This is a genomic window from Azospirillum sp. B2RO_4 (assembly GCF_051124815.1).
GTDB lineage: Bacteria > Pseudomonadota > Alphaproteobacteria > Azospirillales > Azospirillaceae > Azospirillum.
The window spans coordinates 1-57,671 of record NZ_CP118485.1; the positions used below are offsets into that span (position 1 = coordinate 1).

42 protein-coding genes and 1 tRNA gene (1 of these 43 running past the window's edge) are annotated in these 57,671 nt (G+C 69.6%); 14 read left to right on the plus strand and 29 right to left on the minus strand.

Annotation, left to right across the window (positions count from 1 at the left end; translation table 11 throughout):
* The 4 genes from dnaA to PWS46_RS00020 all read left to right on the plus strand — a co-directional run bounded on the left by dnaA (position 1) and on the right by PWS46_RS00020 (position 5,008).
* Positions 1–1,521 (plus strand): chromosomal replication initiator protein DnaA, encoded by a 1,521-nt coding sequence (gene dnaA / locus PWS46_RS00005; protein WP_434616353.1) that lies wholly within the window; start codon positions 1–3, stop codon positions 1,519–1,521.
* A gap of 116 nt (positions 1,522–1,637) precedes the next feature.
* A complete protein-coding gene (locus tag PWS46_RS00010) occupies positions 1,638–2,564 on the plus strand; it encodes a GGDEF domain-containing protein (RefSeq protein WP_434616356.1) in 927 nt (308 codons plus the stop codon).
* Between the two features lie 157 nt (positions 2,565–2,721).
* Positions 2,722–3,921: an extracellular solute-binding protein gene (locus PWS46_RS00015; protein WP_434616359.1), complete on the plus strand. Its 1,200-nt coding sequence runs from the start codon at positions 2,722–2,724 to the stop codon at positions 3,919–3,921.
* Between the two features lie 19 nt (positions 3,922–3,940).
* Positions 3,941–5,008: an ABC transporter ATP-binding protein gene (locus tag PWS46_RS00020; protein WP_434616362.1), complete on the plus strand. Its 1,068-nt coding sequence runs from the start codon at positions 3,941–3,943 to the stop codon at positions 5,006–5,008.
* Between the two features lie 79 nt (positions 5,009–5,087).
* On the opposite strand, the gene PWS46_RS00025 is transcribed toward PWS46_RS00020, so the two are convergent.
* From PWS46_RS00025 to PWS46_RS00035, 3 genes are all read right to left on the minus strand, one after another.
* Positions 5,088–6,158: a Tim44 domain-containing protein gene (locus PWS46_RS00025; RefSeq protein WP_434616365.1), complete on the minus strand. Its 1,071-nt coding sequence runs from the start codon at positions 6,156–6,158 to the stop codon at positions 5,088–5,090.
* A gap of 114 nt (positions 6,159–6,272) precedes the next feature.
* Complete coding sequence (locus tag PWS46_RS00030) at positions 6,273–6,695, minus strand: RNA-binding S4 domain-containing protein (RefSeq protein WP_434616368.1); 423 nt, start codon at positions 6,693–6,695, stop codon at positions 6,273–6,275.
* A gap of 192 nt (positions 6,696–6,887) precedes the next feature.
* Positions 6,888–9,440 (minus strand): helicase-related protein, encoded by a 2,553-nt coding sequence (locus tag PWS46_RS00035; RefSeq protein WP_434616371.1) that lies wholly within the window; start codon positions 9,438–9,440, stop codon positions 6,888–6,890.
* A gap of 228 nt (positions 9,441–9,668) precedes the next feature.
* Here PWS46_RS00035 and PWS46_RS00040 point away from each other — a divergent pair, with 228 nt between their 5' ends.
* A complete protein-coding gene (locus tag PWS46_RS00040; protein WP_434616374.1) occupies positions 9,669–10,079 on the plus strand; it encodes a hypothetical protein in 411 nt (136 codons plus the stop codon).
* A gap of 313 nt (positions 10,080–10,392) precedes the next feature.
* Here PWS46_RS00040 and PWS46_RS00045 read toward each other — a convergent pair whose 3' ends face one another.
* Positions 10,393–11,043: a Spy/CpxP family protein refolding chaperone gene (locus PWS46_RS00045; RefSeq protein WP_434616377.1), complete on the minus strand. Its 651-nt coding sequence runs from the start codon at positions 11,041–11,043 to the stop codon at positions 10,393–10,395.
* 242 nt (positions 11,044–11,285) lie between these two features.
* Between PWS46_RS00045 and PWS46_RS00050 the strand changes: the two genes are divergently transcribed.
* The gene (locus tag PWS46_RS00050) at positions 11,286–12,029 is read left to right on the plus strand and encodes a response regulator (RefSeq protein ID WP_085087326.1); all 744 of its coding nucleotides are present in this window, start codon (positions 11,286–11,288) and stop codon (positions 12,027–12,029) included.
* A complete protein-coding gene (locus PWS46_RS00055; protein WP_434616381.1) occupies positions 12,026–13,489 on the plus strand; it encodes an ATP-binding protein in 1,464 nt (487 codons plus the stop codon). The genes PWS46_RS00050 and PWS46_RS00055 overlap by 4 nt, the downstream gene beginning before the upstream one ends.
* A gap of 70 nt (positions 13,490–13,559) precedes the next feature.
* On the opposite strand, the gene ahcY is transcribed toward PWS46_RS00055, so the two are convergent.
* Positions 13,560–14,858 (minus strand): adenosylhomocysteinase, encoded by a 1,299-nt coding sequence (ahcY, locus tag PWS46_RS00060; protein WP_434616384.1) that lies wholly within the window; start codon positions 14,856–14,858, stop codon positions 13,560–13,562.
* 226 nt (positions 14,859–15,084) lie between these two features.
* Here ahcY and PWS46_RS00065 point away from each other — a divergent pair, with 226 nt between their 5' ends.
* Positions 15,085–16,176: a PA0069 family radical SAM protein gene (locus tag PWS46_RS00065; protein ID WP_434616387.1), complete on the plus strand. Its 1,092-nt coding sequence runs from the start codon at positions 15,085–15,087 to the stop codon at positions 16,174–16,176.
* A 4-nt stretch (positions 16,177–16,180) separates the two neighbouring features.
* Here PWS46_RS00065 and PWS46_RS00070 read toward each other — a convergent pair whose 3' ends face one another.
* The 5 genes from PWS46_RS00070 to PWS46_RS00090 all read right to left on the minus strand — a co-directional run bounded on the left by PWS46_RS00070 (position 16,181) and on the right by PWS46_RS00090 (position 20,424).
* Entirely contained in the window at positions 16,181–16,420 is a 240-nt protein-coding gene (locus PWS46_RS00070; protein ID WP_434616390.1) for a hypothetical protein, read from the minus strand.
* 105 nt (positions 16,421–16,525) lie between these two features.
* Positions 16,526–17,830, minus strand: a complete 1,305-nt coding sequence (locus PWS46_RS00075; RefSeq protein ID WP_434616393.1) for an MFS transporter — start codon at positions 17,828–17,830, stop codon at positions 16,526–16,528.
* A gap of 52 nt (positions 17,831–17,882) precedes the next feature.
* On the minus strand, positions 17,883–18,167 hold the full coding sequence (locus PWS46_RS00080; RefSeq protein WP_434616396.1) for a hypothetical protein: 285 nt from the start codon (positions 18,165–18,167) through the stop codon (positions 17,883–17,885).
* Positions 18,167–18,697 carry a Panacea domain-containing protein gene (locus PWS46_RS00085; RefSeq protein WP_434616399.1) on the minus strand — a complete coding sequence of 177 codons (531 nt, stop codon included), beginning with the start codon at positions 18,695–18,697 and terminating at the stop codon, positions 18,167–18,169. The genes PWS46_RS00080 and PWS46_RS00085 overlap by 1 nt, the downstream gene beginning before the upstream one ends.
* 71 nt (positions 18,698–18,768) lie before the next feature.
* Positions 18,769–20,424 (minus strand): tetratricopeptide repeat protein, encoded by a 1,656-nt coding sequence (locus PWS46_RS00090; RefSeq protein ID WP_434616402.1) that lies wholly within the window; start codon positions 20,422–20,424, stop codon positions 18,769–18,771.
* 169 nt (positions 20,425–20,593) lie between these two features.
* Between PWS46_RS00090 and PWS46_RS00095 the strand changes: the two genes are divergently transcribed.
* Positions 20,594–22,171, plus strand: coding sequence for an adenosine deaminase family protein (locus PWS46_RS00095; protein ID WP_434616405.1), 1,578 nt, complete (start codon positions 20,594–20,596; stop codon positions 22,169–22,171).
* Between the two features lie 7 nt (positions 22,172–22,178).
* Here PWS46_RS00095 and tagF read toward each other — a convergent pair whose 3' ends face one another.
* The 8 genes from tagF to PWS46_RS00135 form a co-directional block, all read right to left on the minus strand.
* Positions 22,179–22,862: a type VI secretion system-associated protein TagF gene (tagF, locus tag PWS46_RS00100; protein ID WP_434616407.1), complete on the minus strand. Its 684-nt coding sequence runs from the start codon at positions 22,860–22,862 to the stop codon at positions 22,179–22,181.
* A gap of 14 nt (positions 22,863–22,876) precedes the next feature.
* Positions 22,877–24,976, minus strand: a complete 2,100-nt coding sequence (tssM, locus tag PWS46_RS00105) for a type VI secretion system membrane subunit TssM (protein WP_434616410.1) — start codon at positions 24,974–24,976, stop codon at positions 22,877–22,879.
* 10 nt (positions 24,977–24,986) lie between these two features.
* A complete protein-coding gene (gene icmH, locus PWS46_RS00110) occupies positions 24,987–26,231 on the minus strand; it encodes a type IVB secretion system protein IcmH/DotU (protein ID WP_434616413.1) in 1,245 nt (414 codons plus the stop codon).
* Between the two features lie 94 nt (positions 26,232–26,325).
* Positions 26,326–28,713, minus strand: coding sequence for a transglycosylase domain-containing protein (locus tag PWS46_RS00115; RefSeq protein ID WP_434616416.1), 2,388 nt, complete (start codon positions 28,711–28,713; stop codon positions 26,326–26,328).
* A 176-nt stretch (positions 28,714–28,889) separates the two neighbouring features.
* On the minus strand, positions 28,890–30,080 hold the full coding sequence (locus tag PWS46_RS00120; RefSeq protein WP_434620027.1) for an NAD(P)/FAD-dependent oxidoreductase: 1,191 nt from the start codon (positions 30,078–30,080) through the stop codon (positions 28,890–28,892).
* A gap of 153 nt (positions 30,081–30,233) precedes the next feature.
* Entirely contained in the window at positions 30,234–30,503 is a 270-nt protein-coding gene (locus tag PWS46_RS00125) for a hypothetical protein (protein WP_085087355.1), read from the minus strand.
* Between the two features lie 266 nt (positions 30,504–30,769).
* A complete protein-coding gene (locus PWS46_RS00130; protein WP_434616419.1) occupies positions 30,770–31,804 on the minus strand; it encodes an SH3 domain-containing protein in 1,035 nt (344 codons plus the stop codon).
* A gap of 12 nt (positions 31,805–31,816) precedes the next feature.
* A complete protein-coding gene (locus tag PWS46_RS00135) occupies positions 31,817–33,004 on the minus strand; it encodes a hypothetical protein (RefSeq protein ID WP_434616422.1) in 1,188 nt (395 codons plus the stop codon).
* A 238-nt stretch (positions 33,005–33,242) separates the two neighbouring features.
* On the opposite strand from PWS46_RS00135, the gene PWS46_RS00140 reads away from it, so the two are divergent.
* A complete protein-coding gene (locus PWS46_RS00140; protein WP_434616425.1) occupies positions 33,243–33,560 on the plus strand; it encodes a ribbon-helix-helix domain-containing protein in 318 nt (105 codons plus the stop codon).
* Between the two features lie 46 nt (positions 33,561–33,606).
* On the opposite strand, the gene PWS46_RS00145 is transcribed toward PWS46_RS00140, so the two are convergent.
* The gene (locus PWS46_RS00145; RefSeq protein WP_434616428.1) at positions 33,607–34,485 is read right to left on the minus strand and encodes a TIGR01459 family HAD-type hydrolase; all 879 of its coding nucleotides are present in this window, start codon (positions 34,483–34,485) and stop codon (positions 33,607–33,609) included.
* Positions 34,486–34,558: 73 nt separating this feature from the next.
* The gene (locus PWS46_RS00150; RefSeq protein ID WP_434616431.1) at positions 34,559–35,809 is read right to left on the minus strand and encodes a glycosyltransferase family 4 protein; all 1,251 of its coding nucleotides are present in this window, start codon (positions 35,807–35,809) and stop codon (positions 34,559–34,561) included.
* 116 nt (positions 35,810–35,925) lie between these two features.
* On the opposite strand from PWS46_RS00150, the gene PWS46_RS00155 reads away from it, so the two are divergent.
* Positions 35,926–36,735, plus strand: a complete 810-nt coding sequence (locus PWS46_RS00155; protein WP_434616434.1) for an alpha/beta hydrolase — start codon at positions 35,926–35,928, stop codon at positions 36,733–36,735.
* Positions 36,736–36,815: 80 nt separating this feature from the next.
* Positions 36,816–36,906: transfer RNA gene (locus PWS46_RS00160), tRNA-Ser, on the plus strand.
* A 211-nt stretch (positions 36,907–37,117) separates the two neighbouring features.
* On the opposite strand, the gene PWS46_RS00165 is transcribed toward PWS46_RS00160, so the two are convergent.
* From PWS46_RS00165 to PWS46_RS00180, 4 genes are all read right to left on the minus strand, one after another.
* A complete protein-coding gene (locus PWS46_RS00165; RefSeq protein WP_434616436.1) occupies positions 37,118–38,776 on the minus strand; it encodes an ISL3 family transposase in 1,659 nt (552 codons plus the stop codon).
* Positions 38,777–38,948: 172 nt separating this feature from the next.
* Positions 38,949–42,182, minus strand: a complete 3,234-nt coding sequence (locus PWS46_RS00170; protein ID WP_434616439.1) for a hypothetical protein — start codon at positions 42,180–42,182, stop codon at positions 38,949–38,951.
* The gene (locus tag PWS46_RS00175; protein WP_434616442.1) at positions 42,182–44,191 is read right to left on the minus strand and encodes a trypsin-like serine peptidase; all 2,010 of its coding nucleotides are present in this window, start codon (positions 44,189–44,191) and stop codon (positions 42,182–42,184) included. Before PWS46_RS00175 ends, PWS46_RS00170 begins: the two co-directional genes overlap by 1 nt.
* 9 nt (positions 44,192–44,200) lie before the next feature.
* Positions 44,201–47,014, minus strand: a complete 2,814-nt coding sequence (locus tag PWS46_RS00180; RefSeq protein ID WP_434616445.1) for a S8 family serine peptidase — start codon at positions 47,012–47,014, stop codon at positions 44,201–44,203.
* A gap of 1,694 nt (positions 47,015–48,708) precedes the next feature.
* Between PWS46_RS00180 and PWS46_RS00185 the strand changes: the two genes are divergently transcribed.
* Complete coding sequence (locus PWS46_RS00185; protein ID WP_434616448.1) at positions 48,709–48,975, plus strand: hypothetical protein; 267 nt, start codon at positions 48,709–48,711, stop codon at positions 48,973–48,975.
* Positions 48,976–48,997: 22 nt separating this feature from the next.
* A complete protein-coding gene (locus PWS46_RS00190) occupies positions 48,998–51,793 on the plus strand; it encodes a DNA/RNA non-specific endonuclease (protein ID WP_434616451.1) in 2,796 nt (931 codons plus the stop codon).
* 955 nt (positions 51,794–52,748) lie between these two features.
* On the opposite strand, the gene PWS46_RS00195 is transcribed toward PWS46_RS00190, so the two are convergent.
* From PWS46_RS00195 to PWS46_RS00215, 5 genes are all read right to left on the minus strand, one after another.
* Entirely contained in the window at positions 52,749–53,075 is a 327-nt protein-coding gene (locus PWS46_RS00195; RefSeq protein WP_434616454.1) for a hypothetical protein, read from the minus strand.
* A gap of 61 nt (positions 53,076–53,136) precedes the next feature.
* Entirely contained in the window at positions 53,137–54,003 is an 867-nt protein-coding gene (locus tag PWS46_RS00200; protein WP_434616457.1) for a hypothetical protein, read from the minus strand.
* Between the two features lie 292 nt (positions 54,004–54,295).
* Positions 54,296–54,487, minus strand: a complete 192-nt coding sequence (locus PWS46_RS00205) for a hypothetical protein (protein WP_434616460.1) — start codon at positions 54,485–54,487, stop codon at positions 54,296–54,298.
* A gap of 16 nt (positions 54,488–54,503) precedes the next feature.
* The gene (locus tag PWS46_RS00210; RefSeq protein ID WP_434616463.1) at positions 54,504–55,535 is read right to left on the minus strand and encodes a hypothetical protein; all 1,032 of its coding nucleotides are present in this window, start codon (positions 55,533–55,535) and stop codon (positions 54,504–54,506) included.
* A 25-nt stretch (positions 55,536–55,560) separates the two neighbouring features.
* Positions 55,561–57,671: the 3' portion of a hypothetical protein gene (locus tag PWS46_RS00215; RefSeq protein WP_434616466.1), read on the minus strand. Its footprint extends 7,228 nt past the window's final position; 2,111 of the gene's 9,339 nt are visible here — the last part of the coding sequence; its start codon lies off the right edge, out of view — the gene reads right to left on this strand; it ends in the stop codon at positions 55,561–55,563.

The following is a 57,671-nucleotide window of genomic DNA, read 5'->3' on the forward strand; positions in this document are numbered from 1 at the left end:
ATGTCGGTCGGCGTGTCGTTGGATCAGCAGTGGGCGCGCATTCGCGGACGCCTGAAGGAAGAGGTGGGCGAGATCGCCTACCGGAGCTGGCTTCAGCCGCTGTCCGTCGCCAGCCTGGTCGGCGGCGAGGTGTGCATCGTCGTGCCCACGCGCTTCATGCGCGACTGGGTGCTGACCCACTATGCCGACCGCATCCGCGCGCTCTGGTCCGGCGAGAATCCGGAAGTCCAGTCGATCGACGTCATCGTCGCCTCCACCAACCCGCCGGCGGCGCTGGTCGCCGACAACGACGACCGTGATGACGGCCGCGACGATGGTCGGGCCGCCCCGGCCCCGCGCTTCGAATCGCGTGCCGCCGACACCCGCCCGGCGCCCCGTCCGCTGCCGCCGTCCTCCGCCGAACCGGCGCCCTCGACCGTCTACACCTCCGCCTCCTATGGCGGGGCGTCGGACGAATCGCCGAATGCCGTCCCGGCCATCCTGGAGGACCGCTCCGACCTGTCCGCCGCGCTCGACCCGCGCTTCACCTTCGAGAATTTCGTCGTCGGCAAACCGAACGAGCTGGCCCATGCCGCCGCCCGCCGCGTCGCCGACGCCACCACCGTGACCTTCAACCCGCTGTTCCTCTATGGCGGGGTCGGGTTGGGCAAGACCCACCTGATGCACGCGCTGGCCTGGCAGATCCGCAAGAACGACCCGAACCGCAAGGTGCTATACCTGTCGGCCGAAAAGTTCATGTACCAGTTCATCCGGGCGCTGCGCTTCAAGGACACGATGGCCTTCAAGCAGCAGTTCCGCTCGGTCGACGTGCTGATGATCGACGACGTGCAGTTCATCAGCGGCAAGGACAGCACGCAGGAGGAGTTCTTCCACACCTTCAACGCGCTGGTCGACCAGAACCGGCAGGTCATCATCTCCGCCGACAAGAGCCCGTCCGACCTGGAAGGCATGGAGGAGCGGCTGCGCTCCCGCCTCGGCTGGGGGCTGGTCGCCGACATCCACCCGACCACCTACGAGCTGCGGCTGGGCATCCTCCAGGCCAAGGCCGACGCGCTCCAGGCCAGCATCCCGCTGAAGGTTCTGGAGTTCCTGGCCCACAAGATCACGTCGAACGTGCGCGAACTGGAAGGGGCGCTGAACCGCATCGTCGCCCATGCCGAACTGGTCGGCCGCGCCATCACGCTGGAGACGACGCAGGAGGTGCTGCACGACCTGCTGCGCGCCAACGACCGCCGCGTCACCATCGACGAGATCCAGAAGCGGGTGGCGGAGCATTACAACATCCGCGTCGCCGACATGCATTCCGCCCGCCGCGCCCGCGCGGTGGCCCGTCCGCGCCAGATCGCCATGTATCTGGCCAAGCAGCTGACCGCCCGCTCCCTGCCGGAGATCGGCCGCAAGTTCGGCGGCCGCGATCACACAACGGTCATGCATGCGGTGAAGAAGGTGGAGGAACTGCGGACCACCGATCCGTCCTTCGCCGAAGATGTCGAACTGCTGCGGCGCATGCTCGAAAGCTGACGTTCGTTCGGTCCACCAATCAACTGCGGCGTGTCACCACGTCGCTATCCCATCGCGCTGAGAAGTTTGCTAAGGTCCGCACGCACGGAATCTTTGCGGACGGCGTGGGTGTTGTGGTGGAAACGAATATTCTTGTCGTCGATGATTCCCTGTTCTTTCGCGACCTGATCCGGACAGATCTGGAAAGCAACGGTTACCATGTGTTGCTTGCGGAGGATGGGGCGCAGGCGCTGTCGCTTTACCGCAGCCACGACATCCACATCCTGATCACCGATCTGGAAATGCCGGTGATGACCGGGCTGGAGCTGTGCTGGCATGTCCGGGCGGAGGACGACCAGCACCGCACCTTCACCATCCTGATGACCGGCGACACCGAGACGGCCCGGCGGATCGAGGCTTTCGACTCCGGCGCCGACGAGTTCCTGGCCAAGCCCATCGACCTGTCGATGCTGCGTGCCCGCGTCCGCGCCGGGGAGCGCATCACCCGCATGCACAGGGTGATGGTGGAGATGCTGCACACCGATTACCTGACCGGGGTGCTGAACCGCCGCTATTTCATGGAACGGCTGGAACAGGCCTATCGCGCCGCGAAGGAGAGCGGCTTGCCGCTGGCGGTGGCGATGTTCGACATCGACCATTTCAAGACGATCAACGACACCCACGGCCACAGCAACGGCGACATGGCGCTGAAACGCTTCGCCGACCATTGCGCCGCCCAGCTGCCCGACGGCGGCTTCCTCGGCCGGCTGGGCGGGGAGGAATTCTGCCTGTGCCTGCCCGCCGCCGACCTGGATGCGGCGCTGGCGCGGGTGGAGGCGATCCGCCGCTCCACCGCGGAACTGACGGTGGAGACCGGCAGCGGAGCCAGCTTCGGCTTCACCGTCAGCATCGGCATGTGCCTGGACCAGGACACCGTGTCGGTCAACGACCTGATGGCCCAGGCCGACGAGGCGCTCTATTTCGCCAAGCGCAGCGGCCGCAACCGCACCGTCCTGCGCGGTGCCGAAGGGGTGACGGTGAAGGCCCGCTTCTACGTGATGTAACCCTTTCTCTTTCCCCCTCATGTGACGGCTCTATGAAGTTTGGCGGAGCCGCGTCTTCCCCCATGGACGGATCGCTTTTGTCTAAGGCACACTTTCCGCCTTAAACGGGGCCGCCACCCCTACAAACGCCATCCAAGAGCCAGGGAGACCGGACGTCATGTCCAAGATCGAGCATGCTCAGACCGTTCATGGCCAGACCGAGTCCCAGCGGTCCAGCGCCGAGACCCAGCGCGCTGCTAAGAGCTTCACCCGCCGCGTTCTGCTGCAAAGCGCCGCCGCCGCCGCCGGTGTCGCCTCGGTCGGTCCCTTCGTCCTGCGCGAAGGCCGCGCGGCGTCGGGTTCGGTGAAGATCTTCTCCTGGGCCGGCTACATCAGCCCGGACATGCTGGCCGATTTCGAGAAGAAGACCGGCGTCAAGGCGACCCTGACCGAATACGGCACCAACGACGAGTTGCTGAACCAGCTGAAGGCCACCGGTGGCGCCGGTTTCGACATCATCCACCCCACCGTCGACCGCGTGCCGAACTATGTCGAGTACGAGCTGGTGCAGCCGCTCGACGAATCGAAGGTGAAGTGGGACGGCTGTCTGAAATCGTCGGTCGAGGGCTCCGCCGGCATGGGCGGCGTCGTCGGCGGCAAGCGCTATCTCGCCCCGGCCGACTGGGGGACGGAGGCGCTGGCCTTCGACATGAAGAAGGCGCCGCTGACCTACGGCACCGCCAGCTACGGGGACCTGTGGGCGCCGGCCAATGCCGGCAAGGTGACGGTGCGCGGCCATTCGGCGCTGATCGGCATCGCGCTGTGGCTGGAAAGCCAGGGCAAGCTGCCGCACCCCGTCCGCGACCAGTTCAAGGACGAGGCGAAGGCACGCGCCAACTTCGACGCCATCCTGAAGGTGGCGGCGGAGAACAAGAAGTCGGTCGCGCAGTTCTGGACCAACGAGAACGAGGCCCAGGGCGCCTTCCGCACCAACGGCTGCGTCATCGGCCAGACCTGGGACAGCAGCGCCGTGGCGCTGCGCAAGGAAGGGCTGCCGATCCGCTTCGTCGCGCCGAAGGAAGGGGCTCTCGCCTGGATGGAAGGCTTCGCCATCCCGAAGAAGGCGGAGAACCTGGAGAACGCCTATGCCTGGATCAACTGGTTCTACACGCCCCAGGCCGGCGCGCTCTACACCAACCATTCCGGCATCTCCAGCACCGCCGTCGGCGCCGAGGCCCACCTGACCGACCTGAACAAGCAGTTCTTCGCCGACGCCTATCCGGGCGACGCGCTGCAGAAGCTGTGGTGGTGGCCGATCCAGGAGGCGTGGTACGTCTCCATCCGCAACGAGTATCAGGACCGCTTCCTGGCGGCGTGATCCGCATACGGAAGGGACCATGAGCCAAGACGTCCAACTCGACCACGTCACCATGCGGTTCGGCGACACCGTCGCCGTCCGCGACGTGTCGCTGACCATCGGGGCGGGGGAGTTCTTCAGCTTCCTCGGGCCCTCCGGCTGCGGCAAGACCACCATCCTGCGCATGATCTCCGGCTTCATGGAGCCGACCGACGGCGTCATCCGAATCGGCGGCCGGGACATGCGCGGGATCGGCCCGAACAAGCGGCCGACCGCGCTGATCTTCCAGAACCTCGCCCTGTTCCCGTTGATGACGGTGGCGGACAACATCGGCTTCGGGCTGGAGGTGCGCGGCGTGGCGGCGGCCGACCGCAAGCGTCGGGTGCGGGAACTGCTGGAACTGGTGGCGCTGCCCGACACGGCGGACAAGCGGGTGACCGATCTGTCCGGCGGCCAGCGCCAGCGCATCGCCATCGCCCGCGCGCTTGCGGTGGAGCCGGCGGTGCTGCTGCTCGACGAGCCGCTCTCCGCGCTGGACCTCAAGCTGCGCCAGCACATGCGGGCGGAGTTGCGCGAGTTGCAGAAGCGCACCGGCGTCACCTTCATCTACATCACGCACGACCAGGGCGAGGCCCTGACCATGTCCGACCGCATCGGCGTGATGTCGCGCGGCGTGCTGGAACAGGTGGGCGACGGCAAGACCATCTACGACCACCCGGAGACCGCCTTTGTCGCGTCCTTCGTCGGCGAGTCGAACCGCTTCGCCGGCCCGGTCGCGGAGGCGGCGGACGGCTGGGCGGTGCTCGACACCGGTTTCGGGCCTCTGCGGGGCCGCAACCCGCGCGGGCTGGCGGTGGGCGACCGCGCCACGCTCTATGTCCGGCCGGAACGGCTGGCGCCGGACCGTTTGGGGGCGGGCGAGAGCGACAACTGCCTGACCGCCCGCGTCAGCCACAGCGACTTCGAAGGCGCCTTCGTCAACGCCTTCCTCGACGGCGGCCTGACCGTGCAGATGCCGCATCTGGGCCAGGAGCCGGCCTTCGTCCCCGGTGAAACCGTGCTGCTGGGGTTCCGTGCGGCGGACGCGGTGGTGTTGCCGACGGCGTAATCTCTCCAAATCAGAGCGCACAAACGAAAACGCCCCGACCAACCGGCCGGGGCGTTTCGCATTCCTATATCCGCAAGCGTCAGTGCGTCTGCTGGATCGCCGACAGCTGCCACTGGCCGCCGCGCGGGCGGACGAAGGTCCACAGCTCCGTCGCCTCGGTCGGCTGCGAGGCGTTGCCCTCGACCACCCGGCCGCTGGCGCGGTCCACCGTGACGTCGACCAGCGAGAAGCGCATGGCGACGGTGGCGTATTCCTGCGCCCCTTCGCGCCAGCCCTCGGCCAGATCGCCCTGGAGCAGGCGGACGTCGCTGACCTTGTTGACGACGCCGCGGTTGCGGTTCTCGGCCAGATCGTCGCCGAAGTAGGCGAACATCTCCGGCGTCGTCGCGGCGCGCAGCGCGTCGGCATCCTCACGCCCGTAGGCGGTCTGGACGGTGACGAGCAGCCGCTCGAACGCCTCGAAGTCGGCCGGCTGGATGCCGATCTCGTCGGCGGCCTGACGGCGCTGGGCCGGGCCGGCATTGCCGCCGCCCATACCGCCAACCGGGTTATAGCCGACATCGGCCGCATCGCGGTTCATCTGGCCACCCTGCGGGCCGCCGGCATAGGCCGGCCGGTTCCCACCCAGCGGGCCACCGGACGCCGCCGTGTTGGCCGTCTGCGAGCGGTTGCGGAAGAAGCGCATGGCGAGGCGGACCAGGAAGACGACCAGCAGGATCTGCAGGATGAAGCCCAGGATGCCGGCGAAGCTGCCCAGCCCCTCGAAGAAGCCGCCGCCGAACAGCATCGCGCCGATGCCGGCGCCGATCAGGCCGCCCATCAGGCCCGACATGAAGCCGCCGCCGAAGAAACCGCGCGACGGCGCCGCCGCCGGGGCGGTGGAACCGGGGCGCTGCATGCCCGGCGACGCCTGCGGAGCGGCCGAGCGCTCCATCGGCGACGCCGCGCTGGGGGCGGTGCTGGTGGCGGCCGGCGCATCATAGGTGCGGCTGCCGCGGCTGCCCGAAGAGCTGCTCTTGCCGGCGCGGGCGTCGGCGGTGCCGGCGGCCAGGGCCATCACCAGGGCAACCGCCACCGCCGTGGCGGCGCGGGCGCCCCGCTTGCTTTTGGAGGTGGCGGAAAGGCTCGAAGGTCGGGTCTTCTCGCTCATGATCGTGCTCGCTTGTCGCATCTGGTCTGTTGTCCAGCCTTGCCAGATGGGGGTGGTGCCGCCTCCGTTTAAGGGGCGGTCTCACTTTTTTCGAGCAACAATCAGCACGGCCGCTTAATCGGTCTCACTTTGCAGCGCCCCTCCCTGCAGGGCATCGATGGCGCGCCGGTCGCGCTTGGTCGGCCGTCCCGCTCCCGGCGCGCGGTAGGGATCCTGCAAGCGTTCCTCCGGCACCGGCGGGGCGAGGTCCTCGTACAGCGCCTGGGCTTCCGGCGCCGGCCCGCGGCGGCTGCCCAGCGCCACCACCTTGACGACGCGGATGTGCCGTCCCTGGGCGAAGGTCAGCACGTCGCCCGGCTTCACCGCCGCATGCGCCTTGTTCACCACCGCTCCCGACAGCCGCACGCCCCCGTCGTTGCACAGCTTTGCGGCGAGGCTGCGCGTCTTGAAGAAGCGCGCATACCAGAGCCACTTGTCGATCCGCAGCCGGCCGAGGGTGGAGTCTTCGGTGTCGGTGTTGCCAGCGGTGTTGCTCATGGGCGTTTCCGTGTTTTGATCTCACTCATCGTTCGCGGGGGCGTTATGCCCCCTCCCTAACCCTCCCCCGCCTCCGGCGGTGGAGGGAACTGCCGCCGCTTCGCACAAGGCACCCTCTCCCGCGATCGGACCGGCCTTTGGCCGGCCGAGGGCGGGGGAGGGTTGGGGAGGGGGCAACCGTCGCCACGTCCCTCACATCCCCGACAGCTGCCGCAGCTTGGCGAACGGGTGGTCCTCGTTCGTCGGCCGCTCGCGCCGCTGCCTGTTCCCCTGCTGCTGCCTGGATGGCCGCTTCCGCTTCCAGGCCACCGCCCCGTCCTCGGCGACGATCCGCACATAGCCGAGCCCGGTCAACACCGTCCCCAACTCATCCGCCGACAGGCCGACGCGCTGGCCGAGCGCCACCTCGCGGATTGGCGCGTTCGCCTTGGATGCGGTCAGCAACTCCGTCTCCAGCCGGTCGAGCATGTCGACGCGCAGAGCCCGTCGGCCGGCCAGCGGATAGCCGATGGCCTCCCAGAAGGCCGGCGGTGCGCCGCCATCCTTGACCGGCCCCTCCTTCCCCAATGGCGCCTCCACCGACACGCGGCCGGGCGGCGGGATCGGCATCGGCAGGGGATGGCCCTTCGCCACCGCCCACAGCAGCCCGCGCAAACTCACCGCTGCCGGCTTGGCGAGTGCGGTCAGATACAGGTGCGACACCCCCAGCCGGACCCCCAGCCTGGTCAGTGCCTTGCGGTCCTCGCGCTCCAGCCGCTCCACCATGTCGGCGACCGGCGCCCGTGGCAGCACCCCCAGCCCCTCGACCAGTTGGAAGATCAGCCCGCGCCCCGCACCCGACAGCCCCTCCGCGCCGGACAGCGCGAACAGCGGCTTCAGCCGGGCGGCGATATGGTCCTTCAGCCAGCGGTCGAGCCGCGCCCGCACCCGCTCGCGCTGGGCCTGATCCAGCATGCCCTCGTCGAACGGCACCACCAGCGGCGCCAGCACCGACGGCCCCGCCGCCAGCCGCGCAACCGGCAAGCCGTCCGCCGTCAGCACCCCGTCCGCTCCCAGCGCGAAGGCGTCGTCCGGCTCCGCCTCGAAGGCGCGCAGCCGCTTGGCCAGCTCGTCGCGCAACGCGCGGCGGGCCGCCGTCAGCAGCGACTTCGCCTCGTCGGAGCGGTCGGGCGCGTCGGGCACGAAGCGGAAGCCTTCCAGCTTGCCGACCACATGCCCCTCCACCACCACCTCGCCGTCGGCGCGCACGCCGCCCAGCAGCGAGCGCCCGTCCTTCAGCGTCCGCGACAGCGTAGCGGATCGGCGGTCGATGAAGCGCTGGGTCAGCCGCTCGTGCAGGGCGTCGGACAGCCTGTCCTCGATGGCGCGGGTACGCTCCTGCCAGTGCAGCGGGTCCTTCAGCCAGGTCGGCCGGTTGGAGATGTAGGTCCAGGTGCGGATATGGGCGATGCGGGCGACCAGCGCGTCGATGTCGCCCTCCGTCCGGTCGAGCCGGGCGATCTGCTTCGCCACCCAATCGTCGTCCAGCCGGCGCAGCGGCCCCCGCAGGCTGCGGAAGACCTGGGCCAGCAGCTTGGTGTGGGCATCCGACAGCACCTTGCGGAAGTCGGGGACCTGGCAGACCTCCCACAGCAGCTTGACGGCATCCCGGCCGCGGGCGAGGTCCATGATCTCCGGGTCGCGCACCAGCGCCTGCAGCGCCAGATGGTCGTCGGCCTCGCGCACGCGGCTCAGCTCATTGATCGGCGCCCGTTCCTCCAGCGATTTCAGCAGAAAGCCCGGCGTGTCGAAGCGCAGGTCGCTGTTGCGCCAGGACAGCGTCTTGACCGTCTCGAACTCGTGATTCTCGACGCGGTTGACCAGATCGGCATCCAGTTCCCCCACCTCGTCGGTGGTGCCGAAGGTGCCGTCGCGCATGTGGCGCCCGGCGCGCCCGGCGATCTGCGCCACCTCGGCGGGGCGCAGGCGGCGCGGGGCAAAGCCGTCGAACTTGACGATGCGGGCGAAGGCGACATGGTCGACGTCCATGTTCAGCCCCATGCCGATGGCGTCGGTCGCCACCAGATAATCGACCTCGCCCGCCTGATAGAGTCCGACCTGCGCGTTGCGCGTGCGCGGGCTGAGCGCGCCCAGCACCACGGCGGTGCCGCCACGCTGGCGCCGGATCATCTCGGCGATGGCATAGACGTCGGTGGCGGAAAAGGCGACGACGGCCGAGCGCGGCGGCAGGCGCGTCAGCTTCTTGTAGCCGGCATAGGTCAGCTGGGAGAAGCGCGGCCGGCTGATGAACTCCGCTTTCGGCACCAGCCGGCGGATCATCGGCTGCATCGAATCGGAGCCCAGCACCATCGTCTCGACCATGCCGCGGGCATTCAGCAGCCGGTCGGTGAAGATGTGGCCGCGCTCCGGATCGGCGCAGAGCTGGATTTCGTCCACCGCCAGGAAATCGACGGCACGATCCAGCGGCATCGATTCGACGGTGCAGACCCAATAGGAGGGGTTGGGGGGCAGGATCTTCTCCTCCCCCGTCACCAGCGCGACGGCGTTCCTGCCCTTGATCGAGACGATGCGGTCGTAATTCTCCCGCGCCAACAGGCGCAGGGGAAAGCCGATCATGCCGGACCGGTGACCGAGCATGCGCTCGATCGCCAGATAGGTCTTGCCGGTGTTGGTCGGCCCCAGCACGGCGACCACACGGCCCCCCCGCCCGAGACCGCCGCCCGCCGAAGCGTGAGTGGACGTCATGGGGTTAAGCTTTGGGGTGCGGGAGGCTGCAATGCAAGCGGCGGCTTGGCCTGATTGCCGTTTGGGGCATCTGGGCGGCTCATCCGGTCAGGGAGCGTGCGGATCGCATGTGTGGCGGGGCAGGCGGAATTGGTTCCACCGCTGCTTCCGAATGCATATTGGCTGCCTTGCCGATCAACCCACACGAACGTACTATTCCCGCACCGTCTCTTGGTTGGATGTTGTTTCTTGAGCAAGATTGATCGGAAGTTGTTTTCAGCCAAGCTGGTCTGCCAACTGCCGGTCAATCCGATCAACCGTGCTCTGGGGACCGAAATGGAGGCCGGGTGTGCATGGCTCAGCTCGATCGCTCACCGGCACATCGCGACTGATCATAGCGACGACTACGGCATCTGCATCGCAAATCTGGAGGTGGTAATAAGCCGGCCGATGTATGTGCGGCAAAGCGACCGGCATGCCCGGAATTTCGAGCTGATCCGCCGGATTGACGTGGATGGAAGGCCGCTGATGCTGGTGGCGGTTTCCTTGGAGCGGAACGAGCAAGGAAACTACAATGTCAGGTCATCCTATCTCATCAAGGAAAAGGATCTTGAGAGGAGGAAACGATCTGGCAGCCTGAAGCTGATCATCTGGAGCTGAACAAAGAAAAAGCCCCCTGCTGGAGGGGGCTGTGCCTTAGCCGGACGCTATCCCGGATCTCTTGACCATCCCACCGGTCTCGCCTGAGCGAAGCCGCCGCGAAGGCTAATAACCTGTTTCCAGGCGTGTGAGGCAGCTTGTTCTCACCTCTAAGGCCTGTAAGAAGTGTGTGCGCTCACAGGCCGAAAGTCAACGGATCGCTGGATCCTCTCCGAAAGCGACAAGGGCCGCCGAAGGGGGATTCGGCGGCCCTTGGTCTCACGGCGGCTGCGTTGGGGGGCTTGGAGTCGCCGCCGGGAGTCTGTCTGTTACGTCACTGTTTGGGCTGCTCCTGCGGTGCCGGCGCCGGACCCTTTCCCGGACCCGGACCAGGGCCGTTCCCCGGACCCATCATGCCGCCCGGACCCATGCCGTGATGGCGCGGGCCGTCATGGTCCCAGCCGCCGGGGCCGCCCATGTGGCCGCCATGGTGGCCGCCCATCCGGCCACCCATACCGCCCGGACCCGGGGTCAGCATGCGGTCGGCCTGCTTCTGCTGCTCGGGCGTCAGCTGGCCATAGAGGTCGGTCAGCGCCGGGCGGACGGTCTGGACCTGCTGCAGGTGGGCCTGCATCATCTGCTCCATGCGCTCAAGCCGCTGCGGCAGAGCGGCAGGCCGCGGGGCGTCCTTGAACTTGACGCACAGGTCCTGCGTCGGCTTCAGGCTGGAGCGGGCGGCGTCGGCGAACTTGGTCCAGGCGGCGCGCTGCTGCTCGGTGATGTGCAGCTTCTTCTCCGCATAGGCCAGCTTGCCGGCCAGACGGGCTTCCTGGTCCTCGCACATGCGGGCGAAGTGGCGGTCGGGGCCGCCGGCGCCGGGACCCATGCCGGGACCGCCGGGCTGCGGACCACCCTGGGCGAAGACCGGAACGGCCACGCCGAGACCGGCGACCAGCAGGGCGGAGGTCAGAAGGGCGCGTTTCATGGTGTCGACTCCTCGGTGTTTGGTGCTCTCTAAACCCCGGATGGAGGGGGCTTATTCCGTTGGGACGGTGCCGGCCGGATCGCCGCCGCTGTCCCGATGACCAGACAATGGGCGCCGAACGTTGCGGTCGAATGTCCGCAAACCGGTCATTTGGTAACAGAGTGTAACCGCCGGCCGTCCCGTAACCGGGCGTTACACATTTCCCCTTCACCCCCGGCGCGCCTCGCCCGATCATGGCCGCCATGGACCGCACGCCCCACCTCCTCGTCGTCGACGACGACCGCGAAATCCGCTCCCTCGTCGCCCAGTTCCTGACCAAGCACGGCTACCGTGTCACCGGGGTCAGGGACGGGGCGGAGATGATGCGCACGCTCGACGGCGCCCGCGTCGACCTGATCGTCCTCGACCTGATGCTGCCGGGGGAGGACGGGCTGTCGCTCTGCCGCCGTCTGCGCGCCACGCCGCAGACGGCGCAGACCCCCGTCATCATGCTGACCGCCATGGGGGAGGAGACCGACCGCATCGTCGGGCTGGAGATGGGCGCCGACGATTACCTGGCGAAGCCCTTCAGCCCGCGCGAGCTGCTGGCCCGCATCAAGGCGGTGCTGCGCCGCGTCTCCGCCCCGCCGGTGGCGGGGGCGCCGGCGGCGGCCGGCACGGTGCTGCGATTTGAAGGCTGGTCGCTCGACCTGACCAAGCGGGAACTGCGCTCGCCAGACGGGGTGCTGGTCCAGCTGTCGGCCGGCGAGTACGACCTGCTGGTCGCCTTCGTCGAGCATCCGCAGCGGGTGCTGACCCGCGACCAGCTTCTCGATCTGGCGCGCGGCCGGTCGGCGGTGCCCTTCGACCGCTCGATCGACGTGCAGGTCAGCCGGCTGCGCCGCAAGATCGAACCCGATCCGGCCGAACCGACGCTGATCAAGACGGTGCGCGGCGGCGGCTATCTCTTCACCCCGACCGTCGGCAGCGGCGGGTTGGCATCGTGACCGCCCGGCCGGAAGAGATGACGGCGAAATCCAGGCTGGCCCGCCGCCGCAGCCTCCGCCGCCTGCGTCTCGGCTTCCCCGATAGCCTCGCCGCGCGCATCGCCCTGACGGTGGTGCTGGCGCTGCTGCTGACCCAGGCGATCAGCGCGCTGGTCTATCTGACCGACCGCAGCGAGGGGCCGCCGATCCACGGCCCCAACGTGCTGATCCAGCGCATCACCGCCATCGTCCAACTGGTGGAAAGCACGCCGCCGCCGGGCCGCGAGCGGGTGGTGCGCGCCATCGACGATCCGGTCCTGCGCGTCGAATGGCGCCCCGACCGTCCGCCGCCGCTGGCCCCCAACGCCATTTCCAGCGGCCGGTTCGAGGGGCTGAAGCGCCGGTTGAGCGCCTCGCTCGACACCGCCGACCGCAACATCCTGGTCGAGGTCCAGCGCCCGCCCCGTGGCGATGATCGGGGCGACGACCATCCGCACCCGCCTTTCATGGGCGGTGACGAGCCGCGGCGCTGGGGGCCGCATGTCCGGCTGTCGGTGCGGCTCGGCGACGGGTCGTGGCTCAGCTTCACCGGCGGCGACCCGCTGGCCGGTCCCTTCGGCATCGTCCGCTTCCTGTTGTGGATGGGGGCGATCGCCGCGGTGATCCTGCTGGTGTCGCTGCTGGCCGCCCGCCGGGTGACGGCGCCGCTGGCCAATTTCGCCGCCGCCGCCGAACGGCTCAGCGTCGACGGTCAGGCCGATCCGCTGACCGAGGAGGGCCCGCGCGAGCTGCGCGCCGCCACCCGCGCCTTCAACCGGATGCAGGCGCGGCTCGCCCGCTTCGTCGCCGACCGCACCCAGATGCTGGCGGCGATCAGCCACGACCTGCGCACGCCGATCACCCGCCTGCGCCTGCGCGCCGAGCTGGTCGACGATCCGGAGATGCAGCGGCGGATGCTGGCCGACCTGGACGAGATGGAGGCGATGATCTCCGCCACGCTGGCCTTCGCCCGCGACGACGCCCAGCGCGAGCCGCGCGGCCGCTTCGACCTCGCCGACCTGCTGCAGAGCCTCTGCGACGACCGGGTCGATGCCGGCCACCGCGCCCTCTACGACGGTCCCGCCCATGTGGTGGCGGAAGGGCGGCCGGTGGCGCTGCGCCGGGCGCTGGCCAACCTGATGGACAACGCCATCAAGTATGGCGGCGGCTTCACCGTCCGGCTGGAGACCGGCGCCGACGGCACCAACGTCTCCAATGCCCTGATCCACATCGACGATGACGGCCCCGGCATCCCGGAGGCGGAGTTCGAGAAGGTCTTCGCCCCCTTCTACCGGCTGGAGCGCTCCCGCTCCCGCGACACCGGCGGCGTCGGGTTGGGCCTGTCGACCGCCCGCAGCATCATCCGCGGCCATGGCGGCGACGTGACCCTGGCCAACCGCGGCGAGGGCGGGTTGCGCGCCACGGTGACGCTGCCGCTCTGACCTTCCAGCCATTGCAAAGAAAAAGGGCCGCTCCATCGGAACGGCCCTTCTTTTTCAACCCCGCAACCGCTTAGTAGCGGTAGTGGTCCGGCTTGTACGGGCCGGCGGCGTTGACGCCGATATATTCGGCCTGCTTGTCGCTGAGGACGGTCAGCTTGGCGCCGATCTTGTCCAGATGCAGGCGGGCGACCTTCTCGTCCAGGTGCTTGGGCAGGACGTAGACCTTGTTCTCGTAGTTGGCGGCGTTGGTCCACAGCTCGATCTGGGCCAGCACCTGGTTGGTGAAGCTGGCGCTCATCACGAAGCTGGGGTGGCCGGTGGCGCAGCCCAGGTTCACCAGACGGCCCTGGGCGAGCACGATCAGGCGCTTGCCGTCGGGGAAGACGACCTCGTCGACCTGCGGCTTGACCTCTTCCCACTTGTAGTTGCGGAGAGCCTCGATCTGGATCTCGCTGTCGAAGTGGCCGATGTTGCAGACGATGGCGCGGTCCTTCATGGCGCGCATGTGGTCGAGCGTGATGACGTCGACGTTGCCGGTCGCGGTGACGAAGATGTCGCCCTGCGGAGCGGCGTCGTCCATCGTCACGACCTGATAGCCTTCCATGGCGGCCTGCAGCGCGTTGATCGGGTCGATCTCCGTCACCAGGACGCGGGCGCCCTGCGAGCGCAGCGAGGCGGCCGAGCCCTTGCCCACGTCGCCATAGCCGGCGACCACGGCGACCTTGCCGGCGACCATGACGTCGGTGGCGCGCTTGATGCCGTCGACCAGCGACTCGCGGCAGCCATAGAGATTGTCGAACTTCGACTTGGTGACGCTGTCGTTCACGTTGATGGCCGGAACCTTCAGCGTGCCCTTCTTCATCATCTCATAGAGACGATGGACGCCGGTAGTGGTCTCCTCCGACAGGCCGCGGACGTCGGCCAGCATCTCCGGATACTTGTCGTGCATGATCTGGGTGACGTCGCCGCCATCGTCCAGGATCATGTTCGGGGTCCAGCCGTCGGGGCCGCGCAGCGACTGCTCGATGCACCACCAGAACTCCTCCTCCGTCTCGCCCTTCCAGGCGAAGACCGGGATGCCGGCGGCGGCGATGGCGGCGGCGGCCTGGTCCTGGGTCGAGAAGATGTTGCAGGACGACCAGCGCACGGTGGCGCCGAGCGCGGTCAGCGTCTCGATCAGCACGGCGGTCTGGATGGTCATGTGCAGGCAGCCGACGATGCGGGCACCGGCCAGCGGCTTGCTGTCGCCGAACTCCGACCGCAGGGCCATCAGGCCCGGCATCTCGGTCTCGGCGATGGTGATCTCCTTGCGGCCCCAGCTCGCGAGGCTGATGTCCTTGACCTTGTAGTCCGTGAATTCGGCGGCCATGAGGGATGACTCCTGGTGGGCGGTGATGGTTGGGGCAGCGACGATTGAGGCCGGCCGGTTCGAATCCCCGGCCTTGCCGCTGTAATTTGCCAAGGGTGTATCAGCGGCATCGGAACCATGCAAGCATAAAGATATCTTTATGTTTGCTGGGTAGGGTGATCGAAGGTCCGGCCACACCCCATTTTGTTCGCTTTACGTTCCCATTGACCGCGGCTAAGCTGCGGGCATGGACGAGATACGGCGATCCCCGATCAAGGGCCGCGGCGCGGTCAGCAACGCCACCGGGCGGTTCGAGCGCGAGACCCGCGTCCTGACCGACGACGGCTGGACCGGCTATGCGGAGGGCGGGAACGAGGCGCTGTCCGATCCGGTCCGCACCACCGTCGCCCCGGCCTCGGCCAGGTCGATCATCACCAGCAACCAGTCGCCCGACATCCCCTTCGACCGGTCGGTGAACCCGTACCAGGGCTGCGAGCACGCCTGCATCTACTGCTTCGCCCGTCCGACCCATGCCTATCTCGGGCTGTCGCCGGGGCTGGATTTCGAGACGAAGCTGTTCGCCAAGCGCAACGCGGCGGACCTGCTGGCGAAGGAGCTGCGGGCGAAATCCTATGACTGCCAGCCGCTGGCGCTCGGGGCCAACACCGATCCCTACCAGCCCGTCGAGCGGGCGGAGGGGATTACCCGCCGGGTTCTGGAGGTCTGCCGCGAGTTCAAACAGCCGGTCAGCATCATCACCAAATCGGCGCTGGTGCTGCGCGACCTCGACATCCTGGCGCCGATGGCGGCGGAGGGGCTGGCGTCGGTCGCGGTCTCCGTCACCACGCTGGACCGCGACCTCGCCCGCGTGATGGAGCCGCGGGCCAGCACACCGCCGCGCCGGTTGGAGGCGATCCGCGCCCTTAGCCAAGCCGGGGTGCCGGTGGCGGTCCTCGCCAGTCCGATGATCCCGGCCCTGAACGACCATGAGCTGGAAGCCATCCTGGAGACGGCGGCGGAGGCCGGGGCGAGTGCCGCCAGCTACATCCTGCTGCGCCTGCCGCTGGAGATCGCCGGTCTGTTCGAGGAATGGCTGCGCGTCCACGCCCCCAACCGCGCCGACCGCGTGCTGAGCCTGATGCGGCAGAGCCGCGACGGTGCGCTCTACCGCTCCGGGTTCGGGACGCGGATGAAGGGCACCGGTCCTTACGCCGAACTGCTGCGCCATCGCTTCAAGCTGGCCTGCCGCAAGCACGGGCTGGGCGACCGGAGCTGGCGGCTCGACTGTAGCCGCTTCCGCGTGCCGCCGGCCGCCGGGGACCAGCTGTCGCTGCTGTGAACCGTCAGGAGCGGCGGAACATCCTGCCCCAGGGCGCCAGCGGGTCGGCGTCCTTCGGCGTGGCGGCGGAGTTGGACAGGGCCGACAGGGGAAGGCGGCCGGTCGCCAGCATTGCCATCACCAGCGCGGGATGGGCAGGACCCGCCGCGGCGGTGTCGTGGCCGGCCTGATCGGCTGCGGCCGCCTCGTCGTTCAGCGCCTCGTTGATGCGGGCGAAGGCTTCGATGTCTTTGATGTGCAACATGGTCCGTGCCCCTCGGCTTCGACATTTGTGCGTCGCAGCAAAAACGAAGGTAACAGCTCTGCCCTCGAATGGTCTCGTGTGCGGCGCTTTGACGCGGCCCTTTTTCTAACGGGCCGGTTCGCGAACGGCCAGCATAAGCCCGAAGCCGATGACGAAGAAAGCCAGAACCGTCGCCATGCCGGCACGCTGACTGGCGAAGGCCTGGGTCGCCAGCCCGAACAGCAGCGGCCCGAAGAAGCCGACGAAGCGGCCGGTCAGGCCGTAGAGCCCGAACATCTCCCCCGCCATGCCGGGCGGGGCCAGCCGCGCCATCATCGACCGCCCGGCCGCCTGCGCCGGCCCGAAGAACAGACCCAGCCCCAGCGCGAAGACCCAGAACCACAGCCGCTCGGTCGCCAGCAGCAGCGGCAGGCCGCAGGCGCCCATGCCGGCCAGCGCGATCAGGATCACCGGCTTGGCTCCCGCCCGGTCGTCCATCCAGGCGAAGCCGATGGCTCCCGCCCCGGCCACCACGTTCAGCGCGATGGCGAAGACCAGGATCTCCTCGAAGCTCATGCCGAAGGTGCCGGCGGCGAAGATGCCGCCGAAGGCGGTGATGGTGTTGATGCCGTCGCGGTAGAAGGCGCTGGCGACCAGGAAGCGCGCCACCTCGCGGTAACGCCTGACCTGACGCAGCGTGGCGGCCAGCGTCGCCACCCCCTCGCGCGCCGCCCGGACCAGGCCGTGGCCGGTGGACGGCTCGTCCGGCACCCAGAGGAAATAGGGCAGCGCGAAAATGCCGTACCAGGCGGCGGCCAGCAGCGCGGTGGCGCGGACATTGGCCTGCGGCCCCCAGTCGGCCCACTCCATCCCGAACAGGCCGAACAGCGGGGCCGGCGCCTTGACGAAGCCGACCAGCGCCAGGACGAGGCAGGCCAGCCCGCCGAAATAGCCGATGCCCCAGCCCCAGCCCGACACCCGGCCGAGCAGCCGCGCCGGCACCAGACCCGGCAGGGTGGCGTTGTAGAAGACGTTGGCCAGCTCGAACGACACGGTGGCGACCACCACGCAGGCCAGCGCGAACATGGCATCCGACGGATCGGGACGCACCCACCACAGGGCGGCGGTGAACAGGACGGTGACCAGCGTGAACAGCGCCATCCACGGCTTGCGCCGCCCGGCGCGGTCGGCGATGGCGCCCAGCAGCGGGCTGAGCGCCGCGATGGCGACGCCGGCCACGGTCATGGCGGCACTCCACCGCGCGGTGCCCTCGACGGGATCGCCGACGACGCCGCGGGCGAAATAGACCGCGAAGACGAAGGTGGTGATGATGGTGTTGTAGGCCGAGTTCGCCCAGTCGTAGAGACACCAGGAGGCGATGGCGCGCCTGGAGGGGGTGTCGGGGGAGGGAAGCTGACGGTCGTCAGTCATCGGTGGGCGCACGGCTTGGAAACTCCCGGATGCCGGCGCCCGGACCGCGCCGTCAGACGTTCTTACACAAGCCTTCCCGTTCGACAAAGATGCCGACGGCACTCACCCAGGCATCGCCGACCCGCAGCTTCAGAATCATCGGGTAGGTGAAGGGGCTGGCACCCGGCAGATAATCGACGAAGGCGCAGTCGCCCGACCGGTTGGCCCAGTTGGAGTCGTTTTCGGCATAGGCGCAGGCGGCGTCGAAAGATTGGCGCAGGCCGATATGCCCGTCGCGGACCTGTTTGATCACCCAGCGCAGAAGCTCAGGGTGCTGGTGAAGAACCCAGGTCGCCATTAGTGGAGGCCGGCCGCCCTTTCGAATGCTTCGGCAAGGTTCCGGGGGCGGGTGGGACGGGGCGCGAGCTTTTCGGCCAACTCCTGCTTGAACCAATCGCGGATCATGGTGTTGGGGATAACCCTGCGTTTCGGTCCCTTCCCTTCACCACCGTTCCACACCCGGTCCCAAGGGGAGCCGTCCTCATGGGTCAGATCGACCAGTTGGGAAGAATGGAGCTTCGCATACTGGTTCCAGACATTGTCGATCAGGCGTTTGACACTGTCCGAAAGCACGTGGTCAGGATTGGAGAGGAGATCGAGTGGAAGCGGATCCCTGCCGCAGTTTTTAAATCTGTCCAAAAGTTCCGGAACTACCGGTCCCAATTGCAGGGCACGGATATCCTCGCGGAACAGCGGCTCGTCGGTCAGAGCCAGATGCCAGCCCTGGCAGAGATAGACCAGCTTTTGCAGGCCGAGCTGCGTCAGCGGCTCGCCATCCGGCTTGCAGCCTTTCGCAATCAGGTAGTCGGCAACGAAATCAACGTCCACCGCGTTCTCGCCAGACATAAGGTGGTATGAGGCTTTTTATCCTATACCTCCGAGTCGCCTCTGTCCAGGCGTTACCGCACGCCCCCCGCCAACCCGTCGACCCCGAAGGAGATCTGGTTGTTGTCGTAGCGGGCGACGATGCGCAGGCGGTCGCCGGCCGACAGCGCGATCGGCTTTTCCAGGAAGGTCATCGCCTGCTTCCAATGGTTGGTGCGCGCACGGCTTTCCGACTTGTAGACCACCTCGTCGTCCATGAAGAGGTCGAACCAGAAGGCGACGCCGTGGCAGGTACCGGCGGTGACGATGGTCACGTCGATCACCCGCTCGCCCTCCTCCGGCATGTTGCGGGTGAAGTCGAAATCCAGCGCTGTGAAGGGCTTCGACAGCGGCGTGTGGGCGTCGGCGCCGAGGTCGATCTGCTGGTAGCCGGGGGAGCGGAAGACGTCGAAGCTGCCCATGTCGAAACCGTCGATGGTCTCCACCGGGTTGATGCGGGCCAGCTCCGGCGTCTCCACCAGCATGGCGTAGACGGTGGAGGCGCGCGGGATGATGGCGCCGCCCGGCTTCACCAGATGGGTGCGGGCGTGCTGCAGCACCGACAGCATGCGCGGGGCCAGCATGCCGATGTTGATGAGTTCGGAGACGAAGACGTCGGCTTTCTCCGGCAGGTCGCCGCCCTCGCCCACCGTCAGCTGGGTCGACAGGCGCGGCACCACGTCGATGCGGCCGGCATAGCCGTTGCGCGCCACGGTTTCCTTGGCGACGCGGGCGAGGATCGGGTTGACCTCGCAGGTCACCACCTTCTTCGCGCCGGCGCGGGCCGCCATCATGGCGACGATGCCGGAGCCGGTGCCGATCTCCAGCACCAGCGAATCGGGTTTCACCGCCCGTTCCAGCGACTGCTTGTAGGCCTCGTTCCGTTCGAAATCGTTGATCATCGGCAGGTGCCAGCCGGGCACCGCGTTGGAATAGATCAGCCGGCGGGTGAACTTCACCATCGGGTGGTCGGGCGCCTGTTCGCGCGCCGCCTCGATCACCTCGATGGCCTCCGCCGCGCGGTCCAGGCTCTGCAGCACATGGGCGAGGCCGACCTGGGCGGGGACGAAGCGCGGGGCGGCGGCGAGCACGATGCGGAACTCCGCCTCCGCCTCGACCAGCCGGCCGCCGGTGGAGAGAAGCTCCGCCAGGCTGTAATGCACGTCGAGATAGTCGGGAGCCTGCTCCAGCGCGGTGCGGAAATGCTGCTCCGCCTCCTCAAGCTCGCCCAGCTCGCGCAGGGTGGCGGCGAGGAAGTGGTGCATCTCCGGCGCCTCGGGCCGCAGGTCGAGCGCGGCGCGGAAGCAGTCCGCCGCCTCCTCCAGCCGGCTTTGCGCCTTCAGCGCGTTGCCGAGGTTGCCGTGCAGTTCGGGCAGGCGCGGGTTGATGGAAAGGCCGGCGCGGAACGCCTCCTCTGCCTCCGCCGGGCGGGCCTGCTGGAAAAGCAGGCTGCCGCGGCTGTTGTGGAAGGACGGGTCGTTGCCGTTCTCCGCGATGGCCTGGGCGAACAGGGCGAGCGCGTTCTCGGGATGGTCGGTGTGGGCGGCGACCAGCCCCAGCAGATGCAGCGCCTGGGCATTGTGCGGGTCCGTCGCCAGGATCGCCCGGCAGACCTGTTCCGCCCCATCCAGATCGTTGCTGCGGAAACGCTTGGCCGCGTCGAGCAGGGTCGGGGCGGGGGTGTCGGTCATCGCTGCGGCTCCAGGATGGGCGGGAACACGAAAAGATCGCCGCACCATACCGGGAATTGCCGCCCCGCTACAGCCTTTCGATCCGCACCCTTTCATCGGGCCGGGCCATTGCGCATGCGCGATTATCAAGTCACTCATACCCGCATAAGGAGAATTATGAGGCGGGAACATGTCGGATGCGGGAATGATCGGGCGGGTGAAGGGTGGCGTGACGGGCGCGCTGGCGGCGACGCTGCTGCTGGCGGGCTGTGCCACGGCGGAGATGGCGGGCGGCGGCTCCGCCGGGGGCGATGTCGCCGGGTCGGCGGCGGCGCGGCGATTCGAGGTGGTGCGGAGCAGCCCGCCGGAGCTGCGCGCCTTCCTGTACCGCATGCCCAAGGGGGCGGACCTGCACAGCCACCTGACCGGTGCGGTCTATGCCGAGAGCTACCTGCGGATGGCGGCGGATGCCGGGCTCTGCTTCGACGTGAAGGGCAAGACGCTGGTGGCGCCGACGGCGCAGGCGCCCTGCGAGCCCAAGGCCGGGCGGCCAAGTGCGGCGGCGGTGATCGCCGACAGCGTGCTCTATCCGGTGGCGCTGGACGCGCTGTCGACGCGCGACGCGCTGCCGGTCTCCGGCTACAGCCTGCATGACCAGTTCTTCGCCACCTTCGGGCGGTTCCGTGCCGCCGCCGGTGCGACACCCACCTCCACCGGCGATCTGCTGGCCGAGGTGGTGGACCGCGCCGGCCGGCAGGGTGAGCGCCATGTCGAGCTGATGGTGTCCTTCGGCACCGGCCCGGCCGCCGCCATCGGCAAGGCGTTCCCCTGGACCCCGCAGACGGCGGGCGACCTGACGGGCACCGCCGACAAGCTGATCGCCGCTGGGCTGCCGGCGCTGGTCGCCCCGGCCCGGCAGGAGATCGACACGGCCGAGGCGCGGATGCGCAGCGTGCTGGGCTGCGGCACGCCGGCGGCGCGGCCGGGCTGCGCGGTGTCGGTGCGCTACCTCCAGCAGGTGGCGCGCACGCAAGCGCCGGGGCCGGTCTTCGCCACCACCCTGTTCAACGCCCTGCTGGAGGCGCAGGAGCCGCGGGTCGTCGGCCTGAACTTCGTGGCGCCGGAGGACAATCCGGTGGCGCTGGACGATTACGACCTGCACATGCGGATGGTGGCGGAGGCCAAGCGGCGCCATCCCGGCACCAACGTGGCGCTGCATGCCGGCGAGCTGACGCTGGGGCTGGTCCCGCCGGAGCGGCTGCGCGACCACATCCGCAAGGCGGTGGAGATCGCCGGCGCCAGGCGCATCGGCCATGGCGTCGACGTGATGTATGAGGATGATCCCCAGGGACTGCTCCGCTTGATGGCCGCGCGCAAGGTGGCGGTGGAGATCAACCTGACCAGCAACGACAAGATCCTGGGCGTCAGCGGCAGGAACCACCCGCTGCCGGTCTATCGCGCCGCCGGGGTGCCGGTGGTTCTGTCCACCGACGATGAAGGTGTGAGCAGGATCGACCTGACCAACGAGCTGCAGCGCGCGGTCGGGGAGTTCGGGCTGGGCTATGGCGATCTGGTCGGGCTGGCGCGCGCCAGCCTGGAGCACAGCTTCCTGCCCGGCGACAGCCTGTGGTCCGCCCCCGGCTGCGTCCCTCCGGTGCATGAGGACGCCTGCCGCGCGGTGACCGGGCGCAGCGAGAAGGCGCGGGTGCAATGGGGACTGGAAGAGGCGCTGGCGCGGTTCGAGCGCGAGATGGCGGGGACGCCGTAACGCGGTCCTACTCCTCCCCGGTGTTCTCCCAGCCCCAGCGGGTCCAGGCGCCGTCGAGGAAGGCGGTCGGGCGGGGGGCGGCGGGGAGGCCGGGGCAGGACAGCAGGGACGGCGCGATGCGGCCGGCGCCGCGGGTCCACCACAGGCTGGCGTCCGCCGGCAAGGGGCCGGACAGGCGGCCGAGAAGGGCGCGGGTGGCGGCGCCGACGCGCTCCGGCTCGGGACGGCCGAGGATGGCGAGGCGGGCCGGCAGCCCCTCGACATCGGCACCGGCGCGGCAGGCGTCGGCGGCCAGCGTCTCGGCGCGGGTCAGCCACGCGGCACAGGCGGCGGGGGCGTCGGCGATGTCGAAGCCGGCGGGCAGGCCGGCGGCGATGGTGAAGGGATAGGGGCGGCCGACGCGGTCGGCGCTCGACATCCACACGCCGATCAGCGGGGCGCCGCCGCACAGGCCGGCCGACAGGGCGAAGCGCCAGACGGGGGCCTGGGCGAACAGCGATTCCCACTCGGCGCCCAGTTGGCGGCCGGCCTCGCCCAGCGCCGCCGACAGCCAGCGGTCCCACGGGCCGAGCACGGCCGGCGGCAGGCCGTGGCCGACGAAATCGCCGCGCGCCGGGATCTTGCCGTGGAAGCCCATCACCGGATCGGCGCCCAGCCCAGTGCCCGGCGCGGCGGCAAGGCCGCGCGGCATGCCGAAGGATCCCATCATGGCAGGGCGGCCCGGTCGGGTGGCGTTGGTTGCTGGGGAGCCGATTCGGCCAGAACTTCGCGCACGCGGGCGACCAGCGCCTCGTCGGGCGGGACCGGGGCGAAGCCGACGGCGAACAGGGCGGCCAGATGGTCGCCGAGGGCGCGGCGCGCCGCCTCGTTGGCCGGGCCGGGAAGCGTGCGCTGCCAGTCGAGCGCCAGCCATTCCGCCAGCGCGCCGGCATCCATCGGTTCGGTTCCGCCGACCATGTGATAAAGCCGCAGGGTCCGGCGCAGCTGGTCGGGCAAGGCCCAGTCGGCGCGCAGCCGCTCCTCCAGCCTGAGGGCGAGGCGGGCGAGGAACTGGCTGCGCAGGGCGCGGGCATAGGCCACCCGCGCCGGGACGGCGATGCGGGCGCCCTGGTAGAGGCCGCCGGCCAGCGCGGGATCGGCCCAATTCTGCGCCTCGTCGAAGGCGTGCGGCAGGGCGCGCAGGGCGTCCAGCGCCGGCAGGATCGCCGCCGGGTCGGCATCGTCCACGCGGCTCAGCGCGCGCGGCGGCGTATCGAGCGGGCGCAGAGCCGCCTCCACCGCTGCGGCGCCGGCATCGGCACGCTCCAGCAGCGCGGCGTTGCCGCGCGCGCTGACCAGCCACCAGCCGCCGAGCGCGGCGCTCAGCAGCAGGGCGGCGGATGCTGACAGCGCATTGCGGCGGCGGCGGGCGCGCTCCACCGCGCGGTCGACCTGGGCGAGGTTGGCTTCGGGAAAGACGAGGTCGGGCAGCAGCCGGTCGAGGAAATAGGTGGAGGCCGGGCCGTCGGCCTCCGGCTCCAGCAGGCCGAGCGGGCCGCCGGTCTGGGTGGCGCTGGTCAGGTAGAGGCCGCGCAGGCGCGGTGTCTCCTCGCCATGTTCGGAGCCGAAGACGGTGTCGACGATGTCGGCCAGCGCCGGCTCCAGCTCCGCCACCCGCAGCGGCAGGGAGAAGGCGTCGCTGCGGCGGCGGAGGTCGGGTTCCTGGTGCAGCCGGTCGAGCAGCCGCTCGTCCAGCCGCCGCACCAGACCGGCATAGAGGTCGCGGAAGAGCGGCAGCGGGCTGGCGGATTCCGGTCGGGCGATGGGGTCTTCGGCAGGCAGGGTCAGGCCCCAGACCTGGCTGCGCGCCTCGCGGTCCAGCGGGTCGAAGAAGGTGGTGAAGCCGTCCAGCAGGTCGGCCTTGGTCAGCAGCAGATAGACCGGCAGGCGGACGCCCAGCTGCACCCGCAGCTCGTTCAGGCGCTGGCGGATCAGGATGGCGTGGTTGCGGCGCTCGGCATCGGTCCAGCCGGTCAGCTCGGGGATGCTGATGGTCAGGAGGACGCCGTTGGCGGGCTGGCGCGGGCGATGCTCCTTCAGGAGGTCGAGCAGGCCGGACCACACCCGGCCGTCCACCGCGCGCCGGCTGTCCTGTGTGGTGTAGCGGCCGGCGGTGTCGATCAGCACGGCGCGGTCGGTGAACCACCAGTCGCAGTTGCGGGTGCCGGCCAGACCGGCCAGCGGCCCGGTGACGGTGCCGTTGAGCAGCGGGGTGGCGAGGCCGGTGTTGGCCAGCGCCGTCGTCTTGCCCGAACCGGGCGCGCCGATCACCAGATACCAGGGCAGTTGGTATAGGTAGCGCCCGCCGCGGCGCTTGCGCAGCTGGGCCAGCACGGCGTCGAGGCGCCTGCGCACCGTGCCGATCTCCTCCAGCGACGCCTTCAGCTCGGGATCGCGGCCGGCGGCCAGCGCCTCCAGCAGGCGGGCGTTGGCGGCGCGCTCGCGGGCGTCGATGCGGCGGTTGACGGCGATCCAGACGGCAAGAGCCAGGACCAGCGGCAGCAGACGGACGCTCCAGTCGGCCTGGATGGTCGGCAGCAGATGGGGGGCGGCGGAGGCGGCCAGACGCGGCAGCAGCAGCCAGCCGGCCAGCCCCAGCGCCAGCGCGCCCGTCAGCGAGGTTGCCCAGCGGGCGCGGGCGGAGCGGTGCGGCGAGGGGGCGGCCGCGGGCTTGCGACGCCTGCCGGACTTCTTCGCCACAGCCTTCTTCGCCACGGTCTTCTTCGCCGGAGTGGCGCCAGCCTTCTTGGGACGGGGATCGGCCATGGCGGGCGCCCTATTGCGGATAGAGGCGGATGTCGATCCGCCGGTTGGCGTCGCGCCCGGCGGGCGTGTCGTTCAGCGCGACCGGTTCCTGATCGCCATGGCCCTCGGCCGACAGGCGGGCGGGGGAGACGCTGTGCTCCAGCAGCCTGCGCACCGCTTCGGCGCGGGCGTCGGTCAGGGATTGTGCGGTGGCGAGGCGGCCGGTCGGTGGGGTCTGGTCGTCGGTGTGGGCGACCACCAGGACGGTTCCGGACTCGGAGGCCAGGGTCTGGCCCACCCGCTCGACGATGGCGCGGTGGCGGGCCTTCACGGCATCGCTGCCGGTGGCGAACATCGCCGCCGCCGGGATGCGGATGACCAGGGCGCCGTCCTCCCCCGCCAGCACCTCGACGGAGCCGGTGCGGATCTCCGGGGCGAGCCGGCCGGTGATGCGGGCGATCAGGGCCGGGCCGGCGGTGGGCGGCGGCGGCGGGACCAGCCGGGCGATCTCGATCGGCCGGTCGGGCAGCAGCGCGGCGATGCGGGCGGCCACCGGCTCCGCCTGGCGGTCGAGGGTGCCGGCGAGATGGACGTAGAGGCCGGACAGCCCCAGCGCCACCGCCGCCCAGATGAGCCAGCCGGGCAAGCCGCCGCCCAGCCGGTTACCGAGCCGGTTGCCGGGCGGGCGGAACGGCTCCGCCACCCCGGTCCAGGCGGGAGACAGCTCCGCCGGCACGTCGCCGCGGGCGCGGCGCAGGATGCGGTACAGCTCGTCGCGCAGGCGGGCGAGGTCGTGGGCGCCGCCGGGCTTGTCGCGGAAGCGGCCTTCGAAGCCGAGCGACAGGCAGGCGTAGAACAGCTCCAGCGCGTGGCGGTGGCGGCGCGGGTCGCCCAGCATGCCGTCGAGCAGGTCGAAGAAGCGCACTCCGGCGCCCGGCTCGGCCACTGCCGCCCCGCCATGGCCGGCGGCGCGGGCGACGTCGTCCAGCGTGGCGGCCAGCGCGATGCGGGCGGCGCGGATGTCGTCGGGGTCGAGGCCGGCTGTCGAGGCGGCGCGGTCGAACCGCTCCAGCGCCGCGGCGGCGGCGGCGCGCGGCGGATCGCTCAGGGCACGGTCGCGCAAGGAGGTGGCGAGCGCCAGCACCGGGGCGGCGACGCTGAGCAGCGGGTTGAGGGCGTCACGGGGGCGGGCAGGGGGAGTTGCGGTGTCGGCGGCCGGCGGGGGCGCGGCCTCCGCCAGCACGTCCGCTCCGTCCAGTTGCTCGTCCGCCTGCATGTGTGGTCCGCCGTAGGGAAAGTCGGTGGGAGGTATAGCAGGGTCGGGGCGTTGGGGGGAACGTCAAGCCCTCTCCCGCCCCGGGAGAGGGAGCCTACCGCACCCCGCTGTTGCTGTAGTCGTGCTGCACCTTCGGCGCGCTGCCGGAGCCGCCGGCGATCTTCTCGATCAGCGAGCCGATGGCGCCGCCCGGCTGGGCGTCGGCGGACGCCATCGGGACGCCGTTCGGCGGCACGCTGCCGGGCGGTGGGGTCCAGGCGGGGGCGCCGTCGAGGCCGGGGAGGGGGCGGGCGGGCTTGCCGGCATGGGCGTCGAGCATGAACTCGCGCCACAGTTTGGCCGGCAGGGTGCCGCCGGTGACCTTCTTCATCGGGTCGTTGTTGTCGTTGCCGAGCCAGACGCCGGCGACCAGATCGGCGGTGAAGCCGACGAACCAGGCGTCGTGATAGTCCTGGGTGGTGCCGGACTTGGCCGCCGCCGGGCGGTTCAGCCGGGCGCTGCGGCCGGTGCCGTAGTCGAGCACGCCGCTCATCATCCGGGCGAGCTGGACCGCGTGGGCCGGGTCGACCACTGGCGCGCCGCCGCCGCCCTGGCGCCGGTAGAGCACGACACCGTCGCGGCTCCTGATCTCGGTGATGGCATAGGCCCAGACGGGGACGCCGCGGTTGGCGATGCCGGCATAGGCGCGCACCAGTTCCAGCGGCGTCACCTCGCTGGTGCCGAGCGAAAGCGACAGGTCGCGGGTGAGCGGCGAGGAGATGCCGAGGTCGGACGCGATGCGCCGCACCCGGTCGGTGCCGACCCGGTCGATCAGCCGCGCCGTCGCGGTGTTGGAGGAATGGGCCAGCGCCGAAGCCAGCGTGATGCTGCCGCGATACTTGCCGTCGTAATTGCCGGGGCTCCAATTGCCGAGCTGGACCGGGGCGTCGTCGATCAGGCTGTCGGGGGTCCAGCCGGCTTCCAGCGCCGCCAGATAGACGAAGGGCTTGAAGGCCGAGCCCGGCTGGCGCAGCGCCTGGGTGGCGCGGTTGAACTCGCTGCTGTCGTAGTCGCGGCCGCCGACCAGCGCGCGCACGGCGCCGTCGGGGCTCATGGCGACCAGCGCGCCCTGGCGGACGTTGGCGGCGGCGCCGGGACCGGCGAGCAGTGCCTCCATCCGCTGTTCGGCGGCGCGCTGCATCCTGAGGTCCAGCGTGGTGCGGACGATGACGTCGCCATGGTCGGGACCGGCGAAGCCCGGCACCAGATCGGTCACCCAGTCGGCGAAATAGCGGCCGTCGCCGCCGGGCCTGCGCTTGGGCGAGGGCTTGGCGGTGCGGGCGGCGTCGTACTGCGCCTGGGTGAGATAGCCGGCGTCCAGCATCGCCGCCATCACCACCCGCGCCCGCTCCGCCGACTCGTCCGGGTTGGAACTGGGGGCGTAGCGCGACGGCGCCTTCAGCAGGCCGGCGAGGACGGCGGATTCGCGGATGTCGACCTCGGTCGCCGGCTTGCCGAAATAGGTGCGGGCGGCGGCGTCCACCCCGAAGGTGCCGGCGCCGAGATAGACCCGGTTCAGATAGGCGGTGAGGATCTGGTCCTTGGTGAAGCGGCTCTCCAGCCAGAGCGCCAGCATCGCCTCCTGGATCTTGCGCTTCAGCGACTTCTCGGGCGTCAGGAACAGGTTCTTGGCGAGCTGCTGGGTGATGGTGGAGCCGCCCTGCACCGCCCGGCCGGAGCGCCAGTTGACGTAGATCGCGCGGGCAAGGCCCAGCGGGTCGATGCCGAAATGGCTGTAGAAGCGGCGGTCCTCGATCGCCAGCACGGCGTCAACCAGATGCGGCGGCAGATCCTTCACGCTCAGCGTCGTGCCGTGCAGGTCGCCGAAGCGGGCGAACTCGCTGCCGTCGGCGGCCAGCACGGTGATCGAGGCGCGGCGTTCGAACTGCGCCACCTTGGAGATGTCCGGCAGGTCGAGCGCGAACCAGGCCAGCACCGCGCCCAGGCCGATGCCGCACCAGATGGCGGCGACCAGCCCCCACTGCACCATCTGCCTCATCCAGCCGTTCTTCCTGGGAGGCTGCGGCGCCCTGCCGGGGCGGCCGGCGGGAGGGGACGGCGGCTGCGGCGGCTGGGAACCGCCGGCCCGGCGCGCGGACGGCTTGGGCGCTTTGAGTTTGGGCAAGGAGATCTTTGGAAGGGTGAAGGACGGCAGCGTGAAGGATGGCAGGCCGCGGCGGCGCGGCCGGCGGGGCTGCTTGTAGGGCGTCGGCGGCGGTGCGGCGGAGGGGGGCGGCGGCCTGCGGCGCGGCTTGCTCCCGCCAAGGGTGGCCAGCCGGTCGCGGGCGATCCCGAATGCCTTGGCGGCCAGCGCACGGGCGACCTCGCCCGCCGTCAGCCGGTCGAGCGGCGACGGGTCCTCGCGGGTGCGGACCGGGCGGGGGCCGGCGTAGAGCTGGCCCGTCCTCTGGTCCCTTTGGTGGTCGGGTCGGTCGGCGGTCACGGCGCGCTCGCTGAAGCCCCATCGGGTCGATGCGGTGAGTGCGGGGAACGTTCCCGCTTCGGTCCTCATACGCCTACATCAGCGCCGCCGGAAGACCGGCGGCGGGCGGACGATTATTTGTCTCCCGACCGTGGCGAAAGGATGACGCTATCCGAAATTGCGAAGGGGTTCCCCACTCACCGCAGCCACTCCACCATTCCCTTGCCGGCCGCCACGCCCATGGCGAAGCAGCCCTGCAGCAGATAGCCGCCGGTCGGCGCCTCCCAGTCCAGCATCTCGCCGGCCAGGAACAGGCCGGGGCGGCGGGTCAGCATCAGCCGGTCGTCCAGTTCCGACAGCCGGACGCCGCCGGCGCTGGAGATCGCGCGCTCAATGGGGCGGACGCCGGTCAGCACCACCGACAGCCCCTTGATCTGCCGGGCCAGCGCCACCGGATCGGTCAGGTCGGCGGCGGGAGCGAATTCGCGCAGCAGGGTGGCGCGCGGGCCGGTCAGCGACAGCGACTTCTTCAGGAAGGTGGACAGCGACTCGGCGCCGCGGCGGCGCAGGCGCTTGACCAGTTCCGCCTCGGCCATGTCGGGCAGCAGGTCCAGCGTCAGGGTCGCCCAGCCCTCCTTGGCTATGGCGTCGCGCAGCGGGGCGCTCAGCGCATAGACGGCGCCGCCCTCGATCCCGGTTTCGGTGATGACGAACTCGCCCTTCAGGCGGCGGCCGGCAGCGGAGAGGCCGACGCTCTTCACCGGCTGGCCGGCGAAGCGGTCGCGCAGGTGATCGGACCAGGGCACCTCGAAGCCCATGTTGGACGGCACCAGCGGCGCCACCTCCACCCCCAGCCCCTCCAGCAGCGGGACCCAGCCGCCGTCGGAGCCGGTGCGCGGCCAGCTCGCCCCGCCCAGCGCCAGCAGAATGGCGCGCGGGGAGACGGTGACGGTCTCTTCATTATGACGGAAGGCGAGGGCGCCGCTGTCGTCCCAGCCGGTCCAGCGGTGGCGGCTGTGCAGGGTGACGCCCAGCCCGTCCAGCCGCCGCAGCCAGGCCCGCACCAGGGTGGAGGCCTTCATCTGCACCGGGAAGACACGGCCGCTGCTGCCGACGAAGGTCTCGATGCCCAGCCCGGCCGCCCAGCCGCGCAAATCGTCCGGCGAGAAGCCGGCCAGCAGGCGGCGGAACAGCGGCTCGGCGGCGCCATAGCGGGGCAGGAAGCGGTCGAGCGGTTCCGAATGGGTCAGGTTCAGCCCGCCGCGCCCGGCCAGCAGCAGCTTGCGCGCCGGGGTCGGTGTGTGGTCGAACACGGCGACCCGCAGGCCGGCGGCCGCGGCGATCTCCGCCGCCATCAACCCGGCGGGGCCGGCGCCGACAATCGCCACGTCTATCGCCACGTCCGGCGCTGCGTCAGGGGTGGGATGGGGCACGGATGTGGGCTTTCACAAAAAGGAATTGCCCCCGCCGTTCCCATGCAGCGCGGGGAAGGGCGGGGGCATTCTCGTCTCGATCTCAGGACCCGGGGGCGAGCCGCAGGGTCAGTCCTCGTAGTCGTCCTGGTCCTGCGACACTTCCTCGGCCAGATCGGCGGCGAGGTCGGCGAAATAGCCGGCGTCGACGTCCAGGCCGTTCTCCTCGCAGATGCGCATGAAGATGCGGTAGGCGTGCAGGATGGCGACGTCGAGGACGACGAGGTCCCCCTCCTCGCTGTGGCGGTCGGCGACGTCCCGCTCCTGAAGGGTGGCGACGATGTCGTGCGCGGCGGCCTGCAGGACCGCGTCCATGGCTTGTTTGTGTTGGGTCGACATCGTGTGAGTCCTCGTTCCGGTCGTGGTCCCGGTCGTGCTGCGCGCCCCCGCCCGGCCTGACCGGCGCCGCATGGCCGGCGGGGGTGGTCGAACCGTCGGGCGGGGCGGGCCTGCCCCGGCTCGCTTCCGAAGGGGCTCCGGTCGTCCGCGATGGTTCGGCCTCCCCCTTGTTGTAGAATCCTTTTTCACGGCCGAACAAGCCCCTTCACGGGGGCCGGGCCGCGTCTTTCCGGGTAGCCTCGTACCGGTTCCGCAGCGTTGCCGGTTCAGCGCCTGAGGGGCGCCAGCAGGGCGGAGCCGACATAGCCCAGCGCCTTGCCCTTCCGCCCGACCTTGTACCAGCCGCCGGCGGCCTCCAGCACGGTGACCCGCTCGCCTTCGTCCAACACGTCCAGCACCTTGGCGTCGCAGACCGGGGCGACGCGCAGGTTGGCGGCAGCCCGCAGCCGGGCGACGGTCCCGCCGGGCAGGCGGGGGCGCTGCGCCCGTTCCGGCAGGTCGTCGGGCAGGGCGCAGCCGCGGTCCTCCGGATCGGCCTTGGCATAGCGGCCGGGCTTGGGCGGCGCGGCGGCGGTGTGGGTCGGCGCGGCGTCCGCCAGATAATCGGCGGCGACGTAGCCCTGCGGCTTGCCGTCCCGGCCGACCCGCTGCCAGCCGTCGACGGGCGGGCCAAAGGCCGTCACCTGCTCGCCCTTCTCCACCGTATCGAGAACCCGGCCGTTGGCGTCCGGCGTCGCCCGCAGATAGATGCCGGCGGTGGCCGTCACGCCGCGCCGCACCGGAGCGGCGGCAGGGGGCTTTGGGATCGGCTTGGCGGGCGGTTCCACGGTGATCGGCTTTTCGGCGGCCGGTTTCTCGGGCGGCGCTGTGGGGGTCGGCGGGAGAGCCATGTCGCTTGGCGGCTTGACCGGCGGCAGGGGCGGCGGCAGGGGCGGCGGCGCGACGGACGGGGGCGGTTCGGCGGGTTTGGCGTCGGGCGGTTTCACCGCGGTGGGCGACGTCGGTGCCCGGTCGGCGCCGGGCCCGGCCGGGGCGGGCCGCGGGCCCGGCGGCGACAGCGGGGCCGGCGCTTCCGGCGGATGCGCCCAGACCACGCCTGGGGTCAGAGGCGGCGACAGGGTCTGTGTCGGCGTCAGGCGGGGCAGGGCGACGATGGGGGCGGGGAGCGGAGTCAGCCGGTCGGCCGGCGGATTGGCCGGCGGATTGGCCGGCGTTTCGGCCAGCGCGCCGGCCGTGCAGGCGCTCAGCAGCAGGGCGGACGCCGCGACCCGCAGGGTGGAGTTCCGCCGCACTCGGCCCATCGCCTCCCCCCCTCAATCGAGCGTGATGCGGGCGATCAGCGTCGGCAGCGTCTGGCAGCGCAGAAGCCCGTCCAGCGTCCGGTGCTCGGCCAGCCGCAACGTCAGCGCGCAGCCGAAGGAGTTCACCGCCAACTCGGTCTGCGCCAGGGTGCCGACGATGCTGGACGGCCGGGCGATGCTGTAGCCGGGCGCCCCCAGCTTGCCGGCCAGCGCGCCGTTGACCGGGCTGAAGCCGTCGATCTCCAGCGTCATCGGCCCCAGATTCTGCACCACCACCTCGGAACTGGGATCCTCCTTGGTGGCGTAGAGCTGGACCGGAACGGCGCGGTGGCGGGCGATCCAGTCCTTCAGCGCGAGATTGGCGACCACCGGGTCGCGGCTCTGCAGCGCCGCGTCCATCGCCGTCTGGCGCAATGCCGGGTCGTTGCCGCCCAACGCCGCTTCGAAGGCGGCCAGCCGCGCGGCGCGGTCGGGACCGGCCAGCTTGCCGCGCAGGTCGGCGACCTGGGCGATGCGCGCCTCGACCGCCCGCCGTTCGGTTTCCGCGCGGGCGGCCTCGGCCTTGGCCGCGGCGGTCTGCTGGGCCAGCCGCTCCTCCTCGCGCCGGCGGCGTTCGGTGTCCTCGGCCAGCCGTTGCGCGGCGTCGCGATCCAGCTGCTCGCGCAGGCTTTTGGCTTCCGGCGTGCCGAGAACCACCGTGCGGCCGGGCAGCTCGGCGGCCGGCTTGCCGATGCCGTCGAGCAGGCCGGGGCTCTGCGGCGTCAGCGCGACGGTCCAGCCGCCGGGACCGCGGCTGGCGAGCGCCGTCGCGACCCAGCTCTTGGTCAGCCCGGCTTCGGCCGCCGGACGCAGGAAGGTCACCGGCCCTTCGCGGCTGTCCACCAGATAGGTCGGGCCGCCAAGCACCACCGTTGCGGTCACCCGCGCCGACAGCCGGGTTTCCGGGGGCGGTGATTCGGGAGAGGACGGGGCGGCAAGCGGCTCCACGGTCAGCGATTCGATGCGCCAGGGCGCCGGCAGCAGCGCCTCGATCCGGCTGCGGAGAAGGGAGTCCGGGATGGATCCGGCGGGCTGGGTGGCATCGGCAGCCCAGGCGGCCGGTGTCGCCGGGGCGATCCAGGGGGCCCAGGAAGCCAGCAGCCCCATGGCGAACCCGGCTGCGATGCGGGCCGCGAATCGTCCGTTCTCCGGTCGCGTCATCGCCGATCCTTCCCCTTCTTCCGCCGTCCGGCACTGGTATAGCGAAGGTACAGGCCAAAGGAAGCGGCTTTTCCCCGCAATCTGCCGATCTGCGGTTGGGTGCAATACCCGCCTGCGCTCGATTGTCGCGCCGATCCGCAGCCATGGGTCGAATTGAGCTTGGACGGCACACGCCACTTGCAATATGTTCACACAAATGGATGTATTGGCGCGCAACGAATGGGGAACGGGGTTTCCGATGGGGGGCACGGGCAGGGGGAGGGAAGGACCGGGGCTGCTCTGCCGCAACGTCAAGGTCAGCGGTCGCCGCACCAGCCTGAGGATGGAGCCGTACATCTGGGATTCGCTGAAGGAAATCTGCGAGCGTGAACGGCTGACGCTGAACGAAATCTGCAGCCAGATCGACGAACGGCGGGGCGAGGCCAATCTGACCGCCTCCATCCGCGTCTTCATCGTCAGCTATTACCGCACCGCGATCGGCAACCGCGGCTTTGCCGAAGACGGCCAGTCGCCCCTGCTCCACAAGGCGATGGACGACGCCGTCCCGCTGGAGTGAGACGGGAACGCGGGCCGAGTGACCCCTGCGCTCCCGTCTAGAAGAGTTACCAGCGCAGGCTGGGCACCGCGTAGGTGGGCATGTGCCCCGACGCATCGGCCAGAGCGCGCAGATTGACCGGATCGACCGCGGCCCCCCAGGCGGCGCCCCCCAGCTCTTCCTGATGGATGCCGGCGGTGACCAGCGCCACGTCGATCCCGGCGGCGTTGGCGCCGGCGACATCGGTGCGCAGGCTGTCGCCCACCGCCAGGATGCGGCTGCCGTCGTCGATCCCCAGCAGTTTGAAGCAGCGCTCGTAAACCGGGGCATGGGGCTTGCCGTGCCAGCGCACGTCGCCGCCCATCTCCTCGTAGCGGGCGGCCAGCGTGCCGGCGCAGATCACCAGCATCGGCCCGACCATCACCACCAGATCGGGGTTGGCGCAGATCATCGGCAGGCCGGCGGCGAGGCAGGCGTCCAGCTGCGGCTGATAATCCGCCACCGTCTCACCGAAAGTGACGATGCCGGTGTTGACGACGAAATCCGCTTGATCGGGCGTAGCGGCAACCTGATAGCCGAGCCCGTCATAGACGTCGGTGTCCCGATCCGGCCCGATGTGGTAGAGCCGGCGGCCAAGCGCCCCGTGCCAGGGATCGTCGCGGTCGCGCAGCGCCTCGTACGTCGCCTCGCCCGAGGTCATGACATGGTTGTAGCGCTCGCGCCCCAGCCCCATGCCGTCCAGCTTCTCGATCACACCGGTGGTGCGGCGCGGCGCGTTGGACAGCAGGCAGATCGTCTTGCCGGCGGCGCGCATGCGGTCCAGGCAGTCGGGCACGCCGGGATAGGGCCGTTCGCCGTCATGCAGCACGCCCCACAGGTCCAGGATGAACCCGTCATAACGGTCGATGACGTCGGCGATGCCGGAAATCTGTCGGATGTCGGCCATGGTGTCCGGTCGGTTTGATGGGGGAGGTTGGTGATGGATGGGTCGGGGATCGGGTTGCATCGACAAGCCGATCTCAGCGCGGTTGCAGCAACTCCGCATAGACCGCCAGCGTGTCGGCGCACATGCGGTCCTTGGTGTAGCGGTCGGCGACGAAGGCGACGGCGCGGGCGCCGATGGCCTCGCGCTGCTCCGGGGTCAGCGACAGCGCCTCGTCCAGCGCCCGGGCCAACGCCTCGGGATCGTCCGGCGGCACCACCCAGGCGGTTTCGCCGGGGACGACGGTCTCCTGATAGGCGCCGATGGCCGAGACGATCACCGGCTTGCCCATCGCCTGCGCCTCGACGATCACCCGCCCGAAGGCCTCCGGCTCGCGCGAGGCGGAGACGACCACCGTCGACAACAGGTAGGCCGCGGCCATGTCGCTGCAATGGTCGGTCATCCGCACCACGCCGCGCAGGCCGGCATTGGCGATGCGGTTCTCCAACTCCTCGCGGTAGCCCGTGCGGCCCTGGTCGGACCCGACCAGCAGGGCCAGCACGTCCTTGCGCCCCAGCCTGGCCAGCGCGTCGATCAGCACGGTCTGCCCCTTCCAGCGGGTCAGCCGGCCGGGCAGCAGGATCACCGGCCGGTCGTCCGGCAGGTTCCATTGCTTGGCGAGCGTCACCAGCCGCGCCGGGCTGACCCGGTCGGGGGCGAAGACGCTGCGGTCGATGCCGCGGTGGATGACGCGCACCCGCGCCGGATCGACCGGGTAGTTGCCCAGCACATGGTCGCGGATGAAGCCGGAGATGGCGATCACCCGCTCGCCCCGCGCCATCACCGAGTTGTACCAGCGCTTCAGACGGCCGCCGACCGCACCCGTACCGAAATTGTAGGGGGCGTGGAAGGTGGTCATGTAGCGGGCGCCGGTCTCCCGGCAGGCCAGCCACGCGCTCCAGGCCGGCGCGCGGGAGCGGGCGTGGACGATGTCCACCTTGTGCTCGCGGATGATGGCGGCCAGCCGGCGGGCGTTGCGGCGGATGACCAGCGGGTTCTTGGAGGCCAGCGGCAGCGTCAGGTGGGTGATGCGGGCGCGGTCCAGTTCGCGCACCATCGGTCCGCCTTCCGAGGCCACCAGCGGCCTGCCGCCGGCGGCCTGCAGGGCGAGCGCCATGTCGATGCAGCCGCGCTCCGCCCCGCCGGTGACCAGCGTCGGCACCACCTGCAGCACCGTCGGCGCCCGGCCGCCCGGCCAGTGCTCGGGCCAGTTGGGGACAGGCGCGTCCTGATGGGCGTCCGCGTTGCGCGGGGACTGGTCGGTGGTAAGGTGGGGGTCGAAATCCATGATGCCGGCTGTTCGCAAGGGGCGGCCCGGAACCGGCCGCGGGCCCCGGCATGCCGGATCGCCGTCGAGCCCGGTGCCCGACCGCGTGCCGGTGTCCGTTTGTCGAAGGTGACCGTATGACCGAAACCGCAGCCCGTCCGGGCGGCGCGCACCATAGCCTAACGCGCGGTGCCGCGACCATAGCCTATCACCACACCCCTGCCGGCCCGTCCGGACAGGGCAAGCCGGGCGTGATCTTCCTGGGCGGCTTCATGTCCGACATGACCGGCGGCAAGGCGACGGCGCTGGAAGCCTGGGCGGTGGAGCGCGGCCTGTCCTTCACCCGCTTCGACTATCAAGGCCATGGCGCCTCCAGCGGTCGGTTCGCCGACGGCACAATCGGTTTGTGGGCCGACGACGCGCTGGCGGTGCTGGACCGGGTGACGACGGGGCCGCAGATCCTGGTCGGGTCCTCGATGGGCGGCTGGATGATGCTGCTGGCGGCAACGCGCCGGCCGGAGCGGGTGGCCGGGCTGGTCGGCATCGCCCCTGCCCCCGACTTCACCGAAGACCTGATGTGGGACATCTTCGATGCCGACGTCCGCCGGCAGATCATGGAGGAGGGCGTCTGGAACCGCCCGTCGGAATACGGCCCCGAACCCCAGCCGATCACCCGCGCCCTGATCGAGGACGGCCGCAACCACCTTCTGCTGCGCGGCCCCATCGCCTTCGGCGGTCCCGTCCGCCTGCTGCACGGCCAGCGCGACCCGGATGTTCCCTGGCAGCTCAGTCTGCGCATCGCCGAGGCGCTGACCGGCGACGACGTCCGCGTCACGCTGGTGAAGGACGGCGACCACCGCCTGTCCCGTCCCCAGGATCTGGACCTGCTGTGCCGCACCGTCGGCGCCCTGGTGGATGAGTTGGTTGGTGAGAGTGGCGCGGTTTAGCGTGCTATCAAAAAAACGTCGTTTGCGTGAAACGGAGGCTTGCATAGCCGCGAACCTCTGGCTATAACGCGGGCCTCTACGGAGGGGTGGCCGAGCGGTTGAAGGCGCACGCCTGGAAAGTGTGTATACGTCAAAAGCGTATCGAGGGTTCGAATCCCTCTCCCTCCGCCATATATCTTAGGGCCAGCTATCTGGCCCCTTCCGCTGGCGGCGGGAACAGTGTCCGAAGCCAGTGTGTACCGAACCTGTGTGCCAACGCAAGTCCGCGCCGTGACGCGCATTCATCGCGGTGTGGTTGCAGGGTTGTCAACAGAATCGAACGCTGCGCTCTTCCAAGTTTTGTGTGGATGACCGGAGCGTGTTTCACTATTTGATGTTCGCGTCAGGCGTGACTGAGGACCCGAGCGCGCAGCAGATCGAAGCCAGCCCGGCCATACATCGCGCGCTTGATCGCCTTCAGCCGGTTGACTTGGCCCTCGACCTGCCCGCTGCTCCACGGCTCGCTCAGGGCGGCGCGCACCGCATCCTCGTCGCGGCGGATCCCGGCAGCGAACGGTGACAGCGCGCTGACCTCTGCCTCGCGCAACCAGCCATCGAATGGGTCAGGCACCTTGCCCTTCACTATCTCGCAGAAGCGGGTGATGAGATCGGCGGCCGTCGCGATCGCCGGCGAGCGCTCCCTCAACGCCTGGACAAAGCGGCGGTCCTCGTCGGTCAACCTGTCGGGATCGCCGGCCAGGAGCCGCACCGCACGCCGGGGTGTCGGAGGCTCGGACTGCTTCGCCGACACCGGCTTATCGGAGGTCCCCCTCGGTTCGGCGGGCGGATCCTGCCGCCGGCGCCGGGTTCCCCAATCCCGCACGACGCTGTACTGTCCGGAAAACCCGCGCTCCTGAATTTCCCGCCACAGCGCTGCGGCGTTCCGGCAACCCGCCTGCCAGCGATCCTCCAGATAACCATGGTACGGATTGAGGATGCTGGTGCCGCGGTCGGCATGCTGCCAAGTCGGGGCATGGCCGGCGCGCAGCCAACGGCGCACCGTTTTGCGCTCGACACCGAGCGACCGGGCAATCGCCCGGGTGGACAGGCCCTGGTCGCGCAAGCGAACCGCTTCCGCATAGCGGGCGTCACGGCGCTCCTGAGCCGCTTGCGCCCGCCGTTCTGTGCTACGGAGCCGCCGCTCCGGTTCGGCGGCGACCGGCTGGGGAGCTTCACTCATCTCCCCCGGCGGCTCCGATGGCGCGCTCGCCATCCGAGCGGCGGCTCGGAGGTCACGATGATGGTGCTCCAGAACAGAGCGAAGGGCATCGCTGGCGTAGCACAGCAGATGCCATCTGTCGGTGATCTGGAGGGCGTCCGGCGCCCGACGCGCCGTCCCCTCGGCATAGGCGCCGGCGCGGTCGCGCACGACGACGGTGACGCTGGGGTGGGCTGCCAACCACGTTGCCAGTGTGTCGGCGCTGCGGTCGGGCAGCAGGTCGATGACGCGCCGGCGCTCGAGGTCGCACAGGATCGTTCCGTACCGGTGACCCTTGCGCCAAGCCCAATCATCCACCCCGAGAACCGTCACTGGAGCGACCGCCATGGCGATGCCGACGCGCACCCTGTGCCCCAGCGTCGTCCGGCTGATCGGCACGCCCATGGCCCTGGCATGACGGGACCCTGGGTTGCCGCCGAGCGCCAGACCAATGTTCTGGTGCACGGCCCGCAGCCGGTCGGTCTGGCGCGCCCGCGGGCGGGCGACGCCGGGCAAGGGTTCGGCAAAGGTGCGGCGCGGACACGTGGCATTGGAGCAGCGGAAGCGCCGGACGCGGATCAGCAGCACGGTGGGGCGTCCGAAGCACGCCACATCACCAAGGCTGCGCCAGTAGGCGCCGTGAACGCGGCGTGAGGGTGTGCCGCAGCCGGTGCAGGACACCGACGCTGCAGCCGGCTGTGCACGTACGGTGATCCGATAGAAGCTATGATCGATCTGATCCAGGACTTGAAGATTGGGCAGAAAGCCGATCGACGACAGAGAGATGTTCAAGGGTACAACCATGATGAAGGAGGGTTCTTTCCTTCCATATGGCCTCCCTGGCCCGCGAAAGAGCTTGCGTCTTCCATGGGATGTTCAGAGCTTCCTACTCAACCTCCGCTTGGTCACACAAAACTTGGAAGGGCCCAACCTTGCTCGCTGAAACACAGCCGGTCGAAATGCCGTCGGGTGACCGCTAGGTTTTTTTGGGTCCAAACAGACGCTTCGAGATGAGGTTCACAAGGTCACCCAACGCTGACACCCTGGGATCATGTTCTGCCAAAAATTCGCACAGCGTTCCGAGCACGCCGCAGCGATCAGCGGTCTCAACGATGCTGTAGTCGCTGTGCTTGGAATAATCCCTTTCCCAAGCTCCAGCGGGCGATGCGCCGAACCGCAGATCTTCGGGCCAGAACGTGGAGGTGTTGCGGAGGTGATCCGTCAACGCGCGGGCGATGTCCCTGGATCCGGCAATGCATCCTGCCAGGGGCGCATACAACTCCGGCGTCAGGCCCCGGAGGATCGAGAGAAGCTGTTTCGTTTCGGCCATCGTCAAGGGGGCGCCGTCAGGTGACTCGGCGCTCATGGTGCCGCCGGTGCGGTAGGCGTACTCAAGGGACGCCATCGTAAAGCCGTTGCCGGAACACAGATCCATGAAAAACGTGCGCAGTTCCTCGCTGTAAATCCCGAAGATGTTCCGCCGCGGCGCGTTGCTGCTCAACTCCTCGGCAGCCTCCTTGACCCAGGCGCCGGCAAGAGACAGCCCGCTGGGTGTGAAATGGGCGCGCCTCTCCCATCGCGTGATCACGGCCCGGTCCGCGCTGAGCAGCCCCGCGAACGCACGAATGGAATCGAGCGACTGGAGGTTGCGATGGGGCAGCCAGTCTAAGAGGTGCAGGTCGGTGCGTCGGCCAACGTCCACACCCGCCAGCAACGACGCGATGAGAAAGTAGGTTGGGTGGCCGTCCGAATGCCACCCCATAGACTTTCTCTTCTTCAACTGGCTGGCCAGGGACCGGGTTTGGCGAGCCCACGGTTGAATGCCCCAGCAGAGCGCAGCCTTCCACAATCCGGTTTCCCAAAGCCGGCCATCCGCGACTTTCCTTGCGGTGTCTTCTGCCGTTCGGCCCTCCTCAGCAAAGCTGCGGAGCAGGATGGAGCCGGCGTGGCGCACCGTGTCGAAATCGATCACATCGAAGGCGGAGAGAACCTGCCGGTCAAGCCGGTCGAGGTCTATGCTCGATGGCGAGCCCAGGCGCTGTGCCGGTGGCGGGACGGCTTCCGATGGAACCGCCACTTCCTGGGCATCCTGCTGGGCTGCGGCGGTGGAGAAGCCCCGGCTTAGGTTCCGCCTCGACAATGCCGAAAACGCGCGGTTGCGCAGGGTGCCAGTCAGGCTCTGCAACTCGCTGTCGGAGAGGCGCTCGACATCGCCGAGAGTCGCCTTGATCGTGCCGCGCCACGCCACGGGCAGGTCGTTCATGTCGTCGCCGAGCAGGGCCCGCATGGCAAGGGCGAGGTCGTTGGGAAACGGATCCGGGATCTCGCCGCCGGTCAGAGCGTGGTGATACATCGCCTCGACGCGCCGCTGGGCAGGCGTCAGGCGGGTCCAGAACGGCAAGGCCGCGCCATCCGGCTCCTCGCTGTAGAAGCGCCGGGCGGCCACGCTGACTTGCTGTGCCGCGTGCCTGAGCTCGTCCTTGCGCCTTTTCGAGTCCTCGCTGTCCGTGGCCCGGGGCCCGGCAAACAATTGGCGCAGCATCAGGCGACGCAGGTCCGGACGGTGGCGGAGCACGCCGTCTTCGCCGGTCGGTTCCACCAGCCAGTAATGCAACGAGAGGGCCTCCCAGAGCCCTTTGGCCTCCTCGGGCGTGACGCGGCGGCCGAGGCAGGGCTCCGCCAACACAGTCCGGATCAGGTCGGCCGAGACCCGGCGCAGGATGAGACCGGGATGGGCGAGCTTCTGGATGTTCTCATCCGCAATCCGGTCGAGGATTCGGCTGTAAAGAAAACTCTGGGCGAATTCCGCGGAAAAATCCGGATCCGCCTCGATGTCTCCCAGCAAGTCCTCGATCTCTCTGTGCGACCGTTGGCGCGCGAACCGCTCCAGCACGATCAGGGCCAGGGGATGCCCACGCATGGCCTTCGCGGCGCGCAGGCGCTGGTCCTGCTGGGGAAACCGCGGCGCGGCGGGATTGTGGGTGCGGTCGCGCTGCTCAAGCAGCGCCGCGGCCGGTCCGGGCGTCAGGGGGCCGACCTTGACCCACCGCTTCTTGGAGCCGAACCGTGCCACGGCCGGCGCCTCCGGCAAGGGGACACCACGGCCGCTCACCACGCTGCGCAGGCCCGGAAACACCCACGGCTGACGGAGCTGCTCCTCGAGCTCGAAGATCGCCGACACCGTCTCGGGCCCAAGGTTGCCCACCGTCTCGAAACTGTCCATGACCAGGGCGATGGGCTCGCTGCGCAGGGGCGAGGGTACGAAGGACCCGATCTGAATGAAAATCAGCTGTTGCAGAAGGCCAAGCTCCTTATCGGCGTGGACACTGTCCGTCGCGGTCCGCTGGTCGAAGCGGTCGCGGAGCGTGGATCGAAGGGCCTCCAGGCCGTCGGCGGCCCGCGTGTGCATGTCCGACGGTGCGTGGCCCGCCCGCAGATACTCCGCGGCAAGCTGCCGCAGGACCTCGCGCATGATATCGACCAGACGCCCGCCGGCCAGCGTTGGCCGGTCGAAATCCAGAAGCACGACGAACGGCGGCTTGGTGCTGCACATCCACCGTCGCACCAGGTCGGCCAGCAACGCCGACTTGCCGAAGCCGCCGTCGCCGCTGACCAGAAGCGGCTGCGCGGTGGCCGCGTCGCCAAGGACGTGCCGTCTGAGCCGGCGGGTCAGCGCCATGCGTCCGAAGAGCCTGTCCGGCAGCACCATGGCCAGGCTCGCCAGGCGCTGTCGCATGCTGATGCGCGACGCAACCTCGCCCAGTTCCACCGTCACCCGCTCTTGCGCGACGGCGGGCGTAAAGCGCGCGAACTGGCTGGCGGCGTAGCGGGCCTCGTCCTCCCGTTGGTGGCGCGGGTCGCCGATCTTGCCTTCCTTGGCTGGAACCGCGCCCAGCCGGCTGCTCTTGCCGCGCAGCGTCTCGCGCAGCATCGTCCCGAACAGGTCGCCCTCATCCAGAGGCGGTGCGGCGGCGATGATCGGGGCGAGCAGGTCGCCCATGGTGAGCCGGCTCAAGGCTGCGCGGCGGACAGCCGGCTTCAGGATCCAGCGGTAGGCGCCGCTGGAAAGGTCCTCGTCGCACAGCTCGGCGAGAGCGCCGGCGAGCCGGCTGCGTTCCGGTTCCGGGGCCTTGTCCAGGAGCGCAAGCGGGTCGAAACGCCCCGACACCGCGGCGAGAAGCGTGAGCGTGTCCAAATAGGCCGACGGCATCAGAGCGTTTCCTGTCCGAAGTAGGACTCCAAAGCCTCGTCGAGGTGCTTGGCGGTGAACTCCGCAAGGCTTGGAAGGGGGTCTTGCTGTCCGGCGAAGGAGGCGAGCGCCTTCGCGATCAAGGTCGCGACCTCACCGTCGAGCGGCTTTCGGTTGAGGCCCCGGGTGAGCAGCCAAGCCTTGAACAGACTCTCCATGCTGAGCAGGTCGCTCTCGTCGATGGGACACTCGAGGCAGGCGTCCTTGGGGATGTGCCCAAGCGACGCGGTCAGGCCAATGAGGACGATCCGCATCTGCGGAACGCTTCGGATGTGCTGGTACAGCACGTCGAGGAACTCCTTGCCGCCGGCGTCCGTCAGCGGGTGGACGTCGAGGTCGTCGAGGACTAGCCAGATCCGCTTGCCCCGAAACTGCCCGGCGAGCGTCTCGTTGAGGAAGGCGACGAGCTGGCGGGCGTAGGCCGTTTCGGTGGTGGTGGGCTCGGGCATGTTGTGCGACGCGGACGGCGCCAGGGCGTCCAGAATCCGCGCGGCCATGGCCTTGGCCCCAACCGGCACTGTGTCGGCGCTGAATTGCACGTAAACGTTGTCGGGGGCCGGGAACGAGTGTTTCAGGATCTCGACTGTAAAGCTCTTGCCGACCTTTCGGCGTGGCCCCCCGCCCGGCGGCTGGACCACGAGCACCTGCTTGGCGCCGATGGTGGACCCCGGTGTCGGTTGCTTCACGAGTTCGTTCAAATCGTCGAGAAGCTTGCTGCGTCCGAACACGGGACGCCGGTGGTCGATGCAGCCGTTCGCCACATAGCGGTTGGCCTTCCCGACGATCTCCCCGATCTGGGGCTTGAGCGACGCCGCGATGGACGAGAGGCGGACGGCGACGTTGACGATGTCCACGGGCACCTTCAGGGTCTTGATGTCCGCGCCCGTGGGGATTGCGCCGATGCCGAGGTGGTGCAGGGCGACGGGCCGGCCCCGGTCGTCCAGGACCAAGCCTCCCGAGGATCCCGTCAGGGTCGTGGCGCTGTGAAAGACGTGCGCCGCGCCCTCGTCGCCGTCGAACTGAAAGGTGCCGCCGGTGATGGACCGTCCGTCCCCGAGGGGGTGATGCAACACCCAGCAGGAGCCGCCCAACCAATCCTCCTGCTCGGGCAGCTTGTACCAGCCGCGCTGGTAGCCCGGTGTGCCCCGCAGGTTGATCACGGCGTAGTCCAGCGCGGTGGCCAGCGAGGCGGTCCAGGCCTGCCGAACGGCGTCGTCCATCCACCACTGGTCACCCGCGGCGTCGGGCTCGACCTCGCCCATGGGGCTGTGGCCGAGACACCAGGTGTCGTTCGCCGGCACGATGCTTGGCTGGTCGGCGCGCAGGCCGCTTGTGCGCGAGAAATCGAATTCGACGTGGAGGCTTTCCCCCAACGCGCGCTGCAGCGTGGGGGAAAGCTGGTCGACCACATGGTGGTTCGTCAGGACCGCGGATGGACCGATGAGGAGTCCGGTGCCGGTCTGTGTCGTTCCTTTCCTCTTCGCGACCACCTTGCACAAGCGCTTCCTGGCCAGAAGGATCGCGGGCACCAGGGCATCGGGGTCGGTGAGCGTGGCGTTGATGTCCGTCAGCTTCTCCGGCCGCACCGTCGAGAACACGGTCGTCAGCCTCTGGGGCGTGATCGTGCCTCGCGCGGTGCCGGCCGGCGCGGGGCCTGCCATGTTCAGCGCCTGATTGGCCGCCGCCACGAACCCGGCCCGCACGATCGCCTCGTCCGACCCCAGCGCGGCGAGCGCCAGCGCAATGGCTTCCGTGGGATCCGCCGGCTGGACGTTGATCCCCGCCAGTTGGGCGCGCTGCAAGGTCGTGATGACGGCGTGCATGAAGCTGCGCGGTGCGTCGGGATCGCGAAACCCCGCCACATAGTCGTCGAAGACCTGCTGGAACAGCAGCCGGGGCACGGTGACCAGTTCGGCAACGCGTCGCGCCGTTTCCAGGGTGTGGAGGAACTCCTCCGGTGTAGCGGTCATGGCGGCGCGTCAGCCTTCCATCCAATTGAGGGACTTCATCACGTCCGGGTCGATCAGTCCGGCCTTGCTCGTCGCGACCGTGCGCACAGCCGTCAGCGCGTGCGCCAGGTTGACGCGTTTCGGGGCACCGCCGAAATGCAGCCCGCAGACGATGTTGCCGTCCCCGGCGAGCGCCACGACGCACGATCCCGAGTTTCCCTGCAGCGTCGTCGCGTCGTGGCCGAAGGCCCAGCCGCGGTCGTCTCCGTCCAGACGTCCGGTCTGCCACTCCACTTCACCGGGGCTGATGTACTTGACGCCATAGTCGTCGCCGTACAGGTCCCACAGCCGGTCCCACATCTCCATCGACTGTTCGCCGGTGTCGGGGTCGATGCCCGCGGTGTAGACCGGCTTTGCCGGATAGCCGACGACGAGCACCTTGCCCGGCGCGCCCGCGTTGTCCGGCAGCGCGGCCAGATCGACCGGCTTGGGGAGCGGCGTTCCGCCCGCGCTGGTCGTGCCGACCGCCAGGATGGCCATGTCGAGCTTGCGCACGTCGGCCATGGCGCCGACCCGGTCGGGGCCCGCGGTGAGCACCTTGTCCACCGCGAAGGATTGCTCCGAGCCCGTCCCGGCGGGGGTAAAATTGATCGTCACCGGCCCCTTTAGGACGAAGTCATGCCCTCCACCCGGCCGGGGCAGGGGTTCGGCGAAGGCGTCGATCACGTGGCGGTTCGTCATCACCAGCCCCGGCCCGACGACGGTTCCGGTGCCGACGTGATACGAGGTGCCGTCGAGCACCACATCGATCCGCCCCGTGGACGCGATGATCCGCTTGATCGCGCGACGACGCGGGACCAGGTCGGGAACCCAGCTCGCCGCGCGCGGGTCGTTGATCTTGATGAAGTCGTCGTCGCCAACCCGCAGAGCCGGGCGCCCCGTCAGCTTGATCAACGCCTCCGCGGCAACGCGCTTGATACCCTTAAACGCCCTGGCCGAGCGCACGCCGGAGGCGAAGCCATCGAGAACGTCCGGCATCGCGCCGAGCACCTGCTGCCGAAGCGCCGCGATGTCGGACGCGGCAGCTGGCCCGCCGGCAGGCGAGCTGAGCGCCTTGTGCGCGGTTTCGAGAATGGCCTGCTTGCCGGCGCCCTGCAGGACGCTGCGCGCCTGGTCCTCCGTGATCGCGCCGGCGCTCTCCGCGCTGCCGGGCCGCCGGGCTGCAATCACCCGAAGCGCCGAGATCGGTGCGATGTCCGGCGGGACCGGCGTTGTCAGGATCATCGGCGCCGCGATGGCCCCGGGGGAGCGGCCTGCCCGGCGCAGCGCCTCGGAGAGGGCGCGCGACGGGCGGGGGGCCAGCGCCGACTCGAGGGCTGGGGCTCGGGTCGGATCCGTGCGTAGCGCCTTATCGAACGCCAGATGGCCCGCCTCGGCCGCGAAGCGCGGCCCCGGGACACCGGCCTCCAGCGTGTCCCAAGCGGGGTGCGCCGATACCGACGGGGCGGTGGGCAGGTCGATCGCTGGCAAGGGCAGGCGCAGCAGGCTTGCGGCGTCCACCACGCCGGCCCCCATGGCGGCCGAGTCCCAGCCGTCCGGGTGGGACGCGGTCTGGCGGAGCGCGGCACGGAAAAGCGCCTGCACGGTGACCTTGCGGGCCGCTGCCTCGCTCCGTACGGCGTCCACCGTGTGCCGGGCCAGCCACAGGGCGGCGCACCCCGCCGTGAGCGCCGTGGCGAAGGAGGTGCCCTGTCCCGGTTCAACCAGGGCGGGATCGCTTGGCTGGGGGCTGCTGCGCCGCGCGACGGGCACGTTTTCCGCCGGGGCGGCGATGTCCACCTTGCCGCCCCGCGACGTGCCCTTCCACGGCTTGTGGTCAACGTCCACCCCCGCCACGGCGATGACGTTCTCGTCCCAGGCGGGGTAAACCACTAGGCGCACGCAGTTGCCCGCGGCCGCCAGCACGATCATGCCGGCCTCCACTGCGCGCTGGATGGCGCGTTTGAGGTCGCGGAACTCGATGGCCCCCCCGAGGCTCAGACTGATGACGTGGCAGTCCTCCCGTCGGGCATGGTCGATGGCCGCCGCGACGGCGGCCCCGCTGCCGATCACCACGTTGTCGATGCAGCGGATGGGCACCACGCTCGCCGCGGGGGCGCACCCGACGATGACCCCGGCCGACCGGCTGGCGACGCACCCCGATGTGGCGGTGCCGTGCCCGGGCGACGACATGTGTGGGCTCAAGGGGTCGTGCGGCGGTCCTTCGCCCGCGATCACGTCGATTCCGCGGTCGAGGTCAACCGCCCCAGCCAACTCGGGGTGGTTGGTCACACCGGTGTCGGGCTGGCCGATGCGAATGCCGTCCCCACGGGTCCCAAATTCCTCCCACGCTGCGTCCGCACGGACGGCCTTCACCGCCCAGTGGAGATCAGCGGGGGCTGGGGCGGTGGAGGTGCACAGCTTCGCGACGGCCGTTCGCACGGACTCCGGCGCGGGAAGGTCGCCCTCCACGGCGTCGTGCCAAACGGGATCCACGTCCGGCGTGCACGACGCCAGATCGAGGGCTTCGGCCAACTGGTGTGCCTGTTCGAACAGGTATTCGGACGACTGCGCCCGGCCCACGCCCTTGAAGTCGAGAATGAAGATGTGCGGGTCGTCCCCGGGCGGCAAGCGATAGAAGGCAAAGCCGGACCCGTTCAGCAGCGTGGCGATCCGGGCGCGCTCGGTGTCTTCATCCGGGGGCGTCCGATACTCCAGGGAAAACCGGAGAATCCCTTGCTCAAGACGATTGTCTTGGGGGTGCTGTCCAGCCGCGGCGGCTGCCTCCAACAGATCCAGCCTCATCTTACTCCCCCTTTGTCCGTCTCCATCCGGGTCGCGAGGCGCGCCGGCTTGCCGTGCGACAGAATAAAATCAGTATAAGCCTCCTGCAACTATCGATCTTTCATTGTGGCGTGCGTCATCAAACTCTTGTTTGGAGGCGCATACCCGGGTATGCACAAGTAATACTTGCCGAACAGTACCAAACGCGCGTAATAATCAAAGAATGCGCCGTAAAGCTCGCACGATGAGCGGAGATGTGGCGATGGTGATGGCAACTTGTGCCGGCCGGAGGTCGCGTGGCGCGCGCGCGTGCCTGCTGGCGGTTTGCTCCCTCCCGGCGCTGGGCTCCGTCTCGGGTACCCCGGCCCACGCCTTGGTCGTCGTCGCCAACCTGCCGGCGGCGTCCGGGTCAGCAACTACCCGCGTGGACGAGGGCCGCGTTACGCTGCGGTTGCGCAACCCGTCGTCCAGCACGGCGGTCCGGCTCAAGGCGGATACGAGTTTTCACCACGCCGCGTCGGCCCGGACCAGCCCGGCCGTCTGGAGTCAGGATGGCCGGGCCGCCACAGCGGATCCCGCCGCACTCTTCCTGCTTGGCCCCGGGGAGGTCGCCACATGGGAGGCGCGCGGCATGGTCCCTGAGAAAGGCGAATGGACAACGGGCATCGAAGTTCTCGCGGACGAGGGTACGCGCGCCGAGCGGTTCGTTCTGATGGTGCGGCGGGAATTCGCCGACGTGCCGAGTGACTTCCTGCTGGAGCCGAAGCCGGTCGTGCTTCCGGCATCGCTCGGTCCGTTCGGGGCGGACCCGCACTTGATCACCCTCATGGGCCAGAACGCCACGAGCGATCCGCTGTGGGTGAGCGGTGCCCGCGTCTTGCGCGTGAACGCTGTGCATGGGAACGACATGTTGAGCGCCGGTGCGACCGCTTTGCCGTCGGTGACGAGCCGCGGCTGCTCGGGCATGGTCCCGGCCGCCTCCGGCTGCACCAATACGCTGGAGTTCCCCGCCTCGTACGGTGCCGGGACCTACAAGGTCGATGTTGCCGTCACGGGGCCGGGAGGCGGACAGTTCCTGCGCACCATGGACGTGAGTGTCCGCGCGCCGGACTGGCTTGCCGGTCTGGTTGTCGCGGTGGGGGCGTGCCTGGGCGCGGTGGTGGACCATTGGCGGTCGCGGGGGCGGCGGATCATCGACGCGCTGATCGCGATTGCCGAGCGCGGCGAGCGCGCCCACGCTCTTGGCCGGGTGGTCACGCTGCCGTCCTTGAAGGGGGCGGTCGCGGAGCTCATTCGCCAGTTGCGGGACCTCGACCGCAGGACCCGGCTGGACACGGCGGGGGCCATAGACCTTGCCGCCCACGATTTGCGCTTGCTGGCCCTTGGTGCGGCCGCCGCCGCCGGCGTCCCCGCCGGCAGCCCGGCCGCGCCCGTGATCGCGCACCGGCGCGCCGGGCTTCTCGCCCAGGTGCAAGCGCTGGCGCTGGGTGAGCCGCTCCCCGACACCGCGGCGTCGCAGGCGCTGGCCGCGGCGGCGGCGCTCCGGGACGCGGTGCGCCAAGTCGAGCCTCTCGTCGAAGCGGCCCGGACAGCGGACCAGAGGCTGGCGGAGGTTTCCCCGGCGTTGCGGAGCCTGTTCCCCGGCGCCGACCTGGCCGACGGCTGGGAGGATCTGGCGGGGATCCGGCAGCTGGTCGCCAGCGGTGCCGCCTCTGGTGGACGCCGGCATCAAGCTGACGCTCGACCTGTCCGGTCTGCTCCAGGGGCCGGGCGCGGGCGCGCCGCTGAGCGACCTTGTGCACTTCCAGCACAAGCTCGACGGGATGACCAATCTTTTGGTGCTCGTGGTGATCGCCGGCGCCGGGGTGCTGGTGCTGTGGGCCGGCCGATCGAATTGGCGGAGCACGGTAGACATGGTGCAGGCGCTGCTCGCCGGTGTCGGAACCAGGGTCACCGTCGGCCTCGTGTCCCAGCGGGCGTGACACCGAACACGGCGGAGGAGTCATGGCAGAGCGCAACCAGAAACGCGTCCGGGACTTTCTTGTGCAGATCGCCGGCGGGCGCGACCAGCTTGGCGACCTGCCGCGGCAGGTCGCGGCGACGACCGAAGCGATCTTTGGAACCGGCCACCGGACGGCGGGACGGCTGGCGACCGAGGCAACAGCCCCACCGCCGCCGGTCGTCCCGCCCGCCGGCGCCAAGGTGATCCCCGACGGGAGGCTGGCCGCGGCGGCCCTCAGCGCGGCGGAAAAGCTGCGCGGTGGAAACAAGCCCCTGACGCCGATCGAGCAGTTCGCGACGGAAGCCATCATCATTCCGGACCGGCGCCCGGCCTTCGACATCGTCGATGGGGATTTCGCGGCGGACCATTGGCTCTGGGGCAAGTTGACACGCGATCTGGCTATTCACCGCCGCCTGATCAGCGCCTTTCCATGCATCGGGCGGATCGAGTTGCCCGGCCAATCGCGCATTCCCTATGGCGGGACGGGCTTCGTCGTCGGGCCGGGGCTGTTGATGACCAACCGCCATGTCGCGGACATCTTCGCCCAAGGCGTCGGGGTGCAGAACCTTCGCTTCCGCACCGGCATGCAGGCGGGCGTGGATTTCCGGCAGGAGCGGGGGCGTCCTCGCGGCCTGACGCTGGCGGTGCGGTCGGTCCGCATGATCCACCCATGGTGGGACATGGCGCTGCTCGAGGTGGAGGGGCTTGCCGCCGCCGCCGGCTCGCTCCGCCTGTCGGTCGAGGACGCCCGTGGCATGGAGGCGCGCGAGGTGGCCGTTGTGGGCTATCCGGCTTACGACCCGCTGCGCAACGATCCCGCCGTACAGGACAAGCTCTTCGATCGCACCTACGGCGTGAAGCGCCTTCAGCCCGGGCAGATCGCCGCGCGCCGGCAGACTGAGAGCTTCGCCAAGATCGTCGACGCGGCGGCCCACGATTGCTCAACCCTCGGTGGAAACTCGGGTTCCGCGGTGATTGACCTGGCCACCGGTGAGGTCGTCGCCCTGCATTTCGGCGGCCGGTATTTGGACATCAACGTTGCGGTTCCCACCGCGGAATTGGTCAGGGACGCTCGCGTCCGCGACGCCGGGGTGGCGTTCGCCGGCAGCGCGCCCCGTGGCCCCGCGCCGGAGTGGCTGAATGCCTGGAACGAGACAGAGGTCAGCATGAACGACGATCGACGGCCGCCGGCGCTGCCTGCCACCGACCACGGCATCGTGCCCTGCTCCGCGGGCCGGGCCACCTTCGAGGTCCCGCTGCGCATCACCGTGGAGATCGGAGACGGTGCCCGGGTCGTGGCGCCGGCCGTGTCCGCGCCGACCGCGCGCGAGGCCGGTGGCGCCGACGCGCAGGAAGCCCTGCGCGAGCCGGAGCGGGACACCAACTACGCGGGGCGCCGCGGGTATGACCCGTTTTTCCTGAACGGGCGGGAGGTGCCGTTGCCGAAAGCCCGCGATCCGCGGCTGCTGGCGACCCTGAGGGACGGCGGCACCGAGCTGACCTACCAGAACTTCTCCATCCTCATGCACGCCGAACGGCGGCTGGCCCTGATCACCGCCGCCAACGTTACGCGGGAGCCGCACCTGCGCACCCCGGAACCCGGGCGCCCCACCACGCGCAAAGGGCTGAGCGGCCTTGGCAAGAACGACCAGGAGAAGTGGTTCCTCGACCCCAGGCTGGATGCCGCCTACCAGTTGGTGGACGCGTTCTACACCCGCGACGGCGGCGCCTTCGACAAGGGCCACATCGTGCGGCGCGAGGACGTGGCCTGGGGCGAGACTTACGCCACACTGAAGCGGGCCAACGGCGACACCTACCACATCACCAATTGCTCGCCGCAAGTGGCCCAGTTCAACCGCTCCACCCTCGGCGAGGACAATTGGGGCGACCTGGAGGATCTGGTCCTGGCCGAGGCGGCCAGTGAGCGGTTCTGCCTGTTCGCTGGTCCGATCCTCGCGCCGGAGGACCGGCCATTTGAGGGCCAGGGCGAGGGCAGGCAGGCGCTGCGGGTGCAGATTCCGTCGCGGTATTGGAAGGTGGTGGTGGCGAGGACCGCCGACGGGCTGGCGGCGTACGGCTTCGTGCTGGAACAGGATCTGAGCGACGTGCCTCTCGAGTTTACGGCACCCGAGAATTTCCGGCGCCTGATGGCACCCTTGACGGCGATCGAGGACGCGGCCGGCGTTGACTTCGGCAGCCTCGTGCGAGCCGCGGACCGCTTTGCCACCGACCAGGCCGAGGCGTTGGCTTTCAGAGGCGGGGTGCGTCGCACGGAGTCGCTCGCGCCCGCGGCCGTGGACCAGGCGCCGCAGTCGGGCGACGATATCGAGGCGGAACCGGGTGTCAACCGCACCGTCCGGCTGGCCGAGGCGCCGGCGTCCTGGCGCGTCGCCAAGAGTCTCTTGGTCCTGCGCGAGCAGGTGAACGCGCAGGCGCCGGACCGCAACAAGGGCAGCGACGGCACCATCGGCGACGCCGCCCACGCCAGCCGCAACTCCGATCACAATCCGTGGGTGACCGACGGCGCGGCGGGGGTGGTTACGGCCATGGACATCACCCATGACCCTCGCGGCGGCTGTGACGCCGGGGCGCTGGCGGCGGCGATCGTCGCCAGCAAGGACGACCGCGTGAAGTACGTCATCTGGGACCGTCGGATCGCAAACCACGCCACGATCGACGGCCAGCCGGCCTGGGCTTGGCGTCCCTATACGGGGGCGAACCCGCACAACAAGCACGTCCACATTTCCGTTCTCTCGGAAAAAGTCCAGTACGACAACGAGAAGGAGTGGCAACTCTAACGCCGCACGGTTCGCGGCATCACCCGAGGGCACGTCGCTGGTGCGGCGTGCCCGCACCGGCCCGGGCCGAAAGCCGGGACCGTCCCGAGCCGCGTCGATGTCGATGAGGCGGCGGCGGAGCACGCATTGCGACACGCTAGGCGGGTCTAAAGCTGGGCGATCAAGATGTTTCCTTTCGCCTAGAGCCGGCCGGGCGCCAGGGAATGCCGTCCGCGCCGTCCCGTTTCAAGGGCAGCATGCGGTTGGTCGTTCCATCTCGCTCCGTCGGGCTTCCGGTGCGGAAATCCCGCGAAGCCACGGACGAGACGGAGCGCATTGTTCAGCGACAGTGAACTTGACGAGCCAGCGACACGAAGCCATGCATCCGATGGTGGAACGAGCCGCCTGAAGGCAGGTCCTTGTCAAGCCCCGTGCCGCCGCAGGCGGTGGCCCGAAAGGGCCAGGCTTGATAAGGGCCTGCTGAAGGCGGACCATTCGGCCCGGATGCAACCTGCGCTGGACGACACTCAGCGCGACAACGACGGCGTCACTGTCGCTGACCGGTCAAGTTCGGTGTCGCGCTACAGCGCATCGAGCGCCTCGACGGTCAGGCGGCGTTGCGCCAAGCGGACGGAAGCCGGGCCTGCGTCCATACGGTTCTCAGCCGTTCCTCGGACTTGCCGATCGCACACGACGATCCCGACCGGTGGGCAGCCTGGGTCCTGGCGGAAGCCGAGCGCATCGCCCCGGTGAAGAACGGCTTCGTTTCGCTGATCTGCAGGCCGCAGGTCGGTCGACGTGACGGTCACCTGCCCCATCGGCCAGGGCAGCGCGACCGGTTGAGTCACGTCGGGGTCGGGATGGCAGAGTTTGTGAGCCCAAGCACCCGTAGGCTGGCCGGCCGCTTTGTGCCGACGCACACCGTGACGCCGACTCGTCCCGGCCGAAACTGCCCCACCGGAAGGCAGGCTGACGCTCATTCCCGCTTGGTGCAGGTCCAGGTAAACGCACCGTCCGGAAAGCTTCCGCCCGTGGGCGCCTTGTCGCCGGCGCCGCTTGCTCCGACGCCGGTCTGCTTGCCAAAATTCTCCAAGCTGTGCACCACGGTGGCGGCGCCGGCGTGCAATAGTGTGCGTCCGGTGGCCCAATTCGCCACGCTGCCCTGCGTCGGATCTCCCCACACGCCCGCTCCTTCGACGCCGCGCCAGGTGTCCGACCCCGGCAAAGGGTTGAGCGAATCGACGATGGCGAGCGTTGCCACGTCGTTGCCACTTACGCACTTGAGCGTCCACGTCGTTGCCATGATTCCCTCCAGAGACAATGGTTGCAGCGGTCGGAGGCGGCAGCGCCGCCGGACCGGGCGCTCAGACGTCGCGGGCACCGTATACGACCTTGTCGCGATCTCCCGCGCGCCATGCCCAGTTGATGGTCTTGTTGCGCTCGCCGACAGAGTTCAACTTGCCCCAATACGCACTGGGGTACCGCCCGTGCTCAAGGGGCCCGGCGACCACGACGACGACGTGCCCGTGCGGCGAGGGGTCGGCCTGCTTCGATCCCTGGAGCCCCCCGATGACCAGCTTTCCGGCGTCGGCGGCTTGTTTCGCTTCGATGCCGTCACGGAGCTGCTGCCAGCCGGCCCCTTGGATCTGCGTTACGATGTCGTCCGCCTGACCGGTCAGGATCACCTTGAAGCGCGCCGCAACGTCCTTGACGAACGCGTTGCAGTCGGCCTTGTTGGCCGGCCACTCGTCCTCGCAGGCGGCAATGATCTCGGCGGCACGGCCAGCCGGTACCGCAGCCAGACGTGGCCTTGCGATCGCCGCCGCTTGCCCGGTCGCGGAATGGGGGGCCGGCACCGCCTCTGCGGCCATCATCGGGTGCACCGTCGGTGCCACGTCACCTGGTATGTAGAAGGGTTCCAGCGGCCTCTTCCGCCGTCCGTCCAAGAAGAAGTCGGTGTCGAAGTTCTGCGACGAGGACACCTGGTACGAGAGCAGAACGAGGTAGCCGAAAAACCCGGCGGCCAGACCGATTCCGTATCCGGCAAACAAGTCGGTCTCGGCCTTGAAGAGGGCGGTGATCCCGGCACCGCCAACGACGCCGATCACCGTGGTCAGGTCGCCGATCTGCACGTCCTGTTTCCGGAAGCGGTTGATGAAGTACAGATACCATCCGATGATGACTCCGAAGGCGCCGGCGCCGATGATCTGAAGCGTGGTCGCGTGCTCCATGATTCCTCCTTCCGGTCTTAGCTGTCGGGAGCGTCTGCCCTGCTGAGCGAGCGCATCCGGCTTGTGAGACCCAGTTCGATGACCGCTCCGCCCAGGTAACCCCACGCCACCGCGACCGGGCGCCCAAGGTTGAGGCCGTAAGCGGTGCCAACCGCGGACACGAAAAGGACGGCGGCGTACGCGCCAGCGCTCCAACCGTGCATCGCCGTCCACTTGGAGGCGCCGAGCCAGCCCGCGACCGCCCCGAACAGGGATGCCCCCGCCAGTCCGACCAACGCCTCACCAGGCACGCTCATGAGAGGCGCGCCTGGCCGATGGTTTCCACCCGCACCGCATAGGGCCGCGCCTCGGCCTCGATGATCGCCACCAGGGCCGCGCGCTTGGCTGCGTCGCCCGAGTTCGCGAAGTACAGCACGATGCAGTCGGCATCGGGGTCCATCCCGACCGCCTGCAGGCCCGCTTCTCCCAGATGGGCGCGGCTCATATCACGCTTCACGCCGTCAAGCGGCTTTTGGGGATCCGTCATCGGTCAGCAACTGTATGGCCAGTAGTTCCTCGACCAAGCGAATGGGCGCACCCAGGGCGTAGCTGCCATCCGATGGACAGGCAAACAACAGGGCGACGGCTTCGCCCGCGTCATTCACCAAAAGCGAGCCGCTGTCTCCGGGCAGCGCCACCGGCCCGGAGCCATCCGAGGCGACGAAGACCTGGTCGTCGAACGTCATCGTTCGACCATCGTTGGTGTCCACGGCAATGTCCACGGCCACGTCGGTCACGGTGCCGCGCGTCAGGCCGGTCGTTCGGCCAAATTTGCGCACGGCCTGCTTGTAAGCGGCGTTGGCTGAACCGGTCACCGCGCCGATCTCCAGAATTTCGGCCCTGACCTCCGTTCCGGAGTTGACCAAGGCGACCGCCGCGTCGAGGCGGTTGACCGCGGGGGCGAACTCGAGAGCTTCGAACCGGTGCAAGGTTGCGAACACGTCGTCGGGCTGAGCCCCGCCATCCCTCCAGCCCGGCTGGAGGATCGCATCCCCGGTTTGGCCGAGGTTCATGGCGGCAAAGACATGGTTGTTGCTGAGGGCGAGGATGACGCCCTCCTCCCCGGGCTTGGTTGACCGGCAGAAACAGGCGAGTGTCCCAGCGGTGACCCGGTAATGCCCCACGCTGCTCCCTGCCACCAGAGGACGCCGGCGGGTCGTCGCCAGCGGGTTCGACGCGAGGCGCGCGCGGGGCGCTTCGATGATGTCGGTGGGGAAACCGTTGATCGTGGACGGCAGCTTCATGTCATCCGGAATCGCGGCCGGCGCGAACTTGCTCTCGACGTAGACGCGGATGGCCATGTCCCCGGTCGTCTCGCCCTGGACCATCTTGGGACCGATTCCCACGGCGTGGACGTTGACCTCTGGCCGCACCGCCTCGGTAAACGCCGAGACCGCGGAGCGCGCCGACGTACGCCGGTGCCCGGAGTCGGGGCCGAGCCAGAGCCGGCTGAGGCTGCGCTTAGTTTCCCACATCGTCGAGAAATCCGCCATCTGTGCTCTCCTCGATTGGCCAAGGTCACGCAAAGGTGCCGGTCTCCAAGAAGACGTTCCGAAGCAGGAGGATCGGCACCCGCTCGCGTTCCGTTTCGGCCATGACGACGATCTCGAAACGGAATTGCGTCGGCCGCCCGCCGGCCGTTGGTGCGACGCGGTTCCGGGCCAGCCAGCTCGCCACGCCCTGCCCAAGAGTCCGCGCCAGCGCGGCACCGCCTGCGTCCACCGGCGTGGGCGCGCAGAACAGGACGGGCAGCCGGACCCACGCGTCATGCCGTGGATGGTCCACCGTTGCACCCAAAGCCGAGGCGAACTCGACCCTTGTGCCGGCGAGGAGTTGCCCCTCCGCGCGGTCGAACAGCGTGCCGAAGAACCGCACCAGCTTCGTCTCCAGCGATTCCGCCGGCGTCGAGGCGGGGTCGTCTGCCAAGTTGATGGCCGTGGCGTACTCAAGGCGCGGGCCGATCTTCCGGCCGACCCCAACGCTCCCCGTCCTGTACAGGAACTGGTCGTTCACCAGTTCTGGGCTGGTCGCAATGTTCGCGTTCCGGAGCAGGTCCACCGCGCCCCACGCCACCTGCTCACGCAAGGCGTCCAAGTCGCCGAAGACCACGCGGCGGCGCACCGGCGTGCCGGGCTTTGGGGCGTTGGGCATAGCGTACAGCGTCGTCACGCAGGGGTAGCGGTCCCCCATGACCAGCTTCGGCGGGACGGGCTGCCCCGTCTCGTCAAGCGCCAGCGGCAGAATTCGACGTGCGCGCGGAACCGGTTGGCGGTCGAGGCAGGCTGCAATGGCGAGTTGCCCGCCGCCGAAGGACTCGGTGAGGGTGGCCTTGTCGCTGGCGGTCGCTTCGGCGAAAGCCGCCCCTGCGACGGTTCCAAGGGCGTTCGCCACCTCCTCCACGAGCTGGGCGAAGCGGCGCAAGGCCGAACGCACCGCCTCCGCGGCGCCGGGCGCCACCGGCTTCGACAGGCCGAGCAGGAGCGGGGACAGCGCCGGCCAATGCCGGTGGAAGCTGACCAGGCAGTCGAGCGGCCCGCGCCCCTCCCCCGCCAGCCGTGCCGGCGCGTACGCGCTGTAGCTGGCGGACAGGATGGCGGTGTCCTGGGCGTACCAGCTCCGGCCATAGTCGATCCGGTAGCTCCAAGCCCGCGCCCGCGTCACGTGGTCCGCCGGCGTGGACGGCTTGGGAGGGGTGGGCGGCGGCGCCTCCTCTGGCAGGTCGCGGCCGGCCTGGGCCGCGTGCCCCAGCGCCACCGGCGGTGGCGGGAAGCGGCGCAAGGGGATCGGGATGTCCCAGCGCCGTCCCGACGGCGTCGAGAGGGGCACAGCTTCGTCCTTCCCGGTCAGCAGCCGGAACCAGCGCGACCCGCGGTAGCCGCCGAGGCCTGGGTCCTGTGGCTCGGGAACTTCGATGTAGTCGATCAGCACGCGCAGTCCGGCCGTCAGCATGGCGTGGGCGTTGTCCGCGTCGGGGGTCAGCAGGATGTTCAGCACTGGACCGCCCGCCGGGGATCCCGTTGACGGGGCCGTGTCGGCCGGCGCCGTCTCGATCTTGGCGCTGCCCAGCTGTGCGGACGCCGGGGCGGGCTTCGGATCGACGAACGCCGGGCGGCCAAAGATCCGGGGCGCGCTGGTGCCTTGGCTGGCCGGGGCAAGCGCAAACTGGATGAGCGTCGAGACCCGATAGACCGCCGTGAGATCGCCCAGGAACTCCTCGCGCAACGTCTGCACCGCGCGGCGGTGCAGCGGCTCGGGACGCGCTGAGGCTTTCAGAATCGGCGTGGCGCGCTCGGCGAACGCCTGGGCCAGCGTTCGCTTCGCGCCCATGACGCGCGCCATGGCGCTGCCGTCGATCTGCCAGCATGCCACCGCGCAGGCTGGTGTCAGCACACTTTCCACCGCGGCCAGGAAATCGGCCGCCCGCGCGTCGAGATCAACGTCGGTGACGGTGGCGGGGATCAAGTCGGGGGTGTCATCGTCGCGGAACACCCGCACCAGGACGTTGCCCGAGCGCAGGGTGGTGGACAGCGGCCGCGGCGCGAAGAACGCCGGGCTCGGCCACTCCGACAGGCTGTTCGCCACCAGCAGGTTCGGCCGCACGACATGCAGGCCGCCACGGCCGCGCCGAT

What these genes read in the sequence shown, in the direction of transcription:
- dnaA (WP_434616353.1), top strand. Translation starts at nt 1, where the DNA reads ATGTCGGTCGGCGTGTCGTTGGATCAGCAGTGGGCGCGCATTCGCGGA.
- PWS46_RS00015 (WP_434616359.1), top strand. Translation starts at nt 2,722, where the DNA reads ATGTCCAAGATCGAGCATGCTCAGACCGTTCATGGCCAGACCGAGTCC.
- PWS46_RS00020 (WP_434616362.1), top strand. Translation starts at nt 3,941, where the DNA reads ATGAGCCAAGACGTCCAACTCGACCACGTCACCATGCGGTTCGGCGAC.
- PWS46_RS00025 (WP_434616365.1), bottom strand. Translation starts at nt 6,158, where the DNA reads ATGAGCGAGAAGACCCGACCTTCGAGCCTTTCCGCCACCTCCAAAAGC.
- PWS46_RS00030 (WP_434616368.1), bottom strand. Translation starts at nt 6,695, where the DNA reads ATGAGCAACACCGCTGGCAACACCGACACCGAAGACTCCACCCTCGGC.
- PWS46_RS00035 (WP_434616371.1), bottom strand. Translation starts at nt 9,440, where the DNA reads ATGACGTCCACTCACGCTTCGGCGGGCGGCGGTCTCGGGCGGGGGGGC.
- PWS46_RS00045 (WP_434616377.1), bottom strand. Translation starts at nt 11,043, where the DNA reads ATGAAACGCGCCCTTCTGACCTCCGCCCTGCTGGTCGCCGGTCTCGGC.
- PWS46_RS00050 (WP_085087326.1), top strand. Translation starts at nt 11,286, where the DNA reads ATGGACCGCACGCCCCACCTCCTCGTCGTCGACGACGACCGCGAAATC.
- ahcY (WP_434616384.1), bottom strand. Translation starts at nt 14,858, where the DNA reads ATGGCCGCCGAATTCACGGACTACAAGGTCAAGGACATCAGCCTCGCG.
- PWS46_RS00065 (WP_434616387.1), top strand. Translation starts at nt 15,085, where the DNA reads ATGGACGAGATACGGCGATCCCCGATCAAGGGCCGCGGCGCGGTCAGC.
- PWS46_RS00070 (WP_434616390.1), bottom strand. Translation starts at nt 16,420, where the DNA reads ATGTTGCACATCAAAGACATCGAAGCCTTCGCCCGCATCAACGAGGCG.
- PWS46_RS00075 (WP_434616393.1), bottom strand. Translation starts at nt 17,830, where the DNA reads ATGACTGACGACCGTCAGCTTCCCTCCCCCGACACCCCCTCCAGGCGC.
- PWS46_RS00080 (WP_434616396.1), bottom strand. Translation starts at nt 18,167, where the DNA reads ATGGCGACCTGGGTTCTTCACCAGCACCCTGAGCTTCTGCGCTGGGTG.
- PWS46_RS00090 (WP_434616402.1), bottom strand. Translation starts at nt 20,424, where the DNA reads ATGACCGACACCCCCGCCCCGACCCTGCTCGACGCGGCCAAGCGTTTC.
- PWS46_RS00095 (WP_434616405.1), top strand. Translation starts at nt 20,594, where the DNA reads ATGTCGGATGCGGGAATGATCGGGCGGGTGAAGGGTGGCGTGACGGGC.
- tagF (WP_434616407.1), bottom strand. Translation starts at nt 22,862, where the DNA reads ATGCCGCGCGGCCTTGCCGCCGCGCCGGGCACTGGGCTGGGCGCCGAT.
- tssM (WP_434616410.1), bottom strand. Translation starts at nt 24,976, where the DNA reads ATGGCCGATCCCCGTCCCAAGAAGGCTGGCGCCACTCCGGCGAAGAAG.
- icmH (WP_434616413.1), bottom strand. Translation starts at nt 26,231, where the DNA reads ATGCAGGCGGACGAGCAACTGGACGGAGCGGACGTGCTGGCGGAGGCC.
- PWS46_RS00125 (WP_085087355.1), bottom strand. Translation starts at nt 30,503, where the DNA reads ATGTCGACCCAACACAAACAAGCCATGGACGCGGTCCTGCAGGCCGCC.
- PWS46_RS00130 (WP_434616419.1), bottom strand. Translation starts at nt 31,804, where the DNA reads ATGGGCCGAGTGCGGCGGAACTCCACCCTGCGGGTCGCGGCGTCCGCC.
- PWS46_RS00135 (WP_434616422.1), bottom strand. Translation starts at nt 33,004, where the DNA reads ATGACGCGACCGGAGAACGGACGATTCGCGGCCCGCATCGCAGCCGGG.
- PWS46_RS00140 (WP_434616425.1), top strand. Translation starts at nt 33,243, where the DNA reads ATGGGGGGCACGGGCAGGGGGAGGGAAGGACCGGGGCTGCTCTGCCGC.
- PWS46_RS00145 (WP_434616428.1), bottom strand. Translation starts at nt 34,485, where the DNA reads ATGGCCGACATCCGACAGATTTCCGGCATCGCCGACGTCATCGACCGT.
- PWS46_RS00150 (WP_434616431.1), bottom strand. Translation starts at nt 35,809, where the DNA reads ATGGATTTCGACCCCCACCTTACCACCGACCAGTCCCCGCGCAACGCG.
- PWS46_RS00155 (WP_434616434.1), top strand. Translation starts at nt 35,926, where the DNA reads ATGACCGAAACCGCAGCCCGTCCGGGCGGCGCGCACCATAGCCTAACG.
- PWS46_RS00165 (WP_434616436.1), bottom strand. Translation starts at nt 38,776, where the DNA reads ATGGTTGTACCCTTGAACATCTCTCTGTCGTCGATCGGCTTTCTGCCC.
- PWS46_RS00170 (WP_434616439.1), bottom strand. Translation starts at nt 42,182, where the DNA reads ATGCCGTCGGCCTATTTGGACACGCTCACGCTTCTCGCCGCGGTGTCG.
- PWS46_RS00175 (WP_434616442.1), bottom strand. Translation starts at nt 44,191, where the DNA reads ATGACCGCTACACCGGAGGAGTTCCTCCACACCCTGGAAACGGCGCGA.
- PWS46_RS00180 (WP_434616445.1), bottom strand. Translation starts at nt 47,014, where the DNA reads ATGAGGCTGGATCTGTTGGAGGCAGCCGCCGCGGCTGGACAGCACCCC.
- PWS46_RS00190 (WP_434616451.1), top strand. Translation starts at nt 48,998, where the DNA reads ATGGCAGAGCGCAACCAGAAACGCGTCCGGGACTTTCTTGTGCAGATC.
- PWS46_RS00195 (WP_434616454.1), bottom strand. Translation starts at nt 53,075, where the DNA reads ATGGCAACGACGTGGACGCTCAAGTGCGTAAGTGGCAACGACGTGGCA.
- PWS46_RS00200 (WP_434616457.1), bottom strand. Translation starts at nt 54,003, where the DNA reads ATGGAGCACGCGACCACGCTTCAGATCATCGGCGCCGGCGCCTTCGGA.
- PWS46_RS00205 (WP_434616460.1), bottom strand. Translation starts at nt 54,487, where the DNA reads ATGAGCCGCGCCCATCTGGGAGAAGCGGGCCTGCAGGCGGTCGGGATG.
- PWS46_RS00210 (WP_434616463.1), bottom strand. Translation starts at nt 55,535, where the DNA reads ATGGCGGATTTCTCGACGATGTGGGAAACTAAGCGCAGCCTCAGCCGG.